The following is a 52,935-nucleotide window of genomic DNA, read 5'->3' as shown; positions in this document are numbered from 1 at the left end:
GCCGGTGGCCGGGGCGGCGACGACTGTCCCGCCCCGCCGCCGGGAATCCACGAGCCCGGCAGCCTCCAGTTCCTTGTAGGCCCGGGCAACGGTGCCCGCTGCGATGCCAAGGTCGGCCGCGAGGCTGCGGACAGTAGGCAGGCGGCTCCCTGGGGCGAGCGCACCCAACGCGATCAGGGAGCTGATTTGCGAGCGTATCTGTTCATAGGGAGGTGTTGCGGAGCGCAGGTCCACGGTGATCCCGGCACTCATGTGGCCGGTTCCTTCGCAGGGGTGCGGCCGGAGGCGGGGGTGCGGGCGAAGCTGCGCACGGGAATCACGGCAATGACGATCCCCGCGGTGCTCAACAGCACGCCGGTGAAGGGGGCCGCGTCCCAGGCCCAGGCCCAGGAGGCAGGTTCCAGGTCGAGTCCCCGCCGTATGTCCGGCCCCGCTGACAGCAGTAGCACGCCGGCCTGCACCGTGAAACAGGCCGCGAGCGTCCGGACCACCCTATGCACGGTGATGGCGCGGAGCGCGGCGTCCAGCCCGGGGACCGACGTCGGAATGCCCTCCCGGCCTTTCGCGGCCGCCAGGGGAACAACTGCGAGGAGCGCCACGGCAGCGCACGTCCACACGGTGGGAGCCCACGTCGGCAGGATGCCAAGTTCCGGTTGGACGGAGGCAGTCACGACGACGGCTGCGGCCAGTACGGTGAGTGCTGCGATGCCGGTGGTGAGCAGGGCCGGGCTGACCGGCTGCCGCGGCCATCCCCGCGGCGCTTCGGGGGTTCCGTAGTTGCGCTGGATCAGCAGTTCCCCTGCGGCCGTGACCAGCAGGACGGGCGCGGCCGCCATCGCCACCACAAGGGCGGGATGCCCCGTCACGGCCCCCGGAATGATCACCGCCACCAGGACCGGGACAAAAGCGGCAAGCCCGAGGGCTGCGCCCAGGGACATGCATAGCCGGGCGGCGGGGTGGGAGGCCGCTGCCCGCTCACGGGGTTCCAGCCCGCCGCCGTCTGCCTGGACGGCGGGGAGCTTGGGCGGCGCCCACCACCACATGGCCAGCAGGATTGCGAGGTTTACCGCCCCGGCCGCGTTGATCCATCCGCCGGCAACAAGGGAAGGATCGGGCCGTGCTGCGTGGTTGCCCGCGATTGCAGCCAGGCCCGAGGCTATGGTGGCCACGGTCCGCAGCAACCTGTTCATGGCAATGGTCCTGAGGATGTTGTTTTCCTCGGTGTCCAGCGCCTCAAGCCGGCGGCGCCGTGTGATCAGCACCAGCACCAGCCAGGTTCCCACCGTCAGGACAAGGAGGGCAGGGCCGAGGTAGGAAGCCAGTTCGATGCCGGGGACCCGGCCGTCGCCGCCATACGTCACATAGGTGTGGACGGGGTCGGGGCGGGAGCTGTCGGGGACCGGACTGTAGCCGGGAAGCGTCGCCATCCAGCCGATCTGCAGGGCGGTCCCTGCAAACACCGCAAGGACGGTCCAGGCGAGTGGCCGGGGCAGGAAGTCGCGGACCCGCCGCACTTCCAGGTCCGCCTGGCGCCGCGGGAGCCGGGGGCCGGGATAACTCAGCTGGCCGATGGCGTGCACGGCCAGGCACCCGAGAACCGGCCAGGCCAGGGCGGGCACGATCGCTGCGCTGCTGATGAGTGGCTGGGAGTCCGGATTAACGTGCAGGATGCCGGCGTTTCCGGCCGGTTGGAGGGAGCTGGCCAGCCACCCCATGATCCCCACCCAGAATGCGTGCTGGGAGGCAGTGGCCGCGGAACCGCTGCCCGGTCCCCAGATGACCCACCGAAGCAGGAGGTAGCTGCCGGCCGCCAGCAGGAAGGGCCACACCACGGCCATGGGCGGAACATTGGTGAAAAGAGCTGCATCGGTTACCGGCACGTCATCCCCCAGAATTGTGCATCAATGTACTAAGTCTTTGATACAAAGCCCTGGAGGTCAAGCGCAGCCGCAGCGCCGCTCCTAGTCGTCAAACGGCTTGAACTGCTCCACCGCCACGATCCGCCGCTTACCGCCGGGAGCCACATGGCACACCACCAGTTCGCCGGGGGACAGGTAGGGTTCCTTCCCCGGCAGGAGTGCCCTCAGGTGCGGCGGCATGTGCTCCGCGAGCTGCCCGAACACGGTGGGCAGTGCCGGGCGGTGCGTGCAGACCGCCACCGCACGCTGCTTGTCGAACAGGGCTTCAATGACGGCGGCCGTCTTCTTCGGGCTGCGGGAGTGCCGGTGCTCGGTCAGCGCCTCCGCGAGCTTCACCTTGGCACCAACCACCCTGGCGTAAGGTGCGACGGTTGCGGCGCACCGCAGCCAGGGGCTGGTCACCACCCGAAGCGGCTTCCAGGCGTGTAGGAGCCGGCTCACCGCCTGCGCCTGCCGTGTCCCCGTGGCGGCCAGCGGACGCTCGCCTTCGGCCTTGCTCCAGGAGGAGCGCGGCTTTGCCTTGGCATGGCGGAGCACCAGGAGCGGCCACGTGTCCAGGTGCCCGCGCCCGTGGGCTTCCTGCAGGTACTGCAGCGGCACGACGTCGGAGGGGTTGGACAGCAGCGAAGCGGCCTTTTCGGGGGCGCACCACATGATGCTGTCCACCTCCTTGCCGTCGGGAAGGAGCCTTGCCCCGTTGGCCTTGACGGCCCAGTAATAGACCACTTTGAGGCCGGAGGCCACGTGGTAGTGGATGGGCGGCAGCGGAATGCCCAGTTGGGCGGTGAGCCCGATTTCCTCCTGGACCTCCCTGACCGCGCACTCGGGGATTGTTTCGCCGTCGTCGATCTTGCCCTTGGGCCAGGACCAGTCGTCGTAGCGCGGCCGGTGGATCAGCAGGACCTCAAGCTTGTCCCTGACCACGCGCCACGGCACGGCGCCGGCAGCCGTAACGGCTACTGGTTCCCCCGGATGGTCTGTCTGGTCTGCTACGAGTGCATCGCTCGACAAAACAGGAGCCCTTAACGCCGGCTCAGGCTGCGCTGCCGGGGGCGGGACGCCAGCAGCCAGGACTGGACATCCTCAAGGGGCTTGCCGTCGTCGGAGAGGTGGTGCCGGGTCCAGACGCCCTCCTTGTCCAGGTGCCAGCTGGAGGCTTCGGGGGCCATGTAACGCCGCAGCAGGTCAAGGACGTAGTTGATGTCGTCGGTGCTGGACAGCTGGACCAGGGCCTCCACCCTGCGGTCAAGGTTGCGGTGCATCATGTCCGCCGAGCCGATGTACACCACGGGATCCCCGCCGTTGGCGAAGGCGAAAACCCGGGAGTGCTCCAGGAACCTGCCCAGGATGGACCGGACGGTGATGTTATCGCTGAGACCGGGCACCCCGGGGCGGAGCGAGCAGATACCGCGGACCACCACGTCAACCTCTACTCCGGCCTGCGAGGCGCGGTAGAGGGAATCGATGATGGCCTCGTCCACCATGGAGTTGACCTTGATCTGCACCCGGCCGGGGATCCCGGCGCGGGCGTTGCGGATCTCGGTCTCAATCCGGTCGATCAGCCCTGAACGGACGGAACGCGGCGCCACCAGCAGCCTCTTGAACGTGGACTTGGGCGCGTAGCCGGAGAGCTGGTTGAAGAGCTTGGACAGGTCCTCGCCCACCTGCTCATTGGCGGTCAGGAGGCCCAGGTCCTCGTAGTAGCGGGCGGTCCGGGGGTGGTAGTTACCTGTGCCGATGTGGCAGTAGCGCCGCAGCCCGTCAACCTCCTGGCGCACCACCAGCGAGAGCTTGCAGTGCGTCTTGAGGCCAACGATGCCGTAGACCACATGTACGCCGGCCTGTTCCAGCTTGCGGGCCCAGGAGATGTTCGCCTGCTCATCGAACCGGGCCTTGATCTCCACCAGGGCCAGGACCTGCTTGCCTGCCTCGGCCGCGTCGATCAGGGCGTCAACGATGGGGGAGTCGCCGGACGTGCGGTACAGGGTCTGCTTGATGGCCTGGACCTTGGGGTCGGCGGCGGCCTGTTCCAGGAACGCCTGCACCGAGGTGGAAAACGAGTCGTAGGGGTGGTGGAGCAGGATGTCCCGGCGGCGCATGGCGGCGAACACGTTGGCGGCCTTGGACGTCTCCGACTCGTTCAGGTACCGGGACGTGTGCGGAACGTGCTTTGGGTAGTGAAGGTCGGCGCGGTCAATGCCGGCGATCACGGAGAGTCCCCGGAGGTCCAGGGGGGCCGGGACGGAATAGACCTCGGATTCCTCGACGCCGAGCTCGCGGATCAGCAGCGCGCGGATGTTCGGGTTGATGTCGTTGGTGACCTCGAGCCGGACGGGCGGGCCGAAGCGGCGGCGCAGGAGTTCCTTTTCGAGGGCCTGGAGGAGGTTTTCGGCGTCATCCTCTTCCACCTCCACGTCCTCGTTCCGCGTGACGCGGAAGCTGTGGTGCTCCAGGACCTCCATCCCGGGGAACAGTTTGTCCAGGTGGACCGCGATGACTTCCTCGAGTGCAATGAAGCGCGCCACGCGTCCGGCCACGGCGCCGGCACGGGGGCCGTCGATGGACATCAGGCGCGGGAGCTGGTCCGGCACCTTGACGCGGGCAAAGAGTTCCTTGTCGCTGATCGGGTTGCGCACCACCACGGCAAGGTTCAGCGAGAGGCCGGAAATGTAGGGGAAGGGGTGCGCCGGATCCACCGCGAGGGGCGTGAGGATGGGAAACACCTTCTCGGCGAAGATCACGCTGAGCTGCTGCTGCGCCGCGTCATCCAGCTCATCCCAGTGCATGAGGTGGATGTGCTCGTAGGCCAGGGCCGGGCGGATCTGCTCGGCCCAGACCTGCGCGTGCCGCTGCTGGAGCCGGTGGGCTTCCCCGCTGATTCTCTCCAGCACCTCAACAGGGCTCAGGCCCGCGGGGGAGGGAACTGCGAGGCCGGTGGCGATGCGCCGTTTCAGGCCTGCCACCCGGACCATGAAGAATTCGTCCAGGTTGGAAGCAAAGATCGACAGGAAGCTGACGCGCTCCAGCAGGTGGAGTGTGGGGTCCTCCGCCAGTTCCAGGACGCGGGAGTTGAAGCTGAGCCAGCTCAGTTCACGGTCCAGGAACCGGTCCGGGCGGATGTCGCCCTCCGGCTGCAGGTTTGGCGCAAACTCCGGGATGTCAATGCGGTCCTGGGTGGCGCGCGAGGCGGGGACTTCCGAGGAGCCGAAGCGGGCGCGGACCGGCACTGCGACGTCCTGGGACGTGACTGCTCCGGAAGGTTCCGGGTTCATGGCATCTCCTTTACCTGGCGGTTGATGCTGGCGCTTCCGGCCTGCGCGGGTTCTGCTTCAACCTTACAAGCAATCAGGGCGCCGAAGGCCGTGCATTTCCCGCCCGGGAGGCCGTATGTCCGCCTGCTGGACTAAACAGTAGCCACCTGTCCGTACATGACGTCCATGTCCCAGCGGGTGAACCCCAGGCTCCGGTACAGCGACACAGCAGCTGCGTTGTCGGCGTCGGTGTACAGCATGACGGCGTGCAGCCCCAGCTCCTGGAGGTGCCGGATACCGGCAACCGTGAGGGCCTTGCCCAGTCCCATGCCCTGGGCTTCCGGCGCCACGCCCACCGCGTAGACCTCGCCGATAGCCGGATGCGGGCCGTGCTTCGGATGGACCTTGGTCCAGTGGAAGCCCAGCAGTTGGCCCTGCCCGCCCTCGGCCAGGAGGAAACCCGAGGGGTCGAACCAGTCCTCAGCCATCCGGGCCTCGAGGTCGGCCCGGGTGAGGCTGCCCTGTTCAGGATGGTGCGCAAAAGCGGCCCGGTTTGTTGCCAGCCACGCGTCTTCATCCTGGCCGGGCACGAAGGTCCGGAGGGACACGCCCTCCGGCAGGGCGGCCTCGGGAAGGTCCGCCCCCGCCGTCGTCATCCTCATCTTCCACAGTTCACGGACCGGGCCGAACCCATAACGGGCGGCCAGGTCCGCGGCGGCCTCATGGTTGCCGTGGGACCACGCCTTCAGCCCCTCCAGCCCGCGGCTGCCCTTGAGCGCACCCACCAGGCGGTCCGCCACACCCTGGTTCCGGTAGCTGGGATGGACAGCGATCTCAAGCACGCCGGTGCCGTCGGGTTCCTCCACCACCACGGCGAATCCGGCCAGGTCCTGGCCGGTGGCCGGGTCGGAGTCCTCATCCGGGGCATACAGGGCCAGGGTCAGCGGTGACTGCCCGGCCGATCCGCCGGTGCGCATGGTCACCAGTGTCTGTTCCGAAATGGAGGGGTTGCCGTCAGATTCCTCTGCCGCTGCCAGGAGGTTCCGGCAGTCCCTCAGGAGCTGCTGGTCAACAGCGCCCCGTTCTGTATGGACGGGCCACTTCTCAGGATGCGCTGGAGTCATGAGGCAAGGCTATACGGGAAGCCGCAAGGGCGCTCAGGCCTCGGTGAGCTCGTCTTCCTGCTGCCGGACCAGGGTGAGGCGGTAGCCCACGTTGCGCACGGTGCTGATGAGGTTTTCATGGTCGGCGCCGAGCTTTGCCCGCAGGCGCCTGACGTGGACGTCCACGGTGCGGGTGCCTCCGTAGTAGTCATAGCCCCACACCTCGGTGAGCAGCTGCTGCCGGGTGAAAACGCGGCCGGGGTGCTGCGCCAGGTACTTGAGCAGCTCGAATTCCTTGAAAGTCAGGTTCAGCGGTGCGCCGTTGACGCGGGCGGTGTAGCTTGCCTCGTCGATGACGACTCCGGCTGCGCGGATCTCCGTCGGCGCGTCCTCATGGTCCGGGACGGCCCTGGCAACGGAAAGCCTGATGCGGGCCTCCACCTCGGCCGGGCCTGCCGAGTCGAGCACGATGTCATCCACGGCCCATGCGGAGGAAACGGCGGCCATGCCGCCCTCGGTCAGGATCAGGACCAGGGGAGCGCTGAGGCCGGTGGCTTTGAGCAGCTGGGTGAGCGAGCGGGCGCCCACCAGGTCTTTCCGGGCATCCAGCAGCACAATGTCGCACGGATCGGTCTCCAGCAGGGCCGTGGGCTCGGCAGGAAGGATGTGGACCCGGTGGTTCAGCAGTTCCAGGGCAGGCAGGATGTCCACCGAAGAGCCAGTGCTGTTCGTCAAGAGCAGGATGTGCGACATTGTTCCTCCATGGGCCGTCCGCGCATCATTGGGCGACTGAACCGGGTTTTCACCGGCCGGTACTGGCTTCCTGCTCCGGCGTTGGGCCAGCAGAAAAGAGCCGGCCTGCCACCTCAGCAGTGAGCTTAGCTGAGCTTTGAGTATACCCGCAGGCCTCTCCGGAGCCATGGATCCGGGCCGGATGGACGGACGTTTTGCGACATATCCCGTTCATATAAGGCAGGATTGAACCAGGGCCCCGACGCCCTCCGCGAAGGGCGGCCCCGCCCTTCCAGGTCGACGCCAGGATGGGATTGCAGCGCAGTGAGTGCAGAAACTAAGTCCAGGCCGGGCTCCGCATGACCGCGGAGCTGCAGGCGCCGGCGCGGTCGTTGGGCTCATGGACTATCGGCGTCGTGGGGATGGCCGGCCTCGCTGCGATCATCGCCGGTGTCTACACCTCCCGTGAGGTGCTTGTGGCCGTTGCTGTTGCCATGGCCGCCGCCGTCGGCATCGGGTGGCCGCATTTCCTTCGGATTCCCGCCAAGAAGACCCTGGCCGCCGTGATTGCCGTGCCAGGGGCCGGGGCAGCTGTTGCTGCCGGCCTGGCCCCTGCCCCCGGCTACCTGGACTGGACCCCGGCGTTCATTGCCCTGGGCATGATGGCCGTGTTCATTGTGCAGCTGCTCCGCGGAACCGGGCAGGCCCAGCGGCTGGAATCCACCCTGGGCTGCTGCGCGGGTGTGCTGCTCGCCTGCCTGGGTTCCGGCTGGATAGCCGGGGCACGGTTCAACGGCGTCCGGGAGATGCTCCTGGTGGCGGCCATCAGCGCCGCAGTTGCGCTGCTGGCCGGGCTGATCCGCTGGCCGGACAGCGTCGTGGCGCCCCTGGGCATTGTGCTGGCAGGCCTCGCGGGACCGCTCGCCGGGCTGGTGCTCTCGGACATCGCCGTCCTGCCGGCAGCCATCTTCGGCGTGGTGGTGGGCGCGGTGCTGGCGAGCTTCCGGCGACTGGCCACCCTGCGGGGTGCGCCCCTGAACATCCCCGCTGCGCTTAGCATGGGCCTTGCCCCTGTCTCGGCGGTGGGTTCCCTTGCCTACTTCATAGACAAACTCCTCATCTACTAACGCGTTAGGATGGCATCATGTCCGTACTTGCTTTTGAAATCTTCTTCCTTGTCCTGCTCGGCATCGCCAGCCTCGCCATGGCCTGGTTTGCCGGATTCGTGGTCTACCGCCTCTTCAAGGGCCAGAAGTAGACGCCTTTTTCCGGAGCTAGCCGATTTCCAGAGGTAGTCGCTGTGCCCATTGAGATTCCTACAGACCTGACTCCAGAACTCGTTCCGCTTTCCTGGCTCATTGGTGAGTGGGAGGGCCGCGGCCGCCTCGGCAGCGGTGACGAGGACTCGGAGCACTTCCTGCAGCACGTGTCCTTTACGCACAACGGGCTGCCGTACCTTCAGTACCGTGCGGAAAGCTGGCTGACGGACGACGACGGCACGCGCCTGCGGCCGCTTACTGTCGAGACAGGCTTTTGGGCGCTGGAGCGTAAACAGCTTGATGCCGACGGCGGCCCCGGCCTGATCCCCGCGGACATCGTTCCGGCGCTGAAGAGTGCGGACGAGGTGGAGGCCCTGCGCAACAGCGAGGGCGGGTTCGACATCTCGGTGTCCATCTCCCACCCCGGAGGCATTTCCGAGCTGTACTACGGGCAGATCAAGGGCCCGCAGATCCAGCTCACCACGGATTTGGTCATGCGCGGGAGCCATTCCAAGGACTACAGCGCCGCCACCCGCATCTTCGGCCTGGTGGACGGCAACCTCCTGTGGCGCTGGGATGTTGCTGTTGGCGGCAAGGAAGGCAAAGGCCTGGAAGCGCATGCCTCGGCCTTCCTGAAAAAGGTTTCCTGACTCCTCCCGGTCCTTCGGCTTAAAGACGCAGGCGGCCCGGATCCACTCCGGCCATGAAAATCCGGAATACCGCCGAGCCCCTAGGACTTCTACTACATATGACTACTCCCAGCCCCCTGCTGTCGCGCCCTGGCGCCGTTGAGGCGGCCGGCGCGGACGCCGGCGTTGCCGCCCACTACGGTGAGCCCCTGCGCGAGCAGCGCGCCCTCGCGGCCGGAACCGCCGTCGTCGACCTCTCCCACCGCGGCGTTGTCTCGGTAACCGGTCCGGACCGCCTGAGCTGGCTCAACACCCTTTCCTCCCAGCAGGTCGCCGGCCTGCAGCCGAATGAATCCAGTGAACTCCTCCTCCTGAGCGTGCAGGGCAGGATTGATTTCGACGCGCGGGTCATTGACGACGGCACCACCACCTGGCTTCTTGTCGAGGCCGCCGAAGCGGCGCCCCTCGCGGAGTTCCTTAACAGGATGAAGTTCATGCTGCGGGTGGAGATCGCCGATGTTTCCGCGGACTGGGCTGTTGTTGGCAGCACCAAAGCTGTCCCGGAGTGGTCCGGCCTGCTGGCCTGGCAGGACCCGTGGCCGCACGTGGGGGCAGGCGGCTACTCTTATGCGACCGTCCCGGAGGCCAGCCACCCTGGCCTTGACCGCCCGTGGTTCGAATACCTCGTTCCGGCCGATCACCTGGAGGAGACGGTTGCGGGGCGTCCCCTTGCGGGCGTCCTTGCCGCCGAAGCGCTGCGCGTGGCAGCCTGGCGCCCCCGGATCGGGGCGGAAACGGACGACAAGACCATCCCGCACGAACTTGACCTGCTTCGGACCGCGGTGCACCTGGCCAAGGGCTGCTACAAGGGCCAGGAAACAGTAGCCCGGGTACACAACCTCGGCCACCCGCCCCGCCGCCTCGTGTTCCTCCAGCTGGACGGATCCCAGCACACCCTGCCGGAGGCCGGCAGTCCGGTCCTGGTGGGGGAACGCAAAGTGGGGGCGGTGACGTCCGTGGCCCAGCATTACGAGATGGGCCCGGTTGCACTGGCAGTCATAAAACGTTCGGTCGCCCCGGATGAAATACTGACGGTCCTGGACGGCGACGAGCCATACCCTGCCGTCCAGGAACTCATCGTTGCCCCAGATGCCGGCCAGGTGGTGGGGCGCCAGACCGGATTCCTCAGGGGGCCACGACCATGACGGACAACGTTCAGCCCGATCCAGGGCCCGACGACGACGCGCTGGCTTTGGCGCATACGCTCTTCCATGCTGCCAGGGAGGGGGACACGGCGCTGCTCCGTGCCTACCTGGACGCCGGCGCTCCCGCCACCCTGACCAATTCGGCAGGGGATTCCCTCCTCATGCTGGCCGCCTACCATGGCCACGCGGAGACCGTTCAGCTCATCCTGGAACACGGCGCCGAGCCCGGCACTGCCAACGACCGCGGCCAGACTCCGCTCGCGGGAGCGGCGTTCAAGGGCTACACCGATGTGGCCCGGGTACTGCTGCATGCCGGGGCCGACCCGGACGCCGGCGCGCCGTCGGCCCGCGCCGCTGCCCAGATGTTCGCCCGCCAGGAGATCCTGGACCTCCTGGCCTAGGCGGGACCCAGCCGTTTACCCGGTCCCGCCCGGCAGCAACCACCTGACGAAGGATGACCGTGGAAAACGTCGCAAAACCCTGGCCGGCCCTGTGGTCCCTGGTGATCGGGTTCTTTATGATCCTGGTCGACACCACCATCGTGTCCGTGGCGAACCCGCGGATCATGGAGGGCCTGGACGCTGACATCAATTCGGTCATCTGGGTCACCAGCGCCTACCTCCTGGCCTACGCGGTCCCGCTGCTCATCACCGGCAGGCTGGGCGACCGCTTCGGCCCCAAGAAGCTGTACCTCTCAGGCCTGGTGGTCTTCACCATGGCATCGCTGTGGTGCGGGCTGTCCGGCGACGTGGAGACACTCATCGCGGCCCGCGTGCTGCAGGGGCTCGGCGCCGCCATGATGACGCCGCAGACCATGGCAGTCATCACCCGCGTTTTTCCGCCGGACAGGCGGGGCGCGGCCATGGCCATCTGGGGTGCCACCGCCGGCCTGGCCACCCTCGTGGGCCCTATCCTGGGCGGCGTCCTGGTGGACGGACTCGGCTGGGAATGGATCTTCTTCATCAACGTCCCCATCGGAATCGCCGGTTTTATCCTCGCCCTGCGCAACGTACCGGCCCTGAGCACCCACCCGCACCGGTTCGACATTCCCGGCGTGGTGCTGAGCGCCGTCGGACTTTTCCTCCTGGTGTTCGGCATCCAGGAGGGCGAAAGCTACAACTGGGGCACCATCGCCGGGCCTGTCACGGTGTGGGGCCTGATCATCGCCGGCCTTGCCGTGCTGGCGCTTTTTGTGGCCTGGCAGCGGTTCAACAAAGGTGAGCCGCTGCTGCCGCTGGCGCTCTTCCGGGACCGCAACTTTTCCCTGGCCAACATCGGAATCACCACCGTTGGCTTCACCGTGACCGCGTTCAGCCTGCCGCTCATCTTCTACTACCAGCTGGTCCGCGGCCTCACGCCCACCCAGTCCGCGCTGATGATGGTGCCCATGGCACTGATCTCGGGCGGCCTGGCGCCGGTAGTGGGCAAGATCATCGACAGGGTCAACCCGAAATTCATCGCCGCGGCCGGCCTGGTGCTGATGGCCGTGGCCCTGGCCTGGAACTCGGCCCTGATGCAGCCGGACACCCCCATCCTGCTGTTCCTGCTGCCCAGCGCCATCCTGGGATTCGCCAACGCAGGCATCTGGGCTCCGCTGAGCACCACCGCCACCCGCAACCTTCCCCCGCGGCAGGCCGGGGCCGGGTCCGGCGTCTACAACACCACACGGCAGATCGGCGCCGTGCTGGGCAGCGCAGCCATTGCGGTGCTGATCCAGGCGCGGCTGGCCGCGGAGCTTCCGGCCGGTGGCCCCGGTGGCCCCGGCGGGGCAGCGGGCGAGGGCATGGCCCTGTCCGGAGGCCTCCCCGAGGCCCTCCACGGCGGATTTTCGACGGCGATGGGCCAATCCATGCTCCTGCCTGCCGGGGTCATCCTGGCAGGCGCGGCGGTGGCGCTGTTCTTCGCCAAGCCGCAGCCGGTTCAGGGCTGGGGCGTGCCGGGGTCAGCCAAGGTGGACGCTGGTCTGGATTCCGCCGGCTGACAAGCCCAGCTTCCGGGCCAGCGCCAGGGAACCTGTATTGCTGACGTCCGTCCGCCACTGGAGGGTCAGTCCCGCCGCAAGGGCCTCATGGGCGGCAATTGAGGCTGCCAGGGAGCCCAGTCCGCGCCGGCGCCATTCAGGGTCCACCAGGACGCCAAGATGCGCCAGCAGCCCTTCCCACTCCGTGTATGCCCCGCAGGCCAGGGGCACCCGGCGCCCCTCCAGTTCATGGACGATGGTGTAGCGGTTCTCCAGGTCTGAAAGGCCCACTTCGTTGACGTCGTCGGGCGGGCACCGGCCTTCAAGCTCGATCGCTTCGGCGTTGGCGTGCGAGACGGTCATTTCCTCCGGCGGCTGCCTGAGGGGCAGGTCGTCCGCAAAAAAGAGTGCGGCTGCCCCCAGGCCGTGCCCGCCGTGCTGCCTGGTGAGGGTCAGCAGTGTGACGTGCTGCGCCATTTCCTCGTCGGGAAGGTCCGCCGCGGCATCAATGACCCATGGGGGACCCACCAGCGCCGAGCTGCCGAACAGCCGGACGAACTCGACGGTCCGCGCCGACTGGTCGGCACGGACTATGCGTTCCCCGGAGGCCAGGGCGGAGCTGAAGGCGTCATCATCCAGCCTGAGGCGCCGGGCCCACGCAAGCTGGATGATGGCGGCCGAACCGGGGTCGAGTGTCATGCTCCCAGCCTAGGACGGGCAACCGGTCCCGTTGGACAGGACACATCGGCCGCCGGCACTCTTCAGGGGTACAGGACGGCTCAGCCGAACAGGACGGAAGCTTCGTCGTAGCGGTTCTGCGGGACGGTCTTCAGCTTGCCCAGGGCTTCCTGGAAGCCCACGTGCTCAATGTCCGTTCCCTTGAGCGCCACCATGGTGCCCCAGTAGCCCTCAACCACCGAGTCGATGGCCGCCATGCCCAGCCGGGTGGCCAGGACACGGTCGAAGGCGGACGGCACGCCGCCGCGCTGGATGTGGCCCAGGATGGTGGCCCGGGTTTCAATGCCGGTCCGGGCTTCCAGTTCAGGGGCCAGCTGGTCTGCGATGCCGCCCAGGCGGGGCCGTCCGAAGGTGTCCAGGCCGCGCTCGGAATGCGGGGTTTCCATGTGCTCGGGAACGAACCCCTCAGCCACGACCACCAGCGGCGCGCGGCCACGGGCATGGGCCTCGTTCACCCATTCGGTGATCTGCTCGATGCTGACTTTCTGTTCCGGAATGAGGATGGCGTGGGCACCTGCAGCCATGCCGGCGTGCAGGGCGATCCAGCCGACGTGCCGGCCCATGACTTCGGCGATCATGCAGCGGTGGTGCGATTCCCCGGTGGTCCGGAGCCTGTCGATGGCCTCGGTGGCGATCTGCACGGCGGTGTCGAAACCGAAGGTGTAGTCGGTGGCGTCGAGGTCGTTGTCAACGGTCTTGGGAACGCCGACGATCTTCAGGCCGGCGTCGGTAAGCCGCTTGGCTGCCGCCAGCGTGCCCTCACCGCCGATCGCGATGATGGCATCGATGCCCAGGCGCTCCATGTGGGCCTTGATGACCTCGGGGCCGCCGCCGTTTTCGAACGGGTTGGTGCGGGAGGTACCCAGGATGGTGCCGCCCTGCTTGGCAATGCCGCGGACCATGGTCCGGGGGATGTCGATGATGTCGCCCTCAACAACGCCGCGCCAGCCGTCGAGGAAACCGACGAACTCGTGGCCGTGGATGGCAATTCCCTTGAGGACTGCTCCGCGGATCACCGCATTCAGTCCGGGGCAGTCGCCACCGCTGGTAAGGATTCCAATTTTCATGTCTCGCTCAAATCCTGGGGAGAGGGTTTACAGGCAGAGCGCCACGCTGAGCTCACATAGAGTCTAGTGCGGTGTGTGCGGTACGACACAAACTGGTTACACGAAGGGCCCCGCTCCAAGGGGAGCGGGGCCCGGTGTGCCCGTTTATCATGGGCGGTTCAGTGACCGCCTGTCGAGGAACGACTGCAGCGGGATGACGTTCCGCTGGTCCGGCAGGATTACCCAGGCCACGAGGTAGAAAACGAAGGCGGGGCCGGGGAGGAGGGCAAAGAGGAGGAAGGCAATGCGGACGTAGGCCACGTCCACGTTGAGTTTTGCCGCGATCCCTCCCAGGACGCCTCCCAGGATGCGCTGGGGTCCGCGTTTCAGGCCCAGGCCCCTGACGATGCTGAAGAATTTATCCATGGTTCAAGACTTCCGTGTTGTGGTGCCGTTGTCACTTTTCCTGGCGGAGAGGAGACCTCCGACCACCAGGGCCGCTCCCGCCCCGATCATGAGGCCGATCAGGACGTAGGTCCCGTTGAGGGTGACGATTCCGAGCTGGGCGATGATGATCAGGGCTGCCAGGGCAAGTACGATCAGGCCCCATACGATGGTTCCCACCCGCGCCCCGGAGGGAGGGACGGAGTCGGTGCGTGCCGCCGCGGAGCTCCCGGGGATGTACGGGTCCGGCGCCGGTGTCTGGCTGCTCATGTCAGTTACCTTCCTTGATGGTGACGTTGCTGACGGTGCCGTCGATCTCGATGATCAGGGGGCTGCCGGGCTTGTCGGTGTTGTAGCTGCTTTCGCGTGTGGTTGTCCCGCCGCGCTGGCTTCCGCCTTCCGTGAGGTTGCCCAGGGTCATATCGGCGCGGATGTCCACGGGCACGGAGTCGGGGATCACCACCGTGACGTTGCTGGCGGTGAAATCGAGGGGGACAAGCACCTCGGACTCGAGGGGGGCGTCCAGGGCGAGCCCGGTGAGGTCAACGGTTCCGCGTCCCGCCGTGATGTTCAGCCCCTCGCTTGCCTGCTGGATGCTCGTGGGTGCCCAGTCAACTTCCTGGAATCGGACGCGCTCGCCGTTGTTGCCCACCACGTTGAAGATTCCTCCCGTGATGAGGGCTGCCACTGCAAAGAACGACAGGATGCCCGAGGTGCGGCCGCGGAAGCCCAGAATGAGGATCCCGAGGCCCAGGACCGCCGCCGCACTGGCCCAGGCGATGGCGTTCGTGGAGTCGCCGAGGTCGATGATGTTGGTGACGTCCAGGGCCTTCAGTCCCGCGCCGACAATCAGTGCGCTGCCGGCAGCGATCGCGACGGCGGGGGCACCGGGACCTGCGGGGCGCACCTTGGGTGCCGGCGGAGGACCCTGCGGCTGCCAGGTGCTGCCGCCGCCTTTGTTGTCCCAGCCGCCGCTGCCGGAGCCGCCGGTGCCGTAGGGGCTGCCGGTAAACGGGCCGGTCCCTGCAACGTCCGAGTACGGGGGCGCCGTTGCCGTGGAGACTGCGCCAGAGTGCATGGTGGTGCCGGGGTATGGGTTGCCCGGGTAGGAGGTGGCGCCGGGTGCGGCTGCGCCCGCCGCCGTGCCCACCGCTGCTTTGTTACGCTGCGCGAGGTAGTAGACCAGGTAGATGGCGCCGCCAACCCAGAAGAGGGTCCAGAGGAAGGCGCCGAAACCGTGGTTGCTCCAGCCCCAGAAATCGCCGCCCAGTCCGCTGAAGCCCAGGATTACGGCGATCAGGGAACCGGTCATGCCGCTGGTCCACCGGCCTGCGCCGGCTTCCTGGACGTGGATCCTTCCATCGGGCTCTGGCAGGAAGGCCCATGCCAGGCCGTAGAAAAGTACACCGATGCCGGCGAAAAGGGTCATCACGATGAAGACGCCGCGGACGATCAGCGGGTCGATGCCCAGGCGCCGGGCAATGCCGCTGGAGACACCGCCGATCCAGCGGTCCTGGCCACGGGTGATCCCATGGCTGCGCACCCAGCCGAAGAAGTCGGCCTGCTGGTTGGGTGCTCCGGCATAGGGGTAGCTGCCTGCACCCTGCCTTTCGCTGCCCGGGCCGGGGCTGCCCTGGCCCGGGTACGCTCCGGCCGGCTGCCCGGCATAAGCCGCGCCGGCGCCGTCGTACGCCTCGTCATCCCGCATGGATCCGTGAGCGGGGCCGTCCTCGTCTTCGTGCTCCGGATTCTGGTCCGACGCCGACGGGGGAGCAGGTGAGGGGGAAGGCGCCGAGAGGGAGTCAGCCGGCGGGAGGGGCCTGGTGGGGTTTTCGTTTTCCCGTTTGGGGAGGGGCTCCGTCGGGTGGCCGTCGTCAGGGGTGGGGGTTTGCGAGTTCATGCTTCGATCCTTCCGCTTGAGGAGCCTCGGCTCTACTGGGGGACACCCTGAACAGCCCCTGAGAGGACCCCGGATCCGGCCGGATTGCGGGCCGGGAAACCCTGATCCGTGCTTGGATTGATCCATGACAACCGTCCCCACACGCGTCCCGCTGGTCCGCAGAAGCGACCGCTTCATCGCAGGCGTGTGTTCCGGCCTCGCCGCCCACCTGGGCGTGCCCGTGGTCCACGTGCGGGTGGCAATGGTCCTTGCCTCACTGGCCGGCGGGGCCGGCGTCGTCTTCTATGCCTGGTTGTGGATCATGGTCCCCACGGCTGACGAAAGCGCCCGGCGCCAGGCGCGCCGGCCGTCGTCGCCCATTGCACCGGCTGTCAGCCGTGAGACTGTGCCGGCCGCCGTGCCCTGGACGGTGGCGCCGGCAGGCGGCGGGATCGCTCCGCCCAGCACGCCCGATGGCGGCCTTCGGGCGGATACCGCCTCTCCACACGGTCTCGGATACCCCGCCCCGGAAGACGCCGCAGCGCCTGGGTCAGAGACGGTGCGGCCACCCTGGTTCCGGTTCCGGGAGATGCGCTACGGCAAGGAGATCCTGCTTGGGGCCGGGCTGCTGCTGGTGGCAGGCATCCTGATTGCCCAACTGCTGGGCGTGGATGTTCCCTTGGGGACACTGATACCCGCAGCGGCCGTGCTGGGCGGCGCCTCCATTGCGTGGATGCAGCTGGACGAGACCCGGCGGGCCGGGCTCGTGGACAAAACCAAGGCGGACCAGGCAGGGGGCTGGGCCCGGCTTGCGGCCGGACTGGCGCTGGTGGTGGCCGGCGTCCTGGTGATGGTGTCCGGCTCCGGTTCCTGGGAACAGACCTGGTTGGCGCTGCTGGCCTCGGTGGCTGTCCTTGGCGGAGTAGTGCTGGTCCTGCTGCCGTGGGCGCTGAAGTTCTGGCGCGACCTGGAGGCGGAGCGGGCCGGCAGGATCCGGGAAACCGAGCGGGCCGAGATCGCCGCCCACCTGCACGACTCGGTACTCCAGACGCTGGCCCTGATCCAGCGGCGGGCGGCCAGCGAGCACGACGTCATCCGGCTGGCCCGCGCCCAGGAACGTGAGCTGCGGGGCTGGCTTTTCGCGGATCCCGGCAAGGACGCCGGGCAGCTGTCGGACCGGATCAAGGCCGTGGCGGCCGAGGTGGAGGACCTGCTGGGCAACGCCGTCGAGGTGGTCTGTGTGGGGGACACTGCCGTCACGGAGGGCCATGAAGCGCTGATCCAGGCCAGCCGGGAGGCCATGCTCAACGCCTCCCGCCACGGCGGCGGGACCGTCTCGGTCTACCTGGAGGCATCCGGCGGCCGTGCGGAGGTCTTCATCAAGGACCGCGGCCCCGGGTTCGACCTGCAGCATGTGCCGGAGGACAGGCTCGGGGTCAGGGAATCCATCATCGGGCGCATGAACCGCCACGGCGGCACGGCGGCAATCAGCAGCAGCGGCGAGGGCACGGAGGTGCGGCTGGGCTTTCCCGCCGCCCCGCAGGACAGCACGGAAGGCAAACCATGAACACAACGCAGGGACAGGGTTCGGAACCGGCCGCCAGGTCCGCCAGGGTGGTCATTGTCGACGACCACGCGATCTTCCGCTCGGGCCTGAAAGCGGACCTGGACCCCAGTATCCACGTGGTGGGCGAGGCGGCGACGGTGGAACAGGCCATCGCCGTCATTGCGCAGCAACGCCCGGACGTGGTGCTTCTGGACGTCCACCTGCCCGGCGGCCTGGGCGGCGGGGGCCGTGAGGTCATCGCCGGTTCCGCGGCCCTGCTGCCCGCCACCAAGTTCCTGGCCCTCAGCGTCTCGGACGCGGCCGAGGACGTCGTGGCGGTCATCCGGGCGGGAGCACGCGGCTACGTCACCAAGACCATCTCGGGGACGGAAATTACCGACGCCGTGTACCGGGTTGCCGGCGGGGACGCCGTCTTCTCGCCGCGGCTTGCAGGCTTTGTCCTCGACGCTTTCGGCACCGCGCCCGCGGACATCGCCGACGACGAACTGGACAGGCTGTCCGCGCGGGAACTCGAGGTCATGCGCCTCATCGCCCGCGGCTACAGCTACAAGGAAGTGGCCAAGGAGCTGTTCATTAGCATCAAGACGGTGGAAACGCATGTATCAGCGGTGCTGCGGAAGCTGCAGCTCTCCAGCCGCCACGAGCTGACCAAGTGGGCCGCTGAGCGCCGCCTCCTCTGACCCGGTGCCCCAAACGCTCTCTCACCTGATGCGCTTTAACCCCGAACGCTCTCTCACCTGATGGGCCATAACGCCAAACGCTCTCTCACCCTCCGTGAAGGGAGTGACAGAGCGTTTGGGGAATTCCTGCGTTAGGTGAGAGAGCGTTTGGGGAATTCCTGCGTTAGGTGAGAGAGCGTCCTACTGGGCCTTGCCCAGAAAGTCCTGCAGCCGCTGCACGCCGGTCGCCAGGTCCTCGTCGCCGAGGGCGTAGGAAAGGCGCAGGTAGCCGGACGGGCCAAAGGCCTCACCCGGAACCACGGCCACCTCAACCTCGTCCAGGATCAGCGCTGCCAGCTCGGCAGAGGTCTGCGGCGATGCGGTGCCGGAGGCGGTGGGGAACTCCTTGCCCAGCAGCGCGCGGACGTCGGCGTAGACGTAAAAGGCGCCCTTCGGCGTCGGGCATTCAACGCCCTCAATCGCGTTCAGGCCCGCAACGATCGCCTTGCGGCGGCGGTCGAATGCCACCTTCATCTCATCAACAGCGGTCAGCGGGCCGGAGACCGCGGCGAGGGCCGCGATCTGCATGATGTTGGAGACGTTGGACGTGGCATGGGACTGGAGGTTGGTGGCGGCCTTGATGACGTCGGCCGGACCGATCATCCAGCCCACGCGCCAGCCGGTCATGGCATAGGTCTTGGCAACACCGTTCAGGATGACCACTTTGTCGCCCAGTTCCGGCGCCGCAGTGGCGATCGAAGTGAAGGGAACGCCGTCGTATGTCAGGTGCTCGTAGATCTCGTCCGTGACCACCCAGAGGCCCTTGGACGCTGCCCACTTGCCGATCTCCGCCACCTGCTCCGGCGAGTAGACAGAGCCGGTGGGGTTGGATGGCGACACGAACAACAGGATCTTCGTCCTGTCCGTAACGGCTGCTTCGAGCTGTTCCACAGTTACCAGGTAGTCCTGCTCAGGGCCCGCAAAGACCTCCACGGGCACACCGCCGGCCAGGCGGATGGCCTCCGGGTAGGTGGTCCAGAACGGGGTGGGGACAATAACCTCATCGCCCGGATCAACCAGGGTGGCGAAAGTGTTGTACACAGCCTGCTTGCCGCCGTTGGTCACCAGGACCTGGGAGGCCTCCACTGCATAGCCGGAGTCGCGCAGCGTCTTCTCGGCGATGGCCTTCTTCAGTTCCGGCAATCCGCCGGCAGGGGAGTAGCGGTGGTACTTCGGCTGGCCGGCAGCTTCAATGGCCGCCTGAACGATGTAGTCCGGCGTGGGGAAGTCCGGCTCGCCCGCACCAAACCCAATAACCGGCCGGCCCGCTGCCTTCAGCGCCTTCGCCTTGGCGTCAACGGCGAGGGTTGCGGATTCGGCAATTGCGGAAATGCGCTGGGAAACGCGGGCGGCAGACATGGCAGGTCCGTTCTTCGCTTGCAGCCGGGGGGCTGGAATGTGGGATTCGACGAGTTCTACTCTATGCTGTTCACCGGACCCTCCGGGTTGCCGGTTTTGATTTGTGACTGTTTCCCGGTCAAATGTCAGGCAGGCCATCGGGTGAGGGCCGGAAATGGGCCGGTTCGACGAACGCGAAGTTGTTGCGTAGACTGGTTCACCGGTGTTGAAACACGGATGATGACGTGCGCCCCAGTTCAAACTGGCGGCTCGTTGTCAGAGAGTGGAATTCACTCCATAGGGTAGTGGCGCAATTGGTAGCGCAGCGGTCTCCAAAACCGCAGGTTGCAGGTTCGAGTCCTGTCTGCCCTGCGCAAGCGCCCCGGGCGAAAATCCGGGGCAAGCGCAGCAACCATGGTTCTGTTCAGGGCCGGGTAATCCACCATTGCAAAGATGAGCGAGGACCAGGTGACCGAAACAGCTGCCAGCAGCTCCAAGGGCCGCCCAGCTAAGAAGGACGCCAAGGCAAACTTCTTCGCCCGCATTGCACTCTTCGTCCGCCAGATCATCGGCGAACTGAAGAAGGTTGTTGCACCCACCCGCAAGGAACTGATCAACTACACGCTCGTGGTGCTGGTGTTCGTGGGCATCATGATGGTCATCGTCAGCCTGCTGGACATCGGTTTTGGAACCGCCGTCGGCTGGGTCTTCGGCGGGACCGGCACCACGGACAGCTAACGCTGCACGGTCCGCAGGCCGCGTGTTCCTCCGGGATTCCCGGACGGAACGCCGGTGTGCGGAATTGAGCCATTTAAATAGGCATGTTAGGCAATGAGGAAGCAGGAGACCAAGTGTCTGAGCAGGAGCTCGAGGTAACCGAGACTGAGCTGGAAGAGTCCGCGGACGTCACGGCAGAAGCCGGTGACGAGTCTGAGTTTGATTCCTCCGCGCCCGAATCCGAGGACGCCGGTTCCGACTTTGACGCCGAGGCAGACGCCGGCTCCGAAGAGGAGTCCGATGACGCCCTCGCCGCTGCTGCCGCCAAAGCAGACGTTGACCCCGCCGAGGAGTTCAAGGCCAAGCTGCGCCGCCAGGAAGGTGACTGGTACGTCATCCACTCCTACGCCGGTTACGAAAACCGCGTGAAGGCTAACCTGGAAACCCGCATCCAGACCCTGGACATGGAAGATTACATCTTCGAAATCCAGGTGCCCATGGAAGAAGTCGTTGAGATCAAGAACGCTCAGCGCAAGGTCATCAATCGTGTCCGCATCCCCGGCTACGTGCTGGTCCGCATGGACCTGACGGATGCTTCGTGGGGCGCCGTCCGCCACACCCCGGGTGTCACAGGCTTCGTGGGCAACGCCCACAACCCAGTGCCGCTTCGCCTGGACGAGGTCTTCTCCATGCTTGCTCCCGTCTTCGAGGAAGAGCAGGCCGAGAAGGGCAAGCCGGTCAACAAGCAGAACCAGGCCCCCGTGGACGTTGACTTCGAGGTTGGCGAGTCCGTCATCGTCAAGGAAGGCCCGTTCGAGACCCTTCCCGCCACCATCTCCGAGATCAAGGTCGAATCCCAGACCCTCGTGGTGCTCGTGTCCATCTTCGAGCGCGAAACGCCGGTTACCCTGGCGTTCAACCAGGTCACCAAGATCTAGCACCACCCAAGAATTCGTCCCGGGGCTGCCCGCTTAGCAGTACCGGAACGGCCGGCCGCCTTGCCATGGCGGCCACAAACCTGTGGCACGCTCCTGTGCCCCAGGACGTTATTGAGAGAAGGACCCTACATTGGCTCCCAAGAAGAAGGTCACCGGCCTCATCAAGCTGCAGATCCAGGCAGGTGCCGCTAACCCGGCCCCGCCGATCGGTCCTGCGCTTGGCCAGCACGGTGTCAACATCATGGAATTCTGCAAGGCGTACAACGCTGCGACGGAAGCCCAGCGCGGAAACGTCATCCCCGTGGAAATCACGGTCTACGAGGACCGTTCCTTCACGTTCATCACCAAGACCCCGCCGGCTGCAGAGCTCATCAAGAAGGCTGCAGGCGTCGCCAAGGGTTCAGCAACCCCGCACACCGTCAAGGTTGCCAAGCTGACCCAGGCCCAGGTCAACGAGATCGCCTCCACCAAGATGGAAGACCTCAACGCCACGAGCCTCGAAGGCGCAGCGAAGATCATCGCCGGCACCGCCCGCTCCATGGGCATCACCGTCGAAGGCTAGCCGCTTCCGCCGCTTTGGTGTTGTGCCCGGGAATACGGGCACGACGACGGGCGGCACCGCCGGGACACCGGCACCACCAAAACTGAAATGTTGGGAAACGGGCACGGATAACGAGCCCGCCCACCAACTGTGGCAGGGCCCAGCGCGGTCCGCAGACCACAACTGCACAAGGAGAAATAAGCAGCATGGCAAAGCGCAGCAAAGCATATGAGGCAGCAGCCGCCAAGATCGACGCGGAGAAGTTCTACGCGCCGTTCGAGGCAGTGACCCTCGCCAAGGACACCAACCCGTCCAAGTTCGACGCCACCGTTGAGGTTGCATTCCGCCTCGGCGTCGACCCCCGCAAGGCTGACCAGATGGTCCGCGGCACCGTCAACCTGCCCCACGGCACCGGTAAGGTTTCCCGCGTCCTGGTCTTCGCTACCGGCGACAAGGCTGAGGCAGCAATCGCAGCCGGCGCCGACTTCGTTGGTTCCGACGACCTGATCGAAAAGATCGCAGCCGGCTGGACCGACTTCGACGCCGCCGTCGCCACCCCTGACCTCATGGGCAAGGTTGGCCGCCTCGGTAAGGTCCTGGGCCCGCGTAACCTGATGCCGAACCCGAAGACGGGCACCGTGACCCCCGACGTCACCAAGGCCGTCAACGACATCAAGGGTGGAAAGATCGACTTCCGCGTCGACAAGCACTCCAACCTGCACTTCATCATCGGCAAGGTCTCCTTCGACGCCGTCAAGCTGGCCGAGAACTACGCAGCAGCACTGGAAGAGGTGCTTCGCCTGAAGCCGTCCGCTTCCAAGGGCCGCTACATCCAGAAGGCCACGGTTGCCACCACCTTTGGTCCCGGCATCTCCGTCGACCCGAACGTCACCAAGGTTCTGACCGAGGCCTAAATCCTCGTCTGAAACTCCTGCAGCGGAACCTGTCCGCCGCAACAAAACCGCCCGGCACCCGTGCCGGGCGGTTTTGTCTTAAGCTGCGGAACTATGCCGGCGCCGGCACCTTTTGCCTAAGCTGTAGGAATGGCTGACCCAGAGTCGGATACTTTCCCAGGGGCCCCCGCTGCTCCCGTTATCTCTGCTGTTAAGGTGATGCCGGAACCCGGCACCAATGCCACTTCTGCAGGGCCCACAGCGGATCTCAGGGAATGCCACGCCCTGCGGGTGGGGCACGAGCTTGCACTGTGGGGCAACCTGGACCGTTGTCCCACCCTCCAGGAAACTGCCGAGTTCTGGCGGGGCAGTGAATACGAGGAGCGGCAGCTCTTCCTGGCGAGGCTGAACGGGGAGACCGTTGGTATGTGCTCCGTGGAACTGCCGCTCCGCGAGAACACCCATACCGCCGGTGTCGATGTCCTGATCGCGCCCGCCCACCGGCGCCGGGGGGTGGGCAGGACGCTGCTTTTACACGCAGAGTCGATTGCCAGGACACGGGGCCGGACATCCCTCTACGGGTACCACGAGGTTCCGCTGGCCGCGGCGGACGGGAACCCCCTGCTCCCCGCCAAGTCCGGTGCCGGGGGCCTGCCGGTCACCGAACCTGCAGTGGCCTTCGCCGCCGCTTCCGGCTACGAGCTGGAACAGGTGGAACGGTCCAGCCGGCTCGACCTTCCCGTCGCGCCTGAGCTGCTGGACCGGCTGGAGGCAGACGCAGCAGCACGAGCAGGCGGCTACAGCATCACGGGCTGGGACGACACCTGCCCCGAAGACCTGGTGCAGGCCTACGCGCTTCTCAAAGCACGGATGAGCACGGACGTTCCCATCGCCGGGATGGATTGGGAGGGCGAGGACTGGGATGCAGCCAGGGTCCGGGAGGAGGAGCAAACGATGGCCCGCGGCGGCGTCCACTCCGCGGTGACTGCCGCACTGCACAGCGCCACGGGGGAGCTGGTTGCCTATACGGTCCTCAACTGGCGGCCCGGTGTGCCGGCATCCATCGCCCAGCAGGACACCCTGGTCACGGCAAAACACCGCGGCCGCCGCCTGGGCATGCTCACCAAGGTGGCAAATCTACGGCGCGCCCAGGGCAGATGGCCGGCGGCGCGTTCTGTGTTGACGTGGAACGCCAGTGAAAACCAACATATGCTGGCCATAAATATTGCCCTTGGATTCAGGCCGGCTGGTTATGAAGGTGAGTGGCAGAAACGGCTGGGATGATGCGCCTATGGCACAAGACGTGAAGATCGAGCAGCTCTGGATCCCTGATTCACTCGAGGCGCCGGACGCTGCAGACTTCCTTGCCGCCGTCGAAGTGGGACGCAAAGTCCGCATGCAGACCTGGGGCAGCGACGACCTCGCCTACGGCCCCCTGGAAAAGCTCCTTGAGTTCGCGGATCCCTACGAGCGGCAGTTGATCCTCGTCGCCAAGGTGGACGGGGAAATTGTAGGCACCGTTGACATTGCCCTTCCCCTCACGGACAACCTGGACCTGGCGGAGTTCACCCTGGACATCCTGCCCGAGTTCCAGCGCCAGGGCGTCGGGAGGAGGCTGCTCCAGGCCGCCGAGCAGCTGGCCCGCAATGAAGGCCGCAGCATGATCCTGGTGGACACCAACCATCCGGGGGCGTCCCTGCACGAATTCGAACGTGCCCAGCTGGTCCCCGGATCAGGGCAGGGGTTCGTGCCGTTGGAGAGCCGCGAGGTGGAGTTCGCCCAACGAACCGGCTACACCCTGCAGCACATTGAGCAGTTCAGTTCGTGCCTGCTGCCGCTGGACTCGAAGCTGGTAGCGGACCTGCAGGCCGAAGCGGAGGACGCCAACAACGGCCGGTACCGGCTGCACCATTGGACGGACCGGTGCCCTGACCGCTGGCTGGAGGCCGTTGCCGTCCTCGAAAACCAGGCCGGGGCCGACGTCGACCCCTCGCTGCACGTGCCGGTGGAGCAGGACCTGGTGTTCGACGGCGCCATCCTCCGGGAGGCCGAAGACGTTGCCATTGCGCAGGGCCGGCGGACGGTGGTCACCGCCGTCGAGCATCTCGCCACCGGGGCGCTGGTGGGCCTGACCACCATCACTGTGCTGGCCCACCGCGCCGACGTGGTTTTCCAGGACGATACCCTCGTCCTGCAGGAGCACCGCGGGAACAAACTCGGACTCCTGATCAAGGTGGCGAACATGGAACGGCTGACGGAGCAGTTTCCTGATGCCCGGGTCATCTACACCTGGAATGCGCCGGAAAACCGTTACCTCCTGACCGTCAACCAGCAATTGGGATTCCGGACCGCGGGCGTGACGGGAATCTGGCAGAAGGAGCTTCCGCACCTACGCACCAGCAACAGCTGACTGCCGATTTGGCGGAGCGGCGGGACCTCCCTTAGACTGGGATGACCAAAGACCGTCGGTTGTTGGAAATCCACTCCCCTGAGCATGGCTCAAATCTGCAGTTCTGCGCGGGGGAATGAAGCGGGTTTCCGGACGAAGGACCCTCAACGTAGGGCGGCCGGCGCAGGTGAACGAAGCAAAGCTCCATGGGATACCTGTGTTGAGCCAAGCCCCGTGCATCTGCGCGGGGCGTTTTTAGTTTTAGCTCATCCGAGCGGGGACCGTCGAATACCGGCACTATCCCCGGAAGGAGGGTTATGGCAACGCCTACCAAGGTTTCAGCAGTAGCTGAGATCACTAACGATTTCAAGGAATCGAACGCCGCTGTCCTGACCGAATACCGTGGGCTCACCGTTGCACAGCTCAAGCAGCTGCGTGTTTCTCTCGGCCAGGACACCAAGTTCGCGGTCGTCAAGAACACCCTGACCGCCATTGCAGCCAAGGAAGCCGGCGTTGAAGCATTCAACGACCAGCTCTCCGGCCCCACTGCAATCGCGTTCATCAAGGGTGACGCAGTTGCCGCTGCCAAGAGCCTGACGGATTTTGCCAAGACCAACAAGCAGCTGGTCATCAAGACCGGTTACTTCGAGGGCAAGGCACTGAACGCCAGCGAGGTTGCCGCACTGGCAGCTCTCGAGTCCCGCGAGCTGCAGCTCGCCAAGGTTGCAGGCGTCCTCAAGGCCCCTGCCGCCGCCGCTGCACGCAGCATTGACGCTCTGCGCCTCAAGCTTGAAGAAGAGAACGGTGCACCGGCAGCTGCCGAGGCGCCCGCCGCTGAAGAAGCTCCCGCCGCAGAAGCAGCAGAGACCGAAGCTCCGGCCGAAGCCGCAGCCACCGAAGAGAACTAACTCTCTTTTAGACCAGACTCCGGTGTGAAGCATGGCCGCGTGCCGCTGAACACCACAACAGGAAGGACGCCTACCATGGCGAAGCTCACCAACGAAGAGCTCATTGAAGCTTTCAAGGAACTGACCATCATCGAGCTCTCCGAGTTCGTCAAGCTCTTCGAAGAGACCTTCGAAGTTACCGCTGCTGCTGTTGCTGTTGCTGGCCCCGCCGGCGCTGCTGCTGAAGAGGTTGAAGAGAAGACTGACTTCGACGTCGTCCTCGAAGCTGCCGGCGACAAGAAGATCGCAGTGATCAAGGAAGTTCGCGCCATCACTTCCCTGGGCCTCAAGGAAGCCAAGGACCTCGTTGACAGCGCTCCCAAGGCTGTCCTCGAAGGTGCAACCAAGGAAGCTGCCGAGAAGGCCAAGGAGCAGCTCGAGGCTGCAGGCGCAACCGTTACCCTCAAGTAGTAACGCGCTTTTTCCTCAGGAAGCCCCGTCCACGTTTGTGGGCGGGGCTTCCTGCTTTAAAGCGGGGCTTCCTGCTTTAAGCGGGATCGGAGATATCCGCTACAACAGCGTCCAGGGCAGCGGTCAGGGCATCCGCGTCCACGAAGGCGCTGTAGCCGTGGGCGCCCGCGCCCATCGAGATCCGGCGCCCGGTGATGGTGGCGTCCGCGTAGACCGGCCAGCTGGTGGTGCTGCCCAGCGGCGTAATGGTGCCGCGCTCATACCCAGTCGCCTCCAGGGCCATGTCCGCGGGCGGCAGCGACAGCTTGTTGACACCCACCAGGGTTCGCAGTTTGGGCCACGAGATCTGGCGGTCGCCGGGGATCAGCGCAAACAGGAAAGTACCGTCCTTGTGCTTGACCACCAGCGACTTGACGATGTCCGCAGGGCTGATGCCCAGAATGCCGGCCGCCTCTTCGAGGCTCCTGGCTGCCGGCCGTTCCACGATGTCCACCGCCAGCCCGCGGGCGGAGGCGTCGGCCAGGAACCGTCCGTGTCCGGCGCCGTCCGCCCCGCTCAAAACCGGGCCCGCCATCAGTCGCGGTAGAGCAGGAGCGCTTCGCCCTGCCCGCCGCCGCCGCACAGGGACACGGCGGCCTTACCCGTTCCGCGGCGCTTCAGCTCATGCGCAGCATGGACGGCCAGCCGTGCGCCCGAGGCGCCGATGGGGTGGCCCAGCGCAATGGCGCCGCCGTGGATGTTGCACTTCTCAAGCGGGTAGTCCAGGTCCTTGAGCGACTGAACGGCCACGGATCCGAAGGCTTCGTTAATCTCAATGAAGTCCAGGTCAGCTGTGGTCCAGCCTGCCCGTCCCAAGGCATTCTGGATGGCACTGGACGGCTGTGAGTGCAACGAGTTGTCCGGCCCGGCAACCTGCCCGGGTTTTCCGACGACGGCCAGGTATTCCAGGCCGTGTTCCTCGGCATAGCCGCGGGAGGCCAGCACCAGGGCTGCGGCCCCGTCCGAGAGGGGAGAGGAGTTCCCTGCGGTGATGGTCCCGTCCGTCACGAAAGCCGCGCGCAGCCCGGCGAGCGAATCCACGGAGGTGTTGGGGCGGACGCCCTCGTCAACGGAGACTACGAGTGGATCGCCCTTGCGCTGCTTGATGCTGACCGGGACGATTTCGTCGTCGAACGTTCCATTCTTGGCGGCCAGCGCTGCCCGCTGGTGGGACTGGGCGGCCACGTTGTCCTGCGATGTGCGGTCAATGCCCAGGGCCAAGTTGCGGGTCTCGGTGGACAGGCCCATGGACTGCCCGTCGAAAGCGTCCGTCAGGCCATCGTGCGCGGCGGCGTCCAGGGCCTGGATTGAACCGTAGGTCCAGCCCTGCCGCGAGCCGGGAAGCAGGTGCGGGGCCCGGGTCATGGATTCCTGGCCGCCGGCCACCACCACTGCCGCCTCGCCGCCGCGGATCATCCGGGCGGCGTCGATCACCGCAGTGAGTCCTGACAGGCATACTTTGTTGATTGTCACGGCAGGGACGTCCCAGCCGATGCCGGCTCCGATTGAACTTTGCCGGGCGGGGTTCTGGCCGGCACCGGCCTGCAGCACCTGGCCCATGATGACGGCTTCCACGTCGCCGGCATTCACGCCGCTGGCGTCCAGGGCGGCCTTGATGGCGCGGGAACCCAATTCCACGGCGGTGAAGCTTGCCAGCTGCCCATTGATCCGGCCCTGCGGGGTGCGCGCTGCTGCGAGGATGACAACGTCAGTGTTGTCACGGGAGTTGCCCATGGTTATCTCTTCCGATCCGTTTTCCGGTGTGTGCCACCAAGGCTATCGTGACCCTGGTCACCTAAGTATTCAAACGCCTGGCGCGCTATGTGCATTCCGCCGGCACGCTGAGGCGTGACCGGCACCGCAGCTTCCCGTGGGGCGGCCGCGGTGGCGGGGAAGGCAGGGGAGAGGTCCCCATCCCCTGAACGTGCACGACGGCGGCGGCGTGCGTAGGGTGGACCGCGGACACTTTTGCAGGGGGAACCGCGGGTCCCTGCCCCGGGATGGTTGGAGCAGCAGCGTGAAAAAACTATTCGCCACGGCGGCAGCCGTCACCCTCGCAGCGCTCACAGCCTGTTCCGTATCCGTGCCTGACCAGGAAGCCGCCTCCGCGCCCCCATCCCAGCCGGAGCCAGGCCCCACCCGCACCAGCGGCGCCGTCGGCGGCAGCGCCGGGACGCCGTCGTCGTCCCCTGCTAGTGGCACCAAGGTAGCGTGCGAGCTCTTCAACTCCCTCTTTGAACGCTACGCGGCCGTTCCTTCCGGCGATTCCGAGGGCTACGAGGACATCTACCTGCAGGCTGAAGAGGCAAAGGGCAGGGTGTCCGGCGACCTTCGCGGCCTGTTCGCATCACTGAGCGTGCTGGCCATTGACCATTCGGGTGCCGCCGGATCCGGCAGTGGGCCGGCGCAGGAGTCAGAAGACGCTGTCCGGGACGCCGTCTTTGCCAACGCAGGGACATGCACGGACGCCGGGGTCACGCTGCGGCTGTAGTCCCGAAGAGGCGCAAAAACCGGTGCTTGCATTCCGGCCGGACATGGGGTAGACATGTAGGTTATTTTGCCGTATCGTAGATATTTGCGTCTTCCCTGTTTACCTTCAGCCTTCATATAGCGGTGGGCTTTGCCTGGCAGCTGACAATCAATGTGCCGTCAACCACGTCACAGCATGGTCAGCGCGGGCCCCGGGTCATATAGCGGAACCGGATGGTAGCACTGCGGAGCATTCCGCAGGGTGCACAGCGGGGGAGATCTGAAAACGCCTGAAGGTCTGTGGAAGGATCCCTCTTGGTCGCCTCGAGCACCTCTAATAACGAAACCGCTAACACTGCCGACAGCACTGATGGTGCCACTCGCCGGCTCTCATTCGCAAAGATTCACGAACCTCTTGACGTTCCGAATCTGCTTGCCCTGCAGACGGACAGCTTTGACTGGCTGGTCGGTAACGAACGCTGGCAGGCACGCGTAGCGAAGGCTGTCGAAGAAAACGATCTCAGCGTCGCCACCACGTCCGGCCTGTCGGACATCTTCGAAGAGATCTCCCCGATCGAGGACTTCCAGGGCACCATGTCCCTGAGCTTCTCGGATCCGGAGTTCGCTGACCCCAAGTACACCATGGCCGAGTGCAAGGACCGGGACGCTACGTACTCCGCTCCGCTGTACGTCAAAGCCGAGTTCATGAACAACAACACGGGCGAAATCAAGCAGCAGACCGTGTTCATGGGCGACTTCCCGCTGATGACCGAGAAGGGCACCTTCGTGGTCAACGGCACGGAGCGTGTCGTCGTCTCCCAGCTGGTCCGTTCCCCGGGCGCCTACTTTGAGCGTGCCGCCGACAAGACCAGCGACAAGGACATCTTCACCGCGAAGATCATCCCGTCCCGCGGCGCCTGGTTCGAGCTCGAAATCGACAAGCGCGACCAGGTCGGCGTTCGCCTCGACCGCAAGCGCAAGCAGTCCGTCACGGTCCTGCTGAAGGCCCTCGGCTGGACCGAAGGCCAGATCCTCGAAGAGTTCGGCCAGTACGACTCCATGCGCGCAACGCTGGAGAAGGACGCCACCGAGACCCGCGAAGACGCGTTGCTGGACATCTACCGGAAGCTGCGACCGGGCGAGCCGCCCACCGTCGAGGCTGCCCAGTCCCTGCTGGACAACCTGTACTTCAACTCCAAGCGCTACGATCTGGCCAAGGTTGGCCGCTACAAGATCAACCGCAAGCTTGGCATCGACCGCTCCCTTGGCGACAAGGAAGCCTCGGTCCTGCACGTTGAAGACATCGTTGCCATGATCAAGTTCCTCGTTGCGCTGCACGCCGGAGAGAAGACCATCAAGGGCACCCGTGACGGCCAGGAAGTGGACCTGCGCGTCGAAATCGACGACATCGACCACTTCGGCAACCGCCGCATCCGCGCCGTCGGCGAGCTCATCGAGAACCAGGTCCGCACCGGCCTGTCCCGCATGGAGCGCGTTGTCCGCGAGCGTATGACCACCCAGGACGTCGAGGCCATCACGCCGCAGACCCTGATCAACATCCGCCCCGTGGTTGCAGCCATCAAGGAGTTCTTCGGAACCTCCCAGCTGTCCCAGTTCATGGACCAGAACAACCCGCTCTCGGGTTTGACCCACAAGCGCCGCCTGTCGGCCCTTGGCCCGGGTGGTCTGTCCCGTGACCGCGCCGGCATGGAAGTGCGTGACGTGCACCCGTCCCACTACGGACGTATGTGCCCCATCGAAACCCCTGAAGGCCCGAACATTGGCCTGATCGGTTCGCTGGCATCCTACGGACGCATCAACCCGTTCGGCTTCATTGAGACGCCGTACCGCCTGGTCAAGAACGGCGTCGTTTCCGACGACGTCCAGTACCTGACGGCCGACGACGAGGCTGAGGTCCTGATCGCCCAGGCCAACGCGCCGCTGGACGAGAACAAGAAGTTCGCCGAAGAGACCGTCCTGGTCCGTGCCCGCGGTGGTGGAGGCGAGCCCGTCCTCGTTCCCGCCGAGGACGTCGAGTTCATGGACGTTTCCCCGCGCCAGATGGTGTCCGTGGCTACCGCCCTGATCCCGTTCCTGGAGCACGACGACGCAAACCGCGCACTCATGGGTGCCAACATGCAGCGCCAGGCCGTGCCGCTGGTCCGTTCCGAGGCCCCCTTCGTGGGCACCGGCATGGAGCGCGCCGCAGCCGTCGACGCCGGTGACGTTGTCATCGCCAAGAAGGCCGGTGTGGTCACCGAGGTTTCCGCCGAGCTCGTCATCATGCTCAACGACGACGGCACGGAGACCAACTACCGCATCAACAAGTTCGCCCGCTCCAACCAGGGCAACTGCTACAACCACCGTGTGCTGGTGAACGAAGGCCAGCGCCTGGAAGTTGGCGGCATCATCGCCGACGGCCCGGCAACGGACCAGGGCGAGCTCGCCCTCGGCAAGAACCTGCTCGTGGCATTCATGTCATGGGAAGGCCACAACTTCGAGGACGCCATCATCCTCTCGCAGCGCATTGTTGCCGAGGACGTTCTTTCCTCCATCCACATCGAGGAGCACGAGATCGATGCCCGCGACACCAAGCTTGGTGCCGAGGAAATCACCCGTGACATCCCCAACGTGTCCGAGGAAGTCCTGGCAGGCCTGGACGAGCGCGGCATCATCCACATCGGTGCCGAGGTTGAAGCAGGGGACATCCTGGTCGGAAAGGTCACCCCGAAGGGTGAAACCGAGCTGACCCCGGAAGAGCGCCTGCTGCGCGCCATCTTCGGTGAGAAGTCCCGCGAAGTCCGCGACACCTCCCTGAAGGTTCCCCACGGCGAGTCCGGCACCGTCATCGGCGTGCGCGTCTTCGACCGCGACAACGACGACGAGCTTCCCCCGGGCGTGAACCAGCTGGTCCGCGTCTACGTCGCTGCCAAGCGCAAGATCACCGACGGCGACAAGCTCGCCGGCCGCCACGGCAACAAGGGTGTTATCTCCAAGATCCTCCCCGTGGAGGACATGCCCTTCCTTGCCGACGGCACCCCCGTTGATATCGTCCTGAACCCGCTGGGTGTCCCGGGGCGCATGAACGTGGGCCAGGTGCTCGAAACGCACCTCGGCTGGGTTGCCAAGACCGGCTGGAAGATCGAAGGCGAACCCGAGTGGGTCAAGCAGCTGCCGAACCTGCCGCGCGAAAGTGGCCAGACCACTGTTGCAACGCCGGTGTTCGATGGCGCCCGCGAAGAGGAAATCACGGGCCTGCTGGACTCCACCAACGTGACCCGCGACGGCGAACGCCTGATCAACTCCTCCGGCAAGACCCGCCTGTTCGACGGCCGCTCCGGCGAGCCGTTCCCGGATCCGATCTCGGTCGGCTACATGTACATCCTGAAGCTCCACCACCTGGTGGACGACAAGATCCACGCGCGCTCCACCGGCCCGTACTCCATGATCACGCAGCAGCCGCTGGGTGGTAAGGCACAGTTCGGTGGCCAGCGCTTCGGTGAAATGGAAGTCTGGGCGCTCGAAGCTTACGGCGCCGCCTACACGCTCCAGGAACTCCTCACCATCAAGTCTGATGACATCCATGGCCGCGTGAAGGTCTACGAAGCCATCGTCAAGGGCGAGAACATCCCCGAGCCGGGCGTTCCCGAGTCCTTCAAGGTCTTGATCAAGGAAATGCAGTCGCTGTGCCTGAACGTGGAAGTTCTTTCCACGGACGGAACCACAATTGAAATGCGTGACTCTGATGACGCAGTCTTCACGGCTGCGGAAGAACTGGGCATCGATCTGTCTCGTGCAGAGCCCAGTTCCGTAGAAGAGGTCTAAGGGGTCCGACGACGGCGGGCTGAGCGTCCGCCGTCGTCCTCCTTTCCTCATTCCGCACCCAAGACTTCAGAATTTAGAGAACAAGAGAGAACAGGGACCATATGTCCAGCGAATCCTCCTTCGGCCTCATGCAGATCGGCCTCGCCACCGCGGAAGACATCCGCGGCTGGTCTTACGGCGAGGTTAAGAAGCCGGAAACCATCAACTACCGCACGCTCAAGCCCGAGAAGGACGGCCTCTTCTGCGAGAAGATCTTCGGCCCTTCACGGGACTGGGAATGCTACTGCGGCAAGTACAAGCGCGTCCGCTTCAAGGGCATCATCTGTGAGCGGTGTGGCGTTGAAGTCACCCGCGCAAAGGTCCGCCGCGAACGCATGGGCCACATCGAGCTGGCCGCACCCGTCACGCACATCTGGTACTTCAAGGGTGTTCCCTCACGTCTGGGCTACCTCCTTGACCTGGCACCGAAGGACCTCGAAAAGGTCATCTACTTCGCTGCCTACATGATCACCAGCGTCGACGAAGCTGCCCGCCACGAGGAACTGCCCAACCTGCAGGTTGAGCACGACATCGAGAAGAAGCAGCTGATCGACAACCGCGACTCCGACATCGCGGCGATCGCCCGTGACCTCGAAGGCGAAATTGCGCGCCTTGAGGGTGAAGGTGCAAAGGCTGCCGACAAGAAGAAGGCCCGCGACTCTGCGGACCGCCAGATGGCCAACGTGCGCAAGCGTGCCGACGCCGACATCGAGCGCCTCGAGCAGGTCTGGGACCGCTTCAAGAACCTCAAGGTCGCCGACCTCGAAGGTGACGAAGGCCTGTACCGCGAGCTGCGCGACCGCTACGGCATGTACTTCGAAGGCTCCATGGGTGCCGAAGCCATCAAGAAGCGTCTTGAAGGCTTCGACATGCAGGCCGAGTCGGACCTGCTGCGCGACATCATCGCCAACGGCAAGGGCCAGCGCAAAACCCGTGCCCTCAAGCGTCTGAAGGTGGTCAACGCGTTCCTGACCACCAACAACAGCCCGCTTGGCATGGTCCTCGACGCCGTCCCGGTGATCCCGCCGGAACTGCGCCCCATGGTCCAGCTGGACGGTGGACGCTTCGCGACCTCCGACCTCAACGACCTGTACCGCCGCGTGATCAACCGCAACAACCGCCTCAAGCGCCTGCTTGACCTGGGTGCACCGGAGATCATCGTCAACAACGAGAAGCGCATGCTTCAGGAAGCTGTTGACAGCCTCTTCGACAACGGCCGCCGCGGCCGTCCGGTCACCGGACCGGGCAACCGTCCGCTGAAGTCCCTGAGCGACATGCTCAAGGGCAAGCAGGGCCGTTTCCGCCAGAACCTCCTCGGCAAGCGCGTGGACTACTCCGGCCGTTCGGTCATCGTCGTCGGCCCGCAGCTGAAGCTGCACCAGTGCGGCCTGCCCAAGCAGATGGCCCTGGAGCTCTTCAAGCCGTTCGTGATGAAGCGCCTGGTTGACCTCAACCACGCCCAGAACATCAAGTCGGCAAAGCGCATGGTTGAGCGTTACCGTCCGCAGGTCTGGGACGTGCTGGAAGAGATCATCACCGAACACCCGGTGCTGCTCAACCGTGCACCTACCCTGCACCGCCTCGGCATCCAGGCGTTCGAGCCGCAGCTTGTTGAAGGCAAGGCCATCCAGCTCCACCCGCTGGTTTGTGGCGCCTTCAACGCTGACTTCGACGGCGACCAGATGGCAGTCCACCTGCCGCTGAGCCCCGAAGCCCAGGCTGAGGCCCGCATCCTGATGCTGTCCTCGAACAACATCCTGAAGCCCTCTGACGGACGTCCGGTCACCCTGCCCTCGCAGGATATGATCATCGGCCTCTACCACCTGACCACCAAGCGCAAGGGTTCAGCCGGCGAAGGCCGCATCTTCGGTTCGGTCTCGGAAGCCATCATGGCGTTCGACGCCCGCGAGCTGCACCTGAACTCGCAGGTCAAGATCCGCCTCGAAGGCTTCGTGCCGTACGCCGGGTGGGAAGCTCCGGAAGGCTGGGAGCAGGGTCAGCCCGCGCTCGTCCAGACCTCCCTGGGCCAGGTCCTCTTCAACGAGACCCTGCCCGAGGACTACCCCTGGGTTGAGGCTGTTGCCGACAAGGGCGAACTGTCCCGCATCGTCAACGACCTCGCCGAGCGCTACCCGAAGGTTGTCACCGCGGCAACGCTGGACAACCTGAAGGATGCCGGTTTCTACTGGGCCACGCGTTCAGGCGTCACCGTCGCCATCTCGGACATCGAGGTTCCGGCTGCGAAGCCGGCGATCCTCGCCGGTTACGAGGAGCGGGCCGCCAAGATCCAGGGCCAGTACGACAAGGGCCTGATCGACGACGACGAGCGTCGCCAGGAACTGATCGAGATCTGGAACAAGGCAACCAACGAGATCGCCCAGGCAATGCGCGACAGCCTGTCTCCGATGAACACCATCAACCGCATGGTGTCCTCCGGTGCACGTGGTAACTGGATGCAGGTCCGCCAGATCGCGGGTATCCGTGGCCTGGTGGCCAACCCGAAGGGTGAAATTATTCCCCGTCCCATCAAGTCCTCCTACCGCGAGGGCCTGTCGGTTCTGGAATACTTCATCGCCACGCACGGTGCCCGTAAGGGCCTGGCTGACACCGCACTGCGTACCGCCAACTCGGGTTACCTGACCCGTCGCCTGGTGGACGTCTCCCAGGATGTCATCGTCCGCGAAGAGGACTGCGGCACCGAGCGTGGCCTGGTCACGCCCATCGCCGTCGCCGATTCCAACGGTGAGCTGGTCCTGGACGAGAACGTCGAGAACAGTGCATACGCACGTACGCTCGCCGTCGACGTCGTGGACTCCGAGGGCAAGGTCCTCGCAGCCGCCGGCACCGACTGCGGTGACGTGGTGATCGATGAGCTGTTCAAGGCAGGCATCACCGAGGTCAAGGTCCGCTCCGTACTCACCTGTGAGTCCAGCGTTGGAACCTGCGCACTGTGCTACGGCCGTTCGCTGGCAACCGGCAAGACCGTGGACATCGGCGAGGCCGTAGGCATCATCGCCGCACAGTCCATCGGTGAGCCCGGTACCCAGCTGACCATGCGTACGTTCCACACCGGTGGTGCTGTTTCCGCCAGCGGTGGCGACGACATCACCCAGGGTCTGCCCCGTATCCAGGAGCTCTTCGAAGCCCGTACTCCGAAGGGTGTCGCACCGATTGCTGAAGCAGCCGGCCGCATCACCATCGAAGAGTCCGAGCGCCAGATGCGCCTGGTCATCACCCCCGATGACGGAACCGAAGAGATCGCGTACCCGGTCCTGCGCCGTTCACGCCTGCTGATCGAGGACGGCGACCACGTCACCGTCGGCCAGAAGCTGATCAACGGTCCGGTGGATCCCAAGCAGGTCCTGCGCATCATGGGTCCGCGTGCGGCACAGAAGTTCCTGGTGGACGAAGTCCAGGGCGTGTACCGCAGCCAGGGCATCGGTATCCACGACAAGCACGTCGAGGTTATCGTCCGCCAGATGCTGCGCCGCGTCACGGTCATCGAGTCCGGCGAATCGGACCTGCTGCCCGGCGAGCTCGCCGAGCGCAGCCGCTTCGAGGATGCCAACCGCCGCGTTGTGTCCGAGGGAAAGACTCCGGCTTCCGGACGTCCCGAGCTCATGGGCATCACCAAGGCGTCCCTGGCAACCGAGTCCTGGCTGTCCGCAGCTTCCTTCCAGGAGACCACCCGCGTCCTGACGCAGGCGGCCATGGAAGGCAAGAGCGACCCGCTGCTCGGCCTCAAGGAAAACGTCATCATCGGTAAGCTGATCCCGGCCGGCACGGGCCTCCCGCGCTACACCGAGGTCACCGTCGAGCCCACTGAGGAAGCAAAGGCCAACCTGTTCACCGGCCCCAGCGCGTTCAGTGACTTCTCGTACGACACCCTGGGTGGGGAAGGAGCCCCCGAGTTCCACGCCATCCCGCTGGATGACTACGACCTGGGCAACGACTTCCGCTAAAACCGGAAGCGCCTGACGCAAGGATGGTCCTTCACCGCAAGGTGGGGGACCATCCCCGTTTAACACCCCGCCGATTAAGGGGTAGGGGCCTTCCATGCTAGACTTGTTACCAATTGTTATTGTGGCAGTGGATGAGTGCGCCGGTTCCAGCTTTAGGGCTGAGCCAGAGCGACGTTTCCGGTTTGCAGGGTTCTTGTGCAACGTATGCCACATTTTTGCATGCCTAGGGGCCATTGAAGACGCGAGTCAGGTCATGCCCTACGTATGCGATCCGACTATTAAGGCTTCGCCTTCGCCGCCATGGAGACCTTCTTCAAGGCCCAGGCGGCGGGGCAACGCAAAGGAGAGTGGCTGGAAGCGGCCACTCCGGATAAAACGGAGAACACGAGAGTGCCTACGATTAACCAGCTGGTCCGCAAGGGCCGCACGCCGAAGGTCAAAAAGACCAAGGCCCCCGCGCTTAACGGCAGCCCCATGCGCCGCGGTGTCTGCACCCGCGTTTACACCACCACCCCGAAGAAGCCGAACTCGGCTCTCCGTAAGGTGGCGCGTGTGCGCCTCAACGGTGGCATTGAAGTTACCGCCTACATCCCCGGTGTTGGCCACAACCTGCAGGAGCACTCCATTGTGCTCGTCCGCGGTGGTCGCGTGAAGGACCTCCCGGGCGTCCGCTACAAGATCGTCCGTGGCGCCCTCGATACCCAGGGTGTCAAGAACCGTAAGCAGGCACGCAGCCGCTACGGCGCAAAGATGGAGAAGAAGTAATATGCCTCGCAAGGGTCCGGCCCCCAAGCGGCCGCTCGTACTAGATCCCGTTTACGGCTCCCCGCTGGTCACCCAGCTCATTAACAAGGTGCTCGTTGACGGCAAGAAGTCCACGGCAGAGCGCATCGTCTACGGTGCCCTCGAAGGCGCCCGCGCCAAGTCCGGCGGCGACCCCGTAGCAGCCCTCAAGAAGGCCATGGACAACGTCAAGCCTTCCCTCGAGGTCCGTTCACGCCGCGTCGGTGGCGCCACTTACCAGGTTCCGGTTGAGGTCAAGCCGGGCCGCTCCACGGCCCTCGCGCTGCGCTGGCTGGTTGGCTACTCAAAGGCCCGCCGCGAAAAGACGATGACCGAGCGCCTCCAGAACGAAATCCTGGATGCATCCAACGGTCTCGGTGCCGCTGTGAAGCGTCGCGAAGACACCCACAAGATGGCCGAGTCCAACAAGGCCTTCGCACACTACCGCTGGTAATACTCCCGGGCGCCGCCGGCTCAACCGAGCCGGCGGCGAACGCGTAGTCAATCCCAAAAGGAGACCCCGTGGCACAGGACGTGCTTACCGACCTTAGTAAGGTCCGCAACATCGGCATCATGGCCCACATTGATGCCGGCAAGACCACCACAACCGAGCGCATCCTGTTCTACACGGGTGTGAACCACAAGATCGGCGAAACGCACGACGGCGCTTCGACCACTGACTGGATGGAACAGGAAAAGGAACGCGGCATCACCATCACGTCTGCCGCCGTGACCTGCTTCTGGGAAAACAACCAGATCAACATCATCGACACCCCCGGCCACGTTGACTTCACCGTTGAGGTTGAGCGCTCACTGCGCGTCCTCGATGGTGCCGTCGCCGTCTTCGATGGCAAGGAAGGCGTCGAGCCGCAGTCCGAGACCGTATGGCGCCAGGCTGACAAGTACAACGTTCCGCGTATCTGCTTCGTCAACAAGATGGACAAGCTGGGCGCTGACTTCTACTTCACCGTAGACACCATCATCAGCCGCCTGGGCGCCAAGCCGCTGGTCATGCAGCTGCCCATTGGTGCAGAGAACGACTTCATCGGCGTAGTAGACCTCCTCTACATGCGTGCCCTCGTGTGGCCCGGCGATGCCAAGGGTGACGTGACCATGGGTGCGAAGTACGAGATCCGTGAGATCCCGGCTGACCTTCAGGAAAAGGCCGAGGAGTACCGTGCAGCCCTCGTTGAGGCCGTTGCAGAGTCCTCCGAAGAGCTCATGGACAAGTACCTTGAGGGCGAAGAGATCTCGATCGATGAGCTCAAGGCCGGCATCCGCAAGATGACGATCAACTCTGAGCTCTACCCCATCTTCTGTGGTTCAGCCTTCAAGAACCGTGGTGTTCAGCCGATGCTCGACGCGGTCGTGGACTACCTGCCGAACCCGCTCGACGTCCCGCCGATGATCGGTCACGATCCTCGCGACGAAGAAAAGGAATTGACCCGCAAGCCGTCCTCGGAAGAGCCGTTCTCGGCCCTCGCGTTCAAGATTGCAGCGCACCCGTTCTTCGGCCAGCTCACCTTCATCCGCGTGTACTCCGGTCACGTGGAAGCGGGCGCCCAGGTGGTCAACTCCACCAAGGGCAAGAAGGAGCGCATCGGCAAGCTGTTCCAGATGCACGCCAACAAGGAAATGCCCGTTGAGGGCGCTACCGCCGGCCACATCTACGCAGCCATCGGTCTGAAGGACACCACAACGGGTGACACCCTGTGCGACTCCGCCAACCAGATCGTTCTGGAGTCCATGAGCTTCCCCGAGCCCGTGATCTCGGTTGCCATCGAGCCCAACACCAAGGGTGACCAGGAGAAGCTCTCCACGGCCATCCAGAAGCTCTCCGCTGAGGACCCCACCTTCCAGGTGTCCCTTAACGAAGACACCGGCCAGACCATCATCGCCGGCATGGGCGAGCTCCACCTGGACATCCTGGTGGACCGCATGCGCCGCGAATTCAAGGTGGAGGCCAACGTTGGCAAGCCGCAGGTTGCCTACCGCGAGACCATCAAGCGTGCTGTAGAGCGTCACGACTACACGCACAAGAAGCAGACCGGTGGTTCGGGCCAGTTCGCAAAGATCCAGATTGCGATCGAGCCGCTGGACACCGCCGAGGGCGAGCTGTACGAGTTCGAGAACAAGGTCACCGGTGGCCGCGTTCCCCGCGAGTACATCCCGTCGGTTGACGCCGGTATCCAGGATGCGCTGAACGACGGCGTCCTGGCCGGTTACCCGGTTGTCGGCATCAAGGCCACGCTGATTGACGGCGCGTACCACGATGTTGACTCCTCGGAAATGGCGTTCAAGATCGCCGGCCGTATGGCTTTCAAGGAAGCTGCACGCAAGGCGAACCCGGTCCTGCTCGAACCGCTGATGGATGTCGAGGTCCGCACCCCTGAGGAATACATGGGTGAAGTTATCGGTGACATCAACTCCCGCCGTGGCCAGATGCAGTCCATGGAAGATGCACAGGGCGTCAAGGTCATTCGTGCGCACGTTCCGCTGTCCGGCATGTTCGGCTACATCGGTGACCTGCGCTCGAAGACCCAGGGCCGCGCTGTGTACTCCATGACGTTCAACAGCTACGCAGAGGTCCCGAAGGCAGTTGCCGACGAGATCATTCAGAAGACCCGCGGCGAATAGTCCTTTCGGACCTTCGCAGCGAACAACCTCGGGTGCGCTTTTCGATTCCGGAAAGCACAGCCGGTGCAGGTGGCCAGGCCGGTCGGATTCATCCGGCCAAGCTGGCTTGGCCGTCTGCACGAACAGGCTCAAGAGACTAGTATTAGTTCCTGAATCTGCAATTTCACCAATCCAAAGCCCCCCAAGTAGACTTACCTGAGTTTCCGCCGCGACAAGCGCGGCTGAAGGGTATGTCATTTGAAAACGTTCTAGGAGGAACCTGTGGCAAAGGCAAAGTTCGAGCGGACTAAGCCGCACGTTAACATCGGCACCATTGGTCACGTTGACCACGGTAAGACGACGTTGACGGCCGCGATTTCCAAGGTGCTGTACGACAAGTACCCGGATCTCAACGAGAAGCGCGACTTCGCGTCAATCGACTCTGCTCCCGAAGAGCGTCAGCGTGGCATTACCATCAACATCTCCCACGTGGAGTACCAGACCGAAAAGCGTCACTACGCACACGTAGACGCCCCGGGTCACGCTGACTACATCAAGAACATGATCACCGGTGCTGCCCAGATGGACGGCGCTATCCTCGTGGTCGCCGCTACTGACGGCCCCATGGCTCAGACCCGCGAGCACGTTCTGCTCGCCCGCCAGGTTGGTGTTCCCTACCTGCTGGTCGCGCTGAACAAGGCCGACATGGTTGACGATGAGGAACTGCTGGACCTCGTTGAAATGGAAGTTCGTGAGCTCCTGAGCTCGCAGGGCTTCGATGGTGACGAAGCACCCGTGGTTCGCGTTTCCGGCCTCAAGGCCCTGGAAGGCGACCCCGAGTGGGTCAAGTCCGTTGAGGACCTGATGGCCGCTGTTGACGAGTCCGTTCCGGACCCCGTACGCGACCGCGACAAGCCGTTCCTGATGCCGATCGAGGACGTCTTCACCATCACCGGCCGTGGCACCGTTGTTACGGGCCGCGCCGAGCGTGGAACCCTCGCCATCAACTCCGAGGTCGAGATCGTTGGCATCCGCCCGGTCCAGAAGACCACGGTTACCGGTATCGAGATGTTCCACAAGCAGCTCGACGAAGCATGGGCCGGCGAGAACTGTGGCCTCCTGCTCCGCGGTCTGAAGCGCGACGATGTCGAGCGTGGCCAGGTTGTCGTCAAGCCGGGTTCCATCACCCCGCACACCGACTTCGAGGCCAACGTCTACATCCTCTCCAAGGACGAAGGCGGACGTCACAACCCGTTCTACTCCAACTACCGCCCGCAGTTCTACTTCCGTACCACGGACGTAACCGGCGTTATCACCCTGCCCGAGGGCACGGAAATGGTTATGCCTGGCGACAACACTGAGATGACCGTTGCGCTCATCCAGCCGATCGCAATGGAAGAGGGCCTCGGCTTCGCAATCCGCGAAGGCGGCCGCACCGTTGGTTCAGGACGCGTTACCAAGATCATCAAGTAATTCTTGTTGAACTGACGAACAGCCCCGCTGCTACTGCAGCGGGGCTGTTCTTTTAGGTTAATGCGTCCCTGATACTGTTGCTGGACCGAAAGGAGTTCATCATGGGCTGGCTTATTTTCCTCATCATCGCAGTTGCCGTCGTCGCAGGTGTGTTCTGGGCCAAGAAACACTTCCGCAACGAGATCGATCGCGCCAAGCGAATCAACCGGGCAAACAAGAACCTTTAGCCACTACCGCGGCAGGCTGGAACACACGGGCTACGCGCCCTTGGCTTTCCGCGCCCGGCTGAGTGCCTGGTACCAGTAGAAGGACTGTTTTGGGGTCCTCTCCTGCGTCTCAAAGTCAACATGGATTAACCCGAATCGTTGGGAGTACCCTGCTGCCCATTCGAAGTTGTCCATCAGGGTCCACACGTAGTAGCCGCGCAGGTCCACGCCGGCGGCGATCCCGCCGGGAGCTGTGGCGTCGAGGGCGGCGCCCAGATGCGTCGCCAGGTACGTAACCCGTTCCTCGTCCGCCAGGGTTCCCGAAACGGTATCCGGTTCAGGAAAGCTGGCGCCGCCCTCGGTGATGTACACCGGGGGGAGTGCCTGGCCGTAGCGGTCGTGAAGTTCCTTCAGCAGGACGCCCAGATGGTCCGGGGCCACCGGCCACCCGAACCCGGTGCTGCTGTATTCCGGATAGCCCACCTCATGGAACGGCAGCCTTGCCACCGCTTTATGCACATCTGCGGGAATTGACGCAGACCCTCGACCGAGGGCGACCTTCACCGGGAAATAGTAGTTAAGGCCGTAGAAATCCAGGGGCTGGTGGATGGTGCGCAGGTCGGCGTCTGAGATTTTCCCGATGGACCGAAGCCAGGGTTTGGCATACAGGGGGAGGGCAGGGTACCGCCCCAGGAGCACCGGATCTGCATAGATTCTGTTCATGAGCAGGTCATAGAGGTGCGCCACCAGCCGGTCGCCGATCTTTCGGGTTGCCGGCCGGACGGGGGCATGCAGGTTGGTGACGCCGATACCGCCGGACACCCCGGCGGCGCGCAGGGCCTGCGCGCCAAGTCCGTGTGCCAGCAACTGGTGGTGGATGGAGGGGAGGGCATCGAACATCAGCGCATGTCCGGGAGCATGGACGCCTAGGGCATAGCCGTTCAGGGTCACGGAGACCGGTTCATTCAGAGTGACCCACTGCGCAACGCGGTCCCCGAAACGCTCGCCCGCCGCACTGGCGTATTCGCCAAAGCGCTCGGCCGTCTCGCGGTTCAGCCAGCCGCCGCGGTGTTCCAGCGGCAGCGGCGTGTCCCAATGGTAAAGAGTGGCCATGGGGGAGACCCCGGCCGCGAGGAGCTGATCGAGCAGCCTGTCGTAGAAGTCCAGGCCCTCCTTGTTGAAGGTCCCCCGCCCGTCTGGCTGGATCCGTGGCCAGGACAGCGAAAAGCGGTAGGAGTCCACGCCGAGGTCCTGGAGCAGCGCAACGTCCTCCGGCAACCTGTTGTAGTGGTCGCACGCGACGGCGGGGGAGTGCCCGTCCATGATGGTCCCGGGCTTCTCGGCGAAGGCGTCCCAGCCCGAGGGGCCGCGGCCGCCGTCGGTCAGTGCTCCTTCAATCTGGAAGGCCGCTGCCGCAACCCCCAGGGTGAACGACGGCGGCATGCGGTTCGCCAGTTCGGTCGCCGATTCGGTGCTTTCCAGAGTCATTCCCCTATCATCCATTCGGAAATGTCCGTGGGCAATGGTGCTGGCAGGGCAATGGCTAGGACGTTTCAGAAGCGACGGATTCGCTTCTGGCCATAAATTCCGGCATACTAGATGAGTTGTTCAAGCGCTTCTTCGTGTCCCGATCCGGATAATGCCGGGTGTCAGGGTCCAAGTAGAAGACCAAACATAACCCACTCCCCATGGATAGCGGATTTGTATGCGTGAAAAGCGCGACACGCCCGACCGCGGGGGTCGGTTGCGCCGGCAAGGTGAGGAACCCGGATTCATCCGGATTCAGTTTGTGCGGCGGGTGGTAGTTACGACTTCAAATGCTTCGGCAGCCATACAACGAGAAATGAACAGGGCAGCCCTAACCAGGGGAAGCACAGACTGAAAGAGAGTCAGGCGACATGGCGGGACAAAAAATCCGCATCCGGCTGAAGTCATACGACCACGAGGTCATTGACGTTTCAGCACGGAAGATCGTTGAGACGGTCACGCGCGCAGGCGCAACGGTAGTGGGCCCCGTGCCGCTGCCTACGGAGAAGAACGTGTACTGCGTGATCCGCTCTCCGCACAAGTACAAGGACAGCCGCGAGCACTTTGAAATGCGCACGCACAAGCGTCTTATCGACATCATCGATCCCACGCCGAAGGCTGTTGACTCGCTTATGCGTCTCGACCTGCCGGCTGACGTGAACATCGAAATCAAGCTGTAGGGAGGTGCTGAGAGACTATGACCGCAACCCGTAACGTAAAGGGCCTGCTGGGCACGAAGCTCGGCATGACCCAGGTCTGGGACGAGAACAACAAGCTCATCCCCGTCACTGTGGTCCAGGCAGATTCGAACGTCATCACCCAGCTGCGCAACGCAGAAGCTGATGGCTACGTCGCCGTTCAGATCGGCTACGGCCAGATCGATCCCCGCAAGGTCACCAAGCCGCTGGCTGGTCACTTTGAAAAGGCAGGCGTCACGCCTCGCCGCCACGTCGTCGAACTCCGTACCGCAGATGCTGCTGAGTACGAGCTGGGCCAGGAGCTCTCCGTAGAGGTCTTCGAAGCCGGCCAGAAGATCGACGTCATCGGCACCACCAAGGGTAAGGGCTTCGCCGGTGTTATGAAGCGTCACGGCTTCCACGGCGTTGGAGCTTCCCACGGTGCCCACAAGAACCACCGTAAGCCCGGTTCAATCGGTGGCGCATCCACCCCGAGCCGCGTCTTCAAGGGCATGAAAATGGCCGGCCGCATGGGCGCCGTTCGTCACACCACGCTGAACCTCACGGTCCACGCGGTTGACGTCGAGAAGTCGCTGCTCCTTATCAAGGGTGCCGTCCCCGGCGCCCGCGGCCAGGTCGTCCTCGTACGCACCGCCGTGAAGGGAGCCTAGTTCAATGGCTAACACTGTCCAGGTTGACCTGCCTGCAGAGATCTTCGACGTTCAGACCAACGTGCCGCTGCTGCACCAGGTTGTCGTTGCCCAGCTCGCTGCTGCTCGCCAGGGTACCCACAAGACCAAGACCCGCGCTGAAGTTTCCGGTGCAGGACGCAAGCCGTTCAAGCAGAAGGGCACCGGCCGCGCCCGTCAGGGTTCCATCCGTGCTCCTCACATGACCGGTGGTGGCGTTGTCCACGGTCCCACCCCGCGTGACTACAGCCAGCGCACCCCCAAGAAGATGATTGCTGCTGCATTGCGCGGCGCACTGTCTGACCGGGCGCGCAACGGACGCATCCACGTTGTCGCCGAACTGGTTGAAGGCACTAAGCCCTCCGCCAAGGCCGCACTGGCAGCGCTGCGCGGCGTTTCCGACCGCAAGAACCTGCTGGTCGTCATCGAGCGCGCCAACGATGTTGCCGCACTGTCCGTGCGCAACCTCGCCGGTGTTCACGTTCTGTACGCAGACCAGCTGAACACCTACGACGTTCTCGTCTCCGATGACGTTGTCTTCACCAAGGCTGCCTACGACGCATTCGTTGCCGGCAAGGCAGTGGCAAAGAACGAGGAGGATGCCAAGTGAGTGCAGCCACCATCAAGGATCCCCGCGACGTCGTGCTTGCACCCGTCGTGTCGGAAAAGAGCTACGGCCTGATCGACGAGGGCAAGTACACCTTCCTGGTGGACCCCCGTTCGAACAAGACCGAGATCAAGCTGGCCGTGGAGAAAATCTTCTCCGTCAAGGTCGACTCGATCAACACCATCAACCGTGCCGGTAAGCGCAAGCGCACCAAATTCGGATGGGGTACCCGCAAGAACACCAAGCGTGCGATTGTCACCCTCAAAGAAGGCACCATCGACATCTTCGGCGGTCCGCTCTCGTAGCGGAGACCACTTTAACGAGGAAATAAATTATGGGAATCCGTAAATACAAGCCGACTACCCCGGGCCGTCGTGGCTCGAGCGTAGCGGACTTCACCGAAATCACGCGGTCGACGCCGGAAAAGTCGTTGGTACGTCCGCTGCCCAAGAAGGGCGGCCGTAACAACACCGGTAAGATCACCACCCGTCACAAGGGTGGCGGACACAAGCGCCAGTACCGTCTGATCGACTTCCGTCGCCACGACAAGGACGGCGTGGACGCCCGCGTTGCTGAAATTGAGTACGATCCGAACCGTACGGCTCGCATCGCCCTCCTGCACTACGTTGATGGCACCAAGCGTTACATCATCGCCCCGAACAAGCTGTCCCAGGGTGACTTCGTAGAGGCCGGCGCCAACGCTGACATCAAGCCTGGCAACAACCTGCCCCTGCGCAACATCCCCGTGGGTACCGTTATCCACGCAGTTGAACTGCGTCCGGGTGGCGGCGCCAAGATGGGCCGCTCCGCCGGCGCATCGATCCAGCTCGTTGCAAAGGAAGGCCGTTTCGCCCAGCTGCGTCTGCCTTCCGGCGAAATCCGCAACGTTGACGTGCGCTGCCGCGCAACCGTCGGCGAGGTCGGCAACGCCGAGCAGTCGAACATCAACTGGGGCAAGGCCGGCCGCATGCGCTGGAAGGGCGTCCGCCCGACCGTCCGTGGTGTCGCCATGAACCCGGTTGACCACCCGCACGGTGGTGGTGAGGGTAAGACGTCCGGTGGACGTAACCCCGTCAACCCCAACGGTCAGCGGGAAGGCCGCACCCGCCGCCCCAACAAAGAGAGCGACAAGCTTATTGTTCGTCGCCGTCGTACTGGCAAGAACAAGCGATAGGAGCCTGGACACATGCCACGCAGCCTGAAAAAAGGTCCTTTCGTCGACCAGCACCTCTTTGTGAAGGTAGCCAGGGAAAACGAAAAGGGCACCAAGAACGTCATCAAGACCTGGTCCCGCCGTTCGATGATCATCCCCGACATGCTCGGACACACGATCGCCGTACACGACGGACGCAAGCACATCCCGGTGTTTGTCACTGAGTCGATGGTCGGGCACAAGCTCGGCGAATTCGCTCCCACGCGGACATTCCGCGGCCATGTCAAGGACGACCGTAAGGGCAAGCGCCGCTAGGCGCCTGCACTTACGTCAAAGACGAGAGAAGGAAAGCAATGGAAGCCAAGGCAATTGCGCGCCACATCCGCGTAACGCCTATGAAGGCCCGGCGCGTCGTCAACCTTGTTCGTGGATTGCAAGCGAATGAGGCTCTGGCAATTCTGAAGTTTGCCCCCCAGGCAGCTTCAGAGCCGGTATTCAAGGTAGTACAGTCGGCAATCTCCAACGCCCGGGTCCTCGCGGACCGCGACGGCGTTGCGTTTGACGAAGGTGACCTCATCATCAGCGAAGCGTTTGTTGATGAAGGCCCGACCATGAAGCGGTTCCAGCCGCGTGCCCAGGGTCGCGCATTTCAGATCAAGAAGCGCACCAGCCACATCACCGTGGTAGTCGCTACCCCGGAGAAAGAGGAGGCTCGCTAAGTGGGACAGAAAGTAAACCCGCACGGGTTCCGACTCGGCATCACCACCGATCACGTATCGCACTGGTTCGCTGACAGCACCAAGGCCGGCCAGCGGTACAAGGACTTCGTTCGCGAAGACATCCGCATCCGCCAGCTCATGTCCACGGGCATGGAGCGCGCCGGTATCGCCAAGGTTGAGATCGAGCGCACCCGTGACCGCGTCCGCGTGGACATCCACACGGCCCGTCCCGGCATCGTCATCGGCCGCCGCGGAGCAGAAGCAGACCGCATCCGCGGCGAGCTCGAAAAGCTCACCGGCAAGCAGGTCCAGCTGAACATCCTCGAGGTCAAGAACCCCGAGATGGAAGCACAGCTTGTTGCCCAGGGCGTTGCTGAGCAGCTGACTTCACGTGTGGCATTCCGCCGCGCCATGAAGAAGGCCATGCAGTCCGCGCAGCGTGCAGGTGCCAAGGGCATCCGTATCGCCTGCTCGGGTCGACTGGGTGGCGCTGAAATGTCCCGCTCGGAGTTCTACCGCGAAGGCCGTGTGCCCCTGCACACCCTCCGTGCGAACATCGACTACGGCTTCTACGAAGCCAAGACCACCTTCGGCCGCATCGGTGTGAAGGTCTGGATCTACAAGGGTGACGTCACCGCCAAGGAACTGGCCCAGCAGGCCGCTTCCGCCCCGTCCCGTGGCCGCGGTCCCAGCGACCGTCCGGGCCGCCCGGGTGGCGCTGACCGTGGTGACCGCCGCCGTCGCAACGACCGCCCGGCCGCTGACGCAGCTCCTGCTGCCGAGGCGCCGGCAGCTGAGGCTGCACCTGCTGCAGCTGTAGAAGGAGGACAGGCTTAAATGCTTATCCCACGTCGAGTCAAGCACCGTAAGCAGCACCACCCGGGTCGTTCCGGCGCTGCTACGGGCGGCACCAAGGTCTCCTTCGGTGAGTACGGCATCCAGGCCCTGAGCCCGGCATACGTCACCAACCGTCAGATCGAGTCTGCCCGTATCGCGATGACCCGCCACATCAAGCGTGGCGGTAAGGTCTGGATCAACATTTACCCGGACCGTCCCCTGACCAAGAAGCCTGCCGAAACCCGCATGGGTTCCGGTAAGGGTTCACCGGAATGGTGGGTCGCAAACGTCAAGCCGGGCCGGGTTCTCTTCGAGATCTCCGGTGTCGAGGAATCGGTAGCCCGCGAGGCACTGCGCCTGGCAATCCACAAGCTCCCGTTGAAGGCACGCATTCTGCGTCGCGAAGGTGGTGAATAGAAATGGCAGTAGGATCCAAGGATCTGGCTCCCGCACAGCTGGACGGTTTCGACAACGAGCGTCTCGTTGAAGAACTCCGCAAGGCCAAGGAAGAGCTGTTCAACCTGCGTTTCCAGTCCGCCACCGGACAGCTGGAGAACCACGGTCGTCTGCGCGCGGTAAAGAAGGACATCGCCCGCATCTACACCGTTCTCCGTGAGCGCGAGCTGGGCATTCGTGCCGAGGTTGCCGCACCGGTTGTGGAAGCCAAGGAAGAAAAGAAGTCCAAGAAGGCAGCAACCAAGAAGGCCCCCAAGGCTGAAGCCCCCAAGGCTGAAACGGTTGAGACCGAGGAGGATGCCAAGTGAGTGAAAAGGACGAGAACGTGACGGAAACTGCTACCGCAGCCACGGCTGAGCAGCGCGGTTACCGCAAGACGCGTCGCGGCTACGTGGTCTCTGACAAGATGGAAAAGACCATCGTTGTCCAGGTTGAGGACCGCGTGAAGCACGCACTGTATGGCAAGGTCATCCGCCGTACCTCCAAGGTCAAGGCACACGATGAGAACAACACCGCCGGCATCGGCGACCTGGTTGTCATCGCCGAGACCCGTCCGCTGTCCGCCACCAAGAACTGGCGGCTCGTGGAAATCCTCGAGAAGGCCAAGTAGCACCTGCTGCTTCGGTAACCGGAAACCCCTGCTCCCTTTGGGAGCGGGGGTTTCCGCGTTAACCGGGGGAGTGCGTAGTCGGGATGTCGTCCTGGGTCCGTCACGCCGGGCAGGCTCTTGCTGAAGGCACGACGGCGGCGCCGCTTCTTTGCGGGCGAGCGTCGCCTGTGGCGCGCCGAAAGGCTGCCGTGCGTGACGCCGTCGTTCCCTCCCCAGACGCTCTCTCACTTAACGCCGGCTTTTCCAGGACGCTCTCTCACCTTTCGCACAAAAGTGATAGAGCGTCGGCGGAAAAGGGCCTTTAAGTGAGAGAGCGTCCGACGGCGGCGGGGCGGGTCCGCGGGCCGCGGAACCCGGGTGGGCCAGGAGGCAGCGTGCCTGACGCCATCGGGGGTGCTGCAGGGGAGGTAACGAGGGTTGGCGGTGTTGCGGGGGAGGGCTGCCGGTGATATGGGGACTGGCCCGAACTGTGCTAGGATATTGAGTTTGTATGGCGCCTTTTGTGCGCGGTCATCAACCTCGTAAACAAGCGTGCCACGGCATAGTGCCCCCTTGCGCCCAGGAGCAGTCCTGGACCGGATGGGAGCAACTGCTTCTGGCACGGGAGTTTAGGCCTGGTCTGGCAAAATCCAGGCAGGTCAAGAGACACCCCGATCAACCGTTCCGCAAGGCTCATTCCGTAGGAAGATTTTCGGTCTGAGAACCGGCGCGACGCAAGGAGTAAATAGTGATTCAGCAGGAGTCGCGACTCAAGGTCGCCGACAACACGGGTGCTAAGGAAATCCTTACCATTCGCGTTCTCGGTGGATCTGGCCGTCGCTACGCAGGCATCGGTGACGTCATTGTCGCCACCGTCAAGGATGCAATCCCGGGCGGCAACGTAAAGAAGGGCGATGTTGTCAAGGCAGTCATCGTCCGTACCAAGAAGGAACGCCGCCGTGCGGATGGTTCCTACATCAAGTTTGACGAGAACGCAGCTGTGATCCTGAAGGGTGACGGTGACCCCCGCGGTACCCGTATCTTCGGACCGGTTGGTCGTGAACTCCGTGACAAGAAGTTCATGAAGATCGTTTCTCTGGCTCCGGAGGTGCTCTAGTCCATGGCTGCAAAGATCAAGAAGGGTGACCTGGTTCAGGTCATCACTGGCGCCAAGGCTGAGCGCGGCGGCGACCGCGGCAAGCAGGGCAAGGTCCTGCGCGTCTTCACCGACACCAACCGCGTGTTGGTTGAAGGCATCAACCGCGTAACCAAGCACACCAAGGTCGGTCAGTCGCAGCGCGGCACCAAGACCGGTGGCATCGAGGTTGTTGAAGCCCCGATCCACATCTCCAACGTGGCTCTGGTTGACCCGTCCACCAAGAAGCCCACCCGCGTTGGCTTCCGCACTGAAACCGTTGAGCGTAACGGCAAGAAGCGCGAAGTCCGCATCCGCGTGGCCAAGAGCTCAGGGAAGGACATCTAATGACTGAGACTCTCGAGACTCCGGCAACGAAGATCGTTCCTCGTCTGAAGACCAAGTACGCCGAATCCATCAAGAGCACGCTCATTGAGGAATTCAAGTACCAGAACGTCAACCAGGTTCCCCGCCTCGTGAAGGTCGTTGTGAACATGGGTGTTGGAGATGCCGCCAAGGACTCCAAGCTGATCGACGGCGCTGTCCGCGACCTCACCCAGATCACCGGCCAGAAGCCGCAGGTAACCAAGGCCCGCAAGTCGATCGCACAGTTCAAGCTGCGCGAAGGCATGCCCATCGGTGCACACGCTACCCTGCGTGGCGACCGCATGTGGGAATTCCTGGATCGTCTTGTCACCCTGGCACTGCCCCGTATCCGCGACTTCCGCGGACTCTCCGGCAAGCAGTTCGATGGCAACGGCAACTACACCTTCGGTCTGACCGAGCAGGTTATGTTCCACGAAATCGACCAGGACAAGATCGACCGCGTCCGCGGTATGGACATCACGGTTGTTACCACTGCCAAGACCGATGACGAAGGCCGTGCGCTGCTCAAGGCGCTTGGTTTCCCGTTCAAGGCCGAAGACTAATCTAACTACGTAAAAGGTCCGGCGGCATGGCTTCTGACTCCGGTCAGGAAAGCAGCACCGCGGAAACCGTTACGAGGAAGGGCACGAGCCCACCATGACAATGACAGATCCTGTCGCAGACATGCTTACGCGTCTGCGCAATGCAAACTCGGCATACCACGACACCGTGACCATGCCGTACAGCAAGCTCAAGGCACGCGTTGCCGACATCCTCAAGGCTGAAGGCTTCATTGCCGGCTGGAAGGAAGAGGACGCTGAGGTTGGCAAGAAGCTGACCATCGAGCTCAAGTTCGGACCGAACCGCGAGCGTTCAATCGCTGGCGTTCGCCGTATCTCCAAGCCGGGCCTGCGTGTTTACGCAAAGTCCACCAACCTGCCGCACGTGCTCGGTGGCCTGGGTGTCGCAATCCTGTCCACCTCTTCCGGCCTCCTGACTGACAAGCAGGCCGGCAAGAAGGGCGTGGGCGGCGAAGTCCTCGCGTACGTCTGGTAACGGGAAAGGAAGAGAATAATGTCACGTATTGGACGTCTCCCCATCACCGTTCCTGCCGGCGTTGAGGTCAAGGTTGACGGCTCTGTCGTCAGCGTCAAGGGCACCAAGGGCGAGCTGAACCACACTGTGGCCAGCCCGATCGAGGTAAGCCTGGATGCAGACACCCTGACCGTCGCCCGCCCGAACGACGAGCGCGCCTCCCGTTCACTCCACGGCCTGACCCGCACCCTGATCTCCAACATGATCGAGGGCGTTACCAAGGGCTACGAGAAGAAGCTTGAAATCGTTGGTACCGGTTACCGCGTTCAGGCCAAGGGATCCGACCTGGAGTTCGCTCTTGGTTACAGCCACCCGGTCAGCGTCACCGCCCCGGACGGCATCACCTTTGCAGTTGAGACCCCGACCAAGCTCTCTGTTTCAGGTATCAACAAGCAGCAGGTCGGCGAGGTTGCTGCCAACATTCGCAAGCTGCGGAAGCCGGACCCCTACAAGGGCAAGGGCATCCGTTACGCCGGCGAAGTCATCCGCCGCAAGGTCGGAAAGGCTGGTAAGTAACCATGGCCATCTCAATTAACAAGAAGCGTACGAACAAGAGCAAGTCTGCTTCGCGCAGCCGCCGCCAGCTTCGTATCCGTAAGCGCATCTCAGGTACGGCTGTACGTCCGCGTCTGGTCGTCAACCGTTCAGCACGCCACGTATTCGTCCAGGTTGTCGATGACACCAAGGGCCTGACCGTAGCGAGCGCCTCCACTCTGGAAGCCGACCTTCGTGCATTCGACGGCGACAAGACCGCCAAGGCCAAGCGCGTTGGCGAACTGGTTGCCGAGCGTGCCAAGGCTGCCGGTATCGAAGCTGTTGTCTTCGACCGCGGTGGTAACAAGTACCACGGCCGGATCGCCGCCGTCGCTGACGGTGCACGTGAAGGTGGGCTGTCACTGTGACGGAAGCAAACAAGGAAAAGGACACTGTGTCTGCAGATCAGAAGGCTACTGAAGCCACAGCTGCCGCTGAGACCACTGCCCCCGCAGCTGCCGACGACCGCCGTGGCGGCGCTCGTCGCGGCGAGCGTGGCGACCGTGGCCAGGGC

General features: G+C 64.3%; 55 protein-coding genes and 1 tRNA gene. 41 read left to right on the top strand and 15 right to left on the bottom strand.

Going from position 1 to position 52,935, the window contains the following annotated elements; all coding sequences use genetic code 11:
- The 6 genes from ACKAE7_RS07475 to ACKAE7_RS07450 all read right to left on the bottom strand — a co-directional run.
- Positions 1-252, bottom strand: a 252-nt coding sequence (locus tag ACKAE7_RS07475; protein ID WP_408978845.1) for a GntR family transcriptional regulator, incomplete at its 3' end; no start/stop codon positions are given.
- Positions 249-1,880: a hypothetical protein gene (locus ACKAE7_RS07470; RefSeq protein WP_408978844.1), complete on the bottom strand. Its 1,632-nt coding sequence runs from the start codon at positions 1,878-1,880 to the stop codon at positions 249-251. The genes ACKAE7_RS07470 and ACKAE7_RS07475, both read right to left, overlap by 4 nt.
- 81 nt (positions 1,881-1,961) lie before the next feature.
- On the bottom strand, positions 1,962-2,930 hold the full coding sequence (locus tag ACKAE7_RS07465) for an NUDIX hydrolase (RefSeq protein ID WP_188809589.1): 969 nt from the start codon (positions 2,928-2,930) through the stop codon (positions 1,962-1,964).
- Between the two features lie 11 nt (positions 2,931-2,941).
- On the bottom strand, positions 2,942-5,191 hold the full coding sequence (locus tag ACKAE7_RS07460) for an RNA degradosome polyphosphate kinase (RefSeq protein WP_190609644.1): 2,250 nt from the start codon (positions 5,189-5,191) through the stop codon (positions 2,942-2,944).
- 131 nt (positions 5,192-5,322) lie between these two features.
- Positions 5,323-6,294 carry a mycothiol synthase gene (mshD, locus tag ACKAE7_RS07455; RefSeq protein ID WP_191034719.1) on the bottom strand — a complete coding sequence of 324 codons (972 nt, stop codon included), beginning with the start codon at positions 6,292-6,294 and terminating at the stop codon, positions 5,323-5,325.
- Between the two features lie 33 nt (positions 6,295-6,327).
- Positions 6,328-7,026 (bottom strand): response regulator transcription factor, encoded by a 699-nt coding sequence (locus ACKAE7_RS07450; protein WP_066277942.1) that lies wholly within the window; start codon positions 7,024-7,026, stop codon positions 6,328-6,330.
- A 338-nt stretch (positions 7,027-7,364) separates the two neighbouring features.
- On the opposite strand from ACKAE7_RS07450, the gene ACKAE7_RS07445 reads away from it, so the two are divergent.
- The 5 genes from ACKAE7_RS07445 (at position 7,365) to ACKAE7_RS07425 (ending at position 12,079) form a co-directional block, all read left to right on the top strand.
- Positions 7,365-8,132 carry a permease gene (locus ACKAE7_RS07445; RefSeq protein ID WP_188809592.1) on the top strand — a complete coding sequence of 256 codons (768 nt, stop codon included), beginning with the start codon at positions 7,365-7,367 and terminating at the stop codon, positions 8,130-8,132.
- A 173-nt stretch (positions 8,133-8,305) separates the two neighbouring features.
- Positions 8,306-8,914, top strand: coding sequence for an FABP family protein (locus ACKAE7_RS07440; RefSeq protein WP_408978843.1), 609 nt, complete (start codon positions 8,306-8,308; stop codon positions 8,912-8,914).
- Between the two features lie 98 nt (positions 8,915-9,012).
- The gene (locus tag ACKAE7_RS07435) at positions 9,013-10,098 is read left to right on the top strand and encodes a YgfZ/GcvT domain-containing protein (protein WP_408978842.1); all 1,086 of its coding nucleotides are present in this window, start codon (positions 9,013-9,015) and stop codon (positions 10,096-10,098) included.
- A complete protein-coding gene (locus ACKAE7_RS07430; protein ID WP_408978841.1) occupies positions 10,095-10,499 on the top strand; it encodes an ankyrin repeat domain-containing protein in 405 nt (134 codons plus the stop codon). The genes ACKAE7_RS07435 and ACKAE7_RS07430 overlap by 4 nt, the downstream gene beginning before the upstream one ends.
- A 59-nt stretch (positions 10,500-10,558) precedes the next feature.
- Positions 10,559-12,079, top strand: a complete 1,521-nt coding sequence (locus ACKAE7_RS07425; RefSeq protein WP_408978840.1) for a DHA2 family efflux MFS transporter permease subunit — start codon at positions 10,559-10,561, stop codon at positions 12,077-12,079.
- On the opposite strand, the gene ACKAE7_RS07420 is transcribed toward ACKAE7_RS07425, so the two are convergent.
- From ACKAE7_RS07420 to ACKAE7_RS07400, 5 genes are all read right to left on the bottom strand, one after another.
- Positions 12,041-12,757, bottom strand: coding sequence for a GNAT family N-acetyltransferase (locus ACKAE7_RS07420; RefSeq protein ID WP_190609651.1), 717 nt, complete (start codon positions 12,755-12,757; stop codon positions 12,041-12,043). The two genes, ACKAE7_RS07425 and ACKAE7_RS07420, sit on opposite strands and share 39 nt — an antisense overlap.
- An 80-nt stretch (positions 12,758-12,837) precedes the next feature.
- Positions 12,838-13,863, bottom strand: a complete 1,026-nt coding sequence (locus tag ACKAE7_RS07415) for an ATP-dependent 6-phosphofructokinase (RefSeq protein ID WP_188809597.1) — start codon at positions 13,861-13,863, stop codon at positions 12,838-12,840.
- Between the two features lie 147 nt (positions 13,864-14,010).
- Positions 14,011-14,268 carry a PspC domain-containing protein gene (locus ACKAE7_RS07410; RefSeq protein ID WP_104184349.1) on the bottom strand — a complete coding sequence of 86 codons (258 nt, stop codon included), beginning with the start codon at positions 14,266-14,268 and terminating at the stop codon, positions 14,011-14,013.
- Between the two features lie 3 nt (positions 14,269-14,271).
- A complete protein-coding gene (locus ACKAE7_RS07405) occupies positions 14,272-14,556 on the bottom strand; it encodes a hypothetical protein (RefSeq protein WP_192043860.1) in 285 nt (94 codons plus the stop codon).
- A 1-nt stretch (position 14,557) separates the two neighbouring features.
- The gene (locus ACKAE7_RS07400) at positions 14,558-16,186 is read right to left on the bottom strand and encodes a PspC domain-containing protein (RefSeq protein WP_408978839.1); all 1,629 of its coding nucleotides are present in this window, start codon (positions 16,184-16,186) and stop codon (positions 14,558-14,560) included.
- Between the two features lie 124 nt (positions 16,187-16,310).
- On the opposite strand from ACKAE7_RS07400, the gene ACKAE7_RS07395 reads away from it, so the two are divergent.
- Both ACKAE7_RS07395 and ACKAE7_RS07390 read left to right on the top strand, forming a co-directional pair.
- Positions 16,311-17,732, top strand: coding sequence for a PspC domain-containing protein (locus tag ACKAE7_RS07395; RefSeq protein WP_408978838.1), 1,422 nt, complete (start codon positions 16,311-16,313; stop codon positions 17,730-17,732).
- Entirely contained in the window at positions 17,729-18,412 is a 684-nt protein-coding gene (locus ACKAE7_RS07390) for a response regulator transcription factor (RefSeq protein WP_188809600.1), read from the top strand. Before ACKAE7_RS07395 ends, ACKAE7_RS07390 begins: the two co-directional genes overlap by 4 nt.
- Positions 18,413-18,592: 180 nt before the next feature.
- On the opposite strand, the gene ACKAE7_RS07385 is transcribed toward ACKAE7_RS07390, so the two are convergent.
- Complete coding sequence (locus ACKAE7_RS07385; RefSeq protein ID WP_188809601.1) at positions 18,593-19,810, bottom strand: pyridoxal phosphate-dependent aminotransferase; 1,218 nt, start codon at positions 19,808-19,810, stop codon at positions 18,593-18,595.
- Between the two features lie 278 nt (positions 19,811-20,088).
- Between ACKAE7_RS07385 and ACKAE7_RS07380 the strand changes: the two genes are divergently transcribed.
- The 9 genes from ACKAE7_RS07380 to rplL all read left to right on the top strand — a co-directional run bounded on the left by ACKAE7_RS07380 (position 20,089) and on the right by rplL (position 26,625).
- Positions 20,089-20,161 (top strand) — tRNA-Trp (locus tag ACKAE7_RS07380).
- 81 nt (positions 20,162-20,242) lie between these two features.
- The gene (gene secE / locus ACKAE7_RS07375) at positions 20,243-20,527 is read left to right on the top strand and encodes a preprotein translocase subunit SecE (protein WP_104184345.1); all 285 of its coding nucleotides are present in this window, start codon (positions 20,243-20,245) and stop codon (positions 20,525-20,527) included.
- Between the two features lie 113 nt (positions 20,528-20,640).
- Complete coding sequence (nusG, locus tag ACKAE7_RS07370) at positions 20,641-21,444, top strand: transcription termination/antitermination protein NusG (RefSeq protein WP_188809602.1); 804 nt, start codon at positions 20,641-20,643, stop codon at positions 21,442-21,444.
- 130 nt (positions 21,445-21,574) lie between these two features.
- Positions 21,575-22,006: a 50S ribosomal protein L11 gene (gene rplK / locus ACKAE7_RS07365; protein ID WP_003803853.1), complete on the top strand. Its 432-nt coding sequence runs from the start codon at positions 21,575-21,577 to the stop codon at positions 22,004-22,006.
- Positions 22,007-22,191: 185 nt separating this feature from the next.
- On the top strand, positions 22,192-22,899 hold the full coding sequence (gene rplA, locus ACKAE7_RS07360) for a 50S ribosomal protein L1 (RefSeq protein WP_066277900.1): 708 nt from the start codon (positions 22,192-22,194) through the stop codon (positions 22,897-22,899).
- A 129-nt stretch (positions 22,900-23,028) separates the two neighbouring features.
- On the top strand, positions 23,029-24,162 hold the full coding sequence (locus ACKAE7_RS07355) for a GNAT family N-acetyltransferase (protein WP_408978837.1): 1,134 nt from the start codon (positions 23,029-23,031) through the stop codon (positions 24,160-24,162).
- Between the two features lie 7 nt (positions 24,163-24,169).
- A complete protein-coding gene (locus ACKAE7_RS07350) occupies positions 24,170-25,288 on the top strand; it encodes a GNAT family N-acetyltransferase (protein ID WP_408978836.1) in 1,119 nt (372 codons plus the stop codon).
- Positions 25,289-25,584: 296 nt separating this feature from the next.
- The gene (rplJ, locus tag ACKAE7_RS07345) at positions 25,585-26,175 is read left to right on the top strand and encodes a 50S ribosomal protein L10 (RefSeq protein ID WP_408978835.1); all 591 of its coding nucleotides are present in this window, start codon (positions 25,585-25,587) and stop codon (positions 26,173-26,175) included.
- Positions 26,176-26,250: 75 nt separating this feature from the next.
- On the top strand, positions 26,251-26,625 hold the full coding sequence (rplL, locus tag ACKAE7_RS07340) for a 50S ribosomal protein L7/L12 (RefSeq protein WP_066277893.1): 375 nt from the start codon (positions 26,251-26,253) through the stop codon (positions 26,623-26,625).
- Between the two features lie 76 nt (positions 26,626-26,701).
- Here rplL and ACKAE7_RS07335 read toward each other — a convergent pair whose 3' ends face one another.
- Together ACKAE7_RS07335 and ACKAE7_RS07330 are read right to left on the bottom strand one after the other, a co-directional pair.
- Positions 26,702-27,199 (bottom strand): YbaK/EbsC family protein, encoded by a 498-nt coding sequence (locus tag ACKAE7_RS07335; protein ID WP_190609663.1) that lies wholly within the window; start codon positions 27,197-27,199, stop codon positions 26,702-26,704.
- Entirely contained in the window at positions 27,199-28,398 is a 1,200-nt protein-coding gene (locus ACKAE7_RS07330; RefSeq protein ID WP_408978834.1) for an acetyl-CoA C-acetyltransferase, read from the bottom strand. Before ACKAE7_RS07330 ends, ACKAE7_RS07335 begins: the two co-directional genes overlap by 1 nt.
- A gap of 283 nt (positions 28,399-28,681) precedes the next feature.
- On the opposite strand from ACKAE7_RS07330, the gene ACKAE7_RS07325 reads away from it, so the two are divergent.
- The 8 genes from ACKAE7_RS07325 (at position 28,682) to ACKAE7_RS07290 (ending at position 42,058) form a co-directional block, all read left to right on the top strand.
- Positions 28,682-29,155, top strand: a complete 474-nt coding sequence (locus ACKAE7_RS07325) for a hypothetical protein (protein WP_408978833.1) — start codon at positions 28,682-28,684, stop codon at positions 29,153-29,155.
- A 293-nt stretch (positions 29,156-29,448) separates the two neighbouring features.
- Positions 29,449-32,958, top strand: a complete 3,510-nt coding sequence (gene rpoB, locus ACKAE7_RS07320) for a DNA-directed RNA polymerase subunit beta (RefSeq protein WP_079596667.1) — start codon at positions 29,449-29,451, stop codon at positions 32,956-32,958.
- Between the two features lie 101 nt (positions 32,959-33,059).
- The gene (locus tag ACKAE7_RS07315; RefSeq protein WP_408978832.1) at positions 33,060-36,959 is read left to right on the top strand and encodes a DNA-directed RNA polymerase subunit beta'; all 3,900 of its coding nucleotides are present in this window, start codon (positions 33,060-33,062) and stop codon (positions 36,957-36,959) included.
- Between the two features lie 390 nt (positions 36,960-37,349).
- Positions 37,350-37,724 carry a 30S ribosomal protein S12 gene (gene rpsL / locus ACKAE7_RS07310; protein WP_018773658.1) on the top strand — a complete coding sequence of 125 codons (375 nt, stop codon included), beginning with the start codon at positions 37,350-37,352 and terminating at the stop codon, positions 37,722-37,724.
- 1 nt (position 37,725) lies between these two features.
- Positions 37,726-38,196, top strand: coding sequence for a 30S ribosomal protein S7 (gene rpsG / locus ACKAE7_RS07305; protein WP_026531948.1), 471 nt, complete (start codon positions 37,726-37,728; stop codon positions 38,194-38,196).
- A gap of 68 nt (positions 38,197-38,264) precedes the next feature.
- Positions 38,265-40,379 (top strand): elongation factor G, encoded by a 2,115-nt coding sequence (gene fusA, locus ACKAE7_RS07300; RefSeq protein WP_188809608.1) that lies wholly within the window; start codon positions 38,265-38,267, stop codon positions 40,377-40,379.
- Between the two features lie 261 nt (positions 40,380-40,640).
- Positions 40,641-41,831: an elongation factor Tu gene (gene tuf, locus ACKAE7_RS07295; RefSeq protein ID WP_056334246.1), complete on the top strand. Its 1,191-nt coding sequence runs from the start codon at positions 40,641-40,643 to the stop codon at positions 41,829-41,831.
- Between the two features lie 101 nt (positions 41,832-41,932).
- On the top strand, positions 41,933-42,058 hold the full coding sequence (locus tag ACKAE7_RS07290) for a protein BatD (RefSeq protein ID WP_146072886.1): 126 nt from the start codon (positions 41,933-41,935) through the stop codon (positions 42,056-42,058).
- 30 nt (positions 42,059-42,088) lie between these two features.
- Here the strand turns inward: ACKAE7_RS07290 and ACKAE7_RS07285 are convergent, their stop codons facing one another.
- Positions 42,089-43,525 (bottom strand): GH1 family beta-glucosidase, encoded by a 1,437-nt coding sequence (locus ACKAE7_RS07285; RefSeq protein WP_408978831.1) that lies wholly within the window; start codon positions 43,523-43,525, stop codon positions 42,089-42,091.
- 410 nt (positions 43,526-43,935) lie between these two features.
- Here ACKAE7_RS07285 and rpsJ point away from each other — a divergent pair, with 410 nt between their 5' ends.
- From rpsJ to rplR, 17 genes are all read left to right on the top strand, one after another.
- Positions 43,936-44,244, top strand: a complete 309-nt coding sequence (gene rpsJ / locus ACKAE7_RS07280; RefSeq protein ID WP_003803825.1) for a 30S ribosomal protein S10 — start codon at positions 43,936-43,938, stop codon at positions 44,242-44,244.
- Positions 44,245-44,261: 17 nt separating this feature from the next.
- Entirely contained in the window at positions 44,262-44,912 is a 651-nt protein-coding gene (gene rplC, locus ACKAE7_RS07275; protein WP_013601833.1) for a 50S ribosomal protein L3, read from the top strand.
- A gap of 4 nt (positions 44,913-44,916) precedes the next feature.
- Positions 44,917-45,540: a 50S ribosomal protein L4 gene (gene rplD, locus ACKAE7_RS07270; RefSeq protein ID WP_066277873.1), complete on the top strand. Its 624-nt coding sequence runs from the start codon at positions 44,917-44,919 to the stop codon at positions 45,538-45,540.
- Positions 45,537-45,842, top strand: a complete 306-nt coding sequence (gene rplW, locus ACKAE7_RS07265; protein ID WP_102975110.1) for a 50S ribosomal protein L23 — start codon at positions 45,537-45,539, stop codon at positions 45,840-45,842. Before rplD ends, rplW begins: the two co-directional genes overlap by 4 nt.
- Before the next feature lie 29 nt (positions 45,843-45,871).
- Positions 45,872-46,711: a 50S ribosomal protein L2 gene (rplB, locus tag ACKAE7_RS07260; protein ID WP_066277871.1), complete on the top strand. Its 840-nt coding sequence runs from the start codon at positions 45,872-45,874 to the stop codon at positions 46,709-46,711.
- Positions 46,712-46,723: 12 nt separating this feature from the next.
- The gene (rpsS, locus tag ACKAE7_RS07255; protein ID WP_003803803.1) at positions 46,724-47,005 is read left to right on the top strand and encodes a 30S ribosomal protein S19; all 282 of its coding nucleotides are present in this window, start codon (positions 46,724-46,726) and stop codon (positions 47,003-47,005) included.
- A 38-nt stretch (positions 47,006-47,043) separates the two neighbouring features.
- Entirely contained in the window at positions 47,044-47,409 is a 366-nt protein-coding gene (gene rplV / locus ACKAE7_RS07250; protein ID WP_009358304.1) for a 50S ribosomal protein L22, read from the top strand.
- Positions 47,410-48,246 (top strand): 30S ribosomal protein S3, encoded by an 837-nt coding sequence (rpsC, locus tag ACKAE7_RS07245; protein ID WP_104184333.1) that lies wholly within the window; start codon positions 47,410-47,412, stop codon positions 48,244-48,246.
- Positions 48,247-48,663 carry a 50S ribosomal protein L16 gene (rplP, locus tag ACKAE7_RS07240; RefSeq protein ID WP_013601829.1) on the top strand — a complete coding sequence of 139 codons (417 nt, stop codon included), beginning with the start codon at positions 48,247-48,249 and terminating at the stop codon, positions 48,661-48,663. It begins immediately after the preceding gene.
- A 2-nt stretch (positions 48,664-48,665) separates the two neighbouring features.
- Positions 48,666-49,010, top strand: coding sequence for a 50S ribosomal protein L29 (gene rpmC, locus ACKAE7_RS07235; RefSeq protein WP_066277868.1), 345 nt, complete (start codon positions 48,666-48,668; stop codon positions 49,008-49,010).
- The gene (gene rpsQ / locus ACKAE7_RS07230) at positions 49,007-49,312 is read left to right on the top strand and encodes a 30S ribosomal protein S17 (protein ID WP_013601827.1); all 306 of its coding nucleotides are present in this window, start codon (positions 49,007-49,009) and stop codon (positions 49,310-49,312) included. Before rpmC ends, rpsQ begins: the two co-directional genes overlap by 4 nt.
- Before the next feature lie 727 nt (positions 49,313-50,039).
- Positions 50,040-50,408: a 50S ribosomal protein L14 gene (gene rplN, locus ACKAE7_RS07225; protein WP_009358299.1), complete on the top strand. Its 369-nt coding sequence runs from the start codon at positions 50,040-50,042 to the stop codon at positions 50,406-50,408.
- A 3-nt stretch (positions 50,409-50,411) separates the two neighbouring features.
- Positions 50,412-50,774, top strand: coding sequence for a 50S ribosomal protein L24 (gene rplX / locus ACKAE7_RS07220; protein WP_188809610.1), 363 nt, complete (start codon positions 50,412-50,414; stop codon positions 50,772-50,774).
- Positions 50,774-51,355 (top strand): 50S ribosomal protein L5, encoded by a 582-nt coding sequence (gene rplE, locus ACKAE7_RS07215; protein WP_102975105.1) that lies wholly within the window; start codon positions 50,774-50,776, stop codon positions 51,353-51,355. The genes rplX and rplE overlap by 1 nt, the downstream gene beginning before the upstream one ends.
- A gap of 94 nt (positions 51,356-51,449) precedes the next feature.
- Positions 51,450-51,848 carry a 30S ribosomal protein S8 gene (gene rpsH, locus ACKAE7_RS07210; protein WP_041652213.1) on the top strand — a complete coding sequence of 133 codons (399 nt, stop codon included), beginning with the start codon at positions 51,450-51,452 and terminating at the stop codon, positions 51,846-51,848.
- An 18-nt stretch (positions 51,849-51,866) separates the two neighbouring features.
- Positions 51,867-52,403, top strand: coding sequence for a 50S ribosomal protein L6 (gene rplF, locus ACKAE7_RS07205; RefSeq protein WP_066277860.1), 537 nt, complete (start codon positions 51,867-51,869; stop codon positions 52,401-52,403).
- A 2-nt stretch (positions 52,404-52,405) separates the two neighbouring features.
- Complete coding sequence (gene rplR / locus ACKAE7_RS07200; RefSeq protein WP_079596676.1) at positions 52,406-52,789, top strand: 50S ribosomal protein L18; 384 nt, start codon at positions 52,406-52,408, stop codon at positions 52,787-52,789.
- The last annotated feature ends 146 nt before the right edge of the window (positions 52,790-52,935 follow it).

It is taken from the genome of Pseudarthrobacter sp. NKDBFgelt (genome assembly GCF_046097905.1).
In the GTDB taxonomy this organism is placed as follows: Bacteria; Actinomycetota; Actinomycetes; order Actinomycetales; family Micrococcaceae; genus Arthrobacter; species Arthrobacter polychromogenes.
The sequence above is the reverse complement of the archived record's forward strand: the minus strand, read 5'-3'. Positions and strand labels throughout refer to the sequence as shown.

What these genes read in the sequence shown, in the direction of transcription:
- ACKAE7_RS07460 (WP_190609644.1), bottom strand. Translation starts at nt 5,191, where the DNA reads ATGAACCCGGAACCTTCCGGAGCAGTCACGTCCCAGGACGTCGCAGTG.
- mshD (WP_191034719.1), bottom strand. Translation starts at nt 6,294, where the DNA reads ATGACTCCAGCGCATCCTGAGAAGTGGCCCGTCCATACAGAACGGGGC.
- ACKAE7_RS07450 (WP_066277942.1), bottom strand. Translation starts at nt 7,026, where the DNA reads ATGTCGCACATCCTGCTCTTGACGAACAGCACTGGCTCTTCGGTGGAC.
- ACKAE7_RS07445 (WP_188809592.1), top strand. Translation starts at nt 7,365, where the DNA reads ATGACCGCGGAGCTGCAGGCGCCGGCGCGGTCGTTGGGCTCATGGACT.
- ACKAE7_RS07435 (WP_408978842.1), top strand. Translation starts at nt 9,013, where the DNA reads ATGACTACTCCCAGCCCCCTGCTGTCGCGCCCTGGCGCCGTTGAGGCG.
- ACKAE7_RS07430 (WP_408978841.1), top strand. Translation starts at nt 10,095, where the DNA reads ATGACGGACAACGTTCAGCCCGATCCAGGGCCCGACGACGACGCGCTG.
- ACKAE7_RS07420 (WP_190609651.1), bottom strand. Translation starts at nt 12,757, where the DNA reads ATGACACTCGACCCCGGTTCGGCCGCCATCATCCAGCTTGCGTGGGCC.
- ACKAE7_RS07415 (WP_188809597.1), bottom strand. Translation starts at nt 13,863, where the DNA reads ATGAAAATTGGAATCCTTACCAGCGGTGGCGACTGCCCCGGACTGAAT.
- ACKAE7_RS07410 (WP_104184349.1), bottom strand. Translation starts at nt 14,268, where the DNA reads ATGGATAAATTCTTCAGCATCGTCAGGGGCCTGGGCCTGAAACGCGGA.
- ACKAE7_RS07405 (WP_192043860.1), bottom strand. Translation starts at nt 14,556, where the DNA reads ATGAGCAGCCAGACACCGGCGCCGGACCCGTACATCCCCGGGAGCTCC.
- ACKAE7_RS07400 (WP_408978839.1), bottom strand. Translation starts at nt 16,186, where the DNA reads ATGAACTCGCAAACCCCCACCCCTGACGACGGCCACCCGACGGAGCCC.
- ACKAE7_RS07395 (WP_408978838.1), top strand. Translation starts at nt 16,311, where the DNA reads ATGACAACCGTCCCCACACGCGTCCCGCTGGTCCGCAGAAGCGACCGC.
- ACKAE7_RS07390 (WP_188809600.1), top strand. Translation starts at nt 17,729, where the DNA reads ATGAACACAACGCAGGGACAGGGTTCGGAACCGGCCGCCAGGTCCGCC.
- ACKAE7_RS07385 (WP_188809601.1), bottom strand. Translation starts at nt 19,810, where the DNA reads ATGTCTGCCGCCCGCGTTTCCCAGCGCATTTCCGCAATTGCCGAATCC.
- secE (WP_104184345.1), top strand. Translation starts at nt 20,243, where the DNA reads ATGAGCGAGGACCAGGTGACCGAAACAGCTGCCAGCAGCTCCAAGGGC.
- rplA (WP_066277900.1), top strand. Translation starts at nt 22,192, where the DNA reads ATGGCAAAGCGCAGCAAAGCATATGAGGCAGCAGCCGCCAAGATCGAC.
- ACKAE7_RS07355 (WP_408978837.1), top strand. Translation starts at nt 23,029, where the DNA reads ATGGCTGACCCAGAGTCGGATACTTTCCCAGGGGCCCCCGCTGCTCCC.
- ACKAE7_RS07350 (WP_408978836.1), top strand. Translation starts at nt 24,170, where the DNA reads ATGGCACAAGACGTGAAGATCGAGCAGCTCTGGATCCCTGATTCACTC.
- rplJ (WP_408978835.1), top strand. Translation starts at nt 25,585, where the DNA reads ATGGCAACGCCTACCAAGGTTTCAGCAGTAGCTGAGATCACTAACGAT.
- rplL (WP_066277893.1), top strand. Translation starts at nt 26,251, where the DNA reads ATGGCGAAGCTCACCAACGAAGAGCTCATTGAAGCTTTCAAGGAACTG.
- ACKAE7_RS07335 (WP_190609663.1), bottom strand. Translation starts at nt 27,199, where the DNA reads ATGGCGGGCCCGGTTTTGAGCGGGGCGGACGGCGCCGGACACGGACGG.
- ACKAE7_RS07330 (WP_408978834.1), bottom strand. Translation starts at nt 28,398, where the DNA reads ATGGGCAACTCCCGTGACAACACTGACGTTGTCATCCTCGCAGCAGCG.
- ACKAE7_RS07315 (WP_408978832.1), top strand. Translation starts at nt 33,060, where the DNA reads ATGTCCAGCGAATCCTCCTTCGGCCTCATGCAGATCGGCCTCGCCACC.
- rpsG (WP_026531948.1), top strand. Translation starts at nt 37,726, where the DNA reads ATGCCTCGCAAGGGTCCGGCCCCCAAGCGGCCGCTCGTACTAGATCCC.
- ACKAE7_RS07290 (WP_146072886.1), top strand. Translation starts at nt 41,933, where the DNA reads ATGGGCTGGCTTATTTTCCTCATCATCGCAGTTGCCGTCGTCGCAGGT.
- ACKAE7_RS07285 (WP_408978831.1), bottom strand. Translation starts at nt 43,525, where the DNA reads ATGACTCTGGAAAGCACCGAATCGGCGACCGAACTGGCGAACCGCATG.
- rpsJ (WP_003803825.1), top strand. Translation starts at nt 43,936, where the DNA reads ATGGCGGGACAAAAAATCCGCATCCGGCTGAAGTCATACGACCACGAG.
- rplC (WP_013601833.1), top strand. Translation starts at nt 44,262, where the DNA reads ATGACCGCAACCCGTAACGTAAAGGGCCTGCTGGGCACGAAGCTCGGC.
- rplD (WP_066277873.1), top strand. Translation starts at nt 44,917, where the DNA reads ATGGCTAACACTGTCCAGGTTGACCTGCCTGCAGAGATCTTCGACGTT.
- rplB (WP_066277871.1), top strand. Translation starts at nt 45,872, where the DNA reads ATGGGAATCCGTAAATACAAGCCGACTACCCCGGGCCGTCGTGGCTCG.
- rpsS (WP_003803803.1), top strand. Translation starts at nt 46,724, where the DNA reads ATGCCACGCAGCCTGAAAAAAGGTCCTTTCGTCGACCAGCACCTCTTT.
- rplV (WP_009358304.1), top strand. Translation starts at nt 47,044, where the DNA reads ATGGAAGCCAAGGCAATTGCGCGCCACATCCGCGTAACGCCTATGAAG.
- rplP (WP_013601829.1), top strand. Translation starts at nt 48,247, where the DNA reads ATGCTTATCCCACGTCGAGTCAAGCACCGTAAGCAGCACCACCCGGGT.
- rpmC (WP_066277868.1), top strand. Translation starts at nt 48,666, where the DNA reads ATGGCAGTAGGATCCAAGGATCTGGCTCCCGCACAGCTGGACGGTTTC.
- rplX (WP_188809610.1), top strand. Translation starts at nt 50,412, where the DNA reads ATGGCTGCAAAGATCAAGAAGGGTGACCTGGTTCAGGTCATCACTGGC.
- rplE (WP_102975105.1), top strand. Translation starts at nt 50,774, where the DNA reads ATGACTGAGACTCTCGAGACTCCGGCAACGAAGATCGTTCCTCGTCTG.
- rpsH (WP_041652213.1), top strand. Translation starts at nt 51,450, where the DNA reads ATGACAATGACAGATCCTGTCGCAGACATGCTTACGCGTCTGCGCAAT.
- rplF (WP_066277860.1), top strand. Translation starts at nt 51,867, where the DNA reads ATGTCACGTATTGGACGTCTCCCCATCACCGTTCCTGCCGGCGTTGAG.
- rplR (WP_079596676.1), top strand. Translation starts at nt 52,406, where the DNA reads ATGGCCATCTCAATTAACAAGAAGCGTACGAACAAGAGCAAGTCTGCT.